The organism is Cypionkella sp., from assembly GCF_028290025.1.
Taxonomy (GTDB): Bacteria; Pseudomonadota; Alphaproteobacteria; order Rhodobacterales; family Rhodobacteraceae; genus Cypionkella.
In genome coordinates this window covers 1-56,286 of record NZ_JAQGKQ010000088.1, presented here as the reverse complement: position 1 = coordinate 56,286, position 56,286 = coordinate 1, and the positions used below count along the sequence as shown (strand labels likewise).

Below are 56,286 nucleotides of genomic sequence, written 5' to 3'. Positions count from 1 at the left end.
CAACGCCTCAATATCCTCAAGGCACAACGTGCCGCCACGGGCTTCTTCGACCAACGGCAGGTTGCCATCTTCCGAAGGACCGAACAGTTTCGCCGCCAACTGATCTTCGCTCCACGCCGCACAAGACACTGTGACGAATTTCTTCGATCCACGCGGGCCAACGGCGTGCAAAGCATGTGCCACCAAAGTTTTACCCGTCCCCGTCTCACCGTCAATCAACACATGGCTATCGGCTTGACCAAGATCCAGAATATCCTCGCGCAGCCGCTCCATCGCAGGGCTAGCGCCGACCAATTTCTTCATCAGGATCGAACCATCCGACAATTCGCGCCTGAGCGCCCGATTGTCCAAGGTCAAGCGCCGCGCCATGGTCGCGCGCTTGGCAAGTTCGGTCATCCGGTCAGGATTAAACGGCTTTTCGAGGAAATCATATGCTCCGACTCGCATCGCCTCAACCGCCATCGGCACATCGCCATGACCCGTGATTAAAATCACAGGCAGGCCCGAATCCATCCCCATCAACCGTTTCAGAAACGCCATGCCGTCCATGCCAGGCATCTTGATATCCGAGACCACAACCCCTGGCCATTCCGGCCCCAGCGCCTTCAACGCTTCTTCCGCGCTCGCATATGTCTCGGTGTCAAACCCCGACAGGGCCAGCCACTGGCTGATTGACGCGCGCATATCCGCCTCGTCGTCCACAATCGCCACTTTCATTGCCCGTGCCATGCCGTCCTCATTCCGCTGCTTTTGCTTCTTTGCCCAACAAGGGCAGTTGCACTTCAAACACCGCGCCACCGCTCTCAGAGTTATGCGCCGTCAAGCGCCCGCCCAGATCGGTCACAATGCCCGAAGATATCGCCAGACCTAGGCCCACGCCCTCGCCCGGCTTTTTCGTCGTATAGAATGGCTCGAAGATCGAGCCGATGTCGCCAATGCCCGTGCCGTTGTCTCGCACGGCCAAAGTGGCGCTCTCACCCATCGTCAACAAGATGTCGATCTGCGGATCAAGCATCTCTTTCGTCGCATCAAGCGCATTGCGCAATAAATTGATGATAACCTGCTCCAACCGAAGCCGATCCGCCATGACCATAACGGGTTGACGCGGAACAGTGCGGGTTATTTTCACCACCCGTTGTTTCAGCTGCGGTTCCATCATCGCCAAAGCCGAGGATACGCAGGCGCGCAGATCGACAGGCTCGAAAGCCTCGCCGCCCTTACGCGCATAAGATTTGAGCTGTCGGGTAATAGCGCCCATTCGGTCAATCAGATCGTCAATGCGCTGGAAAGAAGACAAAGCCTCATCCGGGCGTTTACGCTGCAATAACAGCCGCGCCCCCGCGAGGTAAGTTTTCATTGCTGCCAAAGGCTGGTTCAACTCATGGCTGACCGCCGCTGACATTTCGCCCAACGCCGCCAACTTTGAGGATTGCGCCAAGGTCAACTCCGCCACTTCCAGCGTTTTTTGCACCTTTTCGCGTTCCGCAATCTCGCGGCTCAGGCGCGCATTCAACAGCCGCAATTCCGCAGATTCGCGTTGGAACGAGACAGATTGCGACCAAGCCCGCCTCGAAAGCACATAAAACGTCAACGCCGTCAGAATAGCGAAGCCCATGATTTCCAAGGCAATCACGCCGTTAACCCGCTCACGCACCGAGTCGTAAGCGGTGAAAGTCACCATCTTCCAGCCCTGAAACGGTACCCGCGCCTCGGTCCGCAACACCGCCTCGCCTGAGACATAGGCATCGGGCGGGTTCTGCGCCCAGTCAGCCGCACCTTTCAACGCGCGATCCAAGGCTGAGGAAGCATCCGTGGGTGTCAGAGCCTCACCCACGGGCTTGCTGCGCCACGAAGGCTCGGTCGCCAAAATGACTGTGCCTTCGGAGTTGGTCACAAGCACCGCATCCTGCAAGCCCGCCCAAGCCCGTTCGTGCTTCATCATGTCAACGGCCACGACGATAACACCCAATACTTGCCCGTCCGACTCGATCACCCGCGCATAGGTGAAATCGAACGCCCCACCCTCTTGCGGCGTGATCGAAAAGACCGTGTCGCGAGTGCGTTTGGCCTCGATAAAATAGCTGTCGCTTCGATGTGAAGTGCCGATCAGGTTGCGATTGGTTGAGCCAACCGTCCAACCGTCCTTGTCCAGCAGCAATATCGAAGCTACGCCAATTTCCTTTTGTACCTCGATCAGGCGCAAAGTGGTGTTGGCGAATGTGTTTTTCTTCAACGAGTCACGAATTGCCGGATCGTCGGCCAGCAACAGCGGCACCACTGCCGTCCGCTGCACTTCCGAGAGCATATTGCCCGAATAAAGTGCAAGCCGCAGTTCAGCCCGATTGCGGGTGGTTTCGGTAAACCGCTCTGACAGCCAGCGATTTGTCACCAGAACAACGCCCAATGCCAATAAAATCAATAGCGTAGCCGCCAGTCTGATCCGCCAGGATTTACCCGGCGCGGCGTCATTCAAACGTTTGAGGCGACTGCGGCTCTGCATAAAGCGACTTTAGGCCCGCCCAACATGGGCCTCAAGCCAATCAGCCTTAGGCCAGCGCCATCCCGCCCATCAGGCTGGCAAACAGCGCTGCGCCATCAGTGCCGCCAGTGTTGGGATCAACCACGCGCTCGGGGTGCGGCATCATGCCAAGCACACGGCGGTTGGCTGAAAGCACGCCCGCGATGTCTGCCGCAGCGCCATTCGGATTGTTGGTGTAGGTAAAAGCGATGCGATCTTCAGCGTGCAAAGCTGCCAGACCTTCGGCGTCGATGGTATAGTTGCCATCGTGATGCGCCACAGGCACAGCAATCTGCTGACCCTTGGCATAATCATTGGTAAACGCGCTGTCGGTGGTTGCCACTTGCAGGCCGATCGTCTTGCAGATGAACTTAAGCCCGGCGTTGCGCATCAAGGCGCCCGGTAGCAACTGCATTTCTGTCAGCACCTGAAAGCCATTGCAGATGCCCAATACGTACCCACCTCGCCCCGCATGGCTGCGAATGGCCGCCGCAATCGGAGACTGCGCCGCAATCGCGCCGCAACGCAGGTAATCGCCAAACGAAAACCCCCCCGGAACTCCGACCACGTCGGTGCCCGCAGGAAGCGCCGTATCCTTGTGCCAAACCCGCGACACCTCAAACCCGGCGCGCTCAAATGCGACGGCAAGATCACGGTCACAGTTTGATCCGGGAAAGGTGACGACGGCGGCTTTCATGGCAGCGCTCCGAAAGGTTGGGATGGGTTGCGGATAGCGCAATCCGCCCGCCGCTTCCAGTCCAAAACATCGGCGCGACGGGGCGGAGTTTGCGCGAAAACTCGGCTAAGCGCTCAAATCCGCAGTCATCGCCAGACGTGGCGGCATCGTGACGCGATCCGATTACCCATTCTAAACACTCGCCGAGCCAAGCGGCGTCAGATCAACTCGACGCGGTAGCTTTCGATCACGGTGTTTGCCAGCAGCTTGTCGCACATCGTCTTCACCGCTGCCTCGGCTGCGGTTTTATCGGTCTCGGCCAGATCAAGCTCGATCACTTTGCCCTGCCGCACGCCGTTCACCCCGGCAAACCCGAGCGTGCCAAGCGCGTGGCGCACTGCCTCGCCCTGCACATCCAGAACGCCAGATTTCAGCATGACCGTTACGCGCGCTTTCATAGCAATCTCCAGAGTTGCAAGGTTGCGCCCCATTAGCCTGCTACGGCTGGTTCGACAAGGGTGGATGCGGCGCGGCTTGTGGCCGAGCACTGGGGGTTTGACCCCCAGACCCCTAGGATATTTGAGCACAAAGGATCAACTAAGCGGACGAATGAGAGGAGGCGCGTCTGCTCAGTTGATCAGCGTCGGCTTTACCGTATGGGTGACGTTCGAGGGCAATACTCCCAGACGCCGCGCGAGTTCGGTGTAGACGTCGGGCAACGGTCCCGGCTCGGGGATAGGTTGGCCGTCACCGCGATCTACCAAGCCGCGCAGATCCCACAAACGGCAGCTGTCGGGGCTGATCTCATCTGCCACGATCAGGCGCATGTAGTCGCCTTCCCAAATCCGACCGACCTCAATGCGAAAATCTACCAGACGGATGCCAACGCCGAGCATCACGCCGGACATGAAATCATTCACCCGCAAAGCCAGAGCGATCACGTCATCGAGGTCTTGCTGCGTGGCCCAGCCAAAGGCGACGATATGTTCCTCAGCGACCATCGGCAGCGATAGCCGATCATCCTTCAGGTAATACTCGACAATCGGGCGTGGCAAAGCGGTGCCTTCTGGGATGCCCAAACGCTCTGAAATCTCGCCAGCGGCGAAGTTGCGCACCACGACTTCAAGCGGGATGATTTCGGCCATCCGCACCAGCTGCTCGCGCATGTTAACGCGGCGGATGAAATGCGTCGGCACGCCGATGGCATTCAGCCCCGACATGAAAAACTCCGACAGACGGTTGTTCAAAACGCCTTTGCCTTCGACCGCAGCCGGAGTTGCTTCGGTGGCGGTCGGCGCAGAATCGTCTTTGAAATACTGGATCAGAGTGCCCGGTTCCGGTCCTTCATAAAGGATCTTCGCCTTGCCCTCGTAAACCTTCTTCCTGCGCGCCATGGATGCTCCGATGCCATAGGGACACGGGGGCGGCAAACGCCACCCCTGCCCTTTTTTCGAGCCTATATGCCAAGCGGTGCTTGGGGGCAAGGCTTGTGGGGGGCAACTCGGGCGGCAATCCACGCCACCGACTGACCGAAAGCTGTGCGGCTGCTGATCGGTCGCACGCAGCACTTGGCTTTTTGTCTTGAACGAAGCCCGTAGCGTAGGCATATGGAGTGGAAGTTTCCATGACCCAGAGGGCCAGCCATGACCACTTTTGACGACCGCGAAAACGCTTTTGAATCGAAATATGCCCATGATGCCGATATGCAGTTTCGCGCCGAGGCACGGCGCAACAAGCTGACCGGGCTTTGGGCGGCGGGGCTGTTGGGCAAAACCGGCGACGACGCTGCGGAATATGCGATGGCCGTGGTCAGCGCCGATTTTGAAGAAGCCGGCATCGAAGACGTGGTGCGCAAGGTTGCGAGCGACCTCGGCAGCTTGGCTACCCCGGAAGTGGTGCGGGCGAAAATGGCCGAACTGCTGCCAGTGGCTAAAGCCCAACTGATGACCGAGTTTTAAGCTTAACCGCTCATATTTACCAGAGAGCCGCTGCCGATACCGGTGGGCGGCTCTTTGTTTTTTACTCGGTCGCTCCGAGTTTCTGCAAGACGCCGGGTTCTGCAAAGCGCCGAGTTTCTGCAAAACGCACATTCGCCCCAGTTTTGCTGGCTGAATATGCGGCGCGTGCATTATGTTATGCGGAATATAGATTTGCCTCGCCCTGCCCCGCGTGGCAAACACGGCTGCAACACGTTCCGGCAACGGAACAATTTATAAACAGTATCAGACGAGGTCCGCTTATGTCCCAAGACGCGCTTACCAAATTGCTCGCCAGCAACGATTGGCTGATGGCCGACGGTGCAACTGGCACCAACCTGTTCAACATGGGGCTGGAATCCGGTGAGCCGCCAGAGTTTTGGAACGTCGATAAGCCAGACAATATCCGCACCTTGTATCGCAATGCGGTCAATGCGGGCTCGGATATTTTCCTGACCAACACCTTTGGCGGCAATGCCAGCCGATTGAAATTGCACCAAGCCCAAGGCTGGGTGCGCGAGTTGAACCGGGTCGGCGCTGCTTTGGGACGTGAGATTGCAGATGCTTCGGGGCGTGTCGTGGTGGTTGCGGGCTCGGTTGGCCCTACGGGTGAGATTTTTGAGCCGATGGGCACGTTGACCCACCGTGCAGCGGTTGAAATGTTCCACGAGCAGGCTGAGGGCTTGAAAGAGGGCGGCGCGGATGTGCTGTGGGTCGAAACCATGTCAGCGCCGGAAGAATATGCGGCGGCGGCAGAGGCTGCGGCTTTGGCGGGGATGCCGTGGTGCGGCACGATGAGTTTCGACACTGCCGGGCGGACGATGATGGGCACAACCTCGGCTGCGATGGCTGAGATGGTGGAAAAGCTGGCCAATCCGCCGATCGCGTTTGGGGCGAATTGTGGTGTGGGGGCGTCGGATTTGATGCGGACCGTGCTCGGGTTTGCGGCGATTGGCTCGGCGCGGCCTTTGATCGCCAAGGGCAATGCCGGGATACCGAAGTATCACGACGGCCATATCCATTACGATGGCACGCCGGAGTTGATGGGCGAATATGCGGTGCTCGCGCGTGACGCGGGCGTGCGGATCATCGGTGGGTGCTGTGGCACGATGCCGGAGCATCTGGCAGCGATGCGCAAGGCGTTGGAGAATACACCGAAAGGGCCGATGCCTTCGCCTGAGGATATCACCGCGAAACTGGGGGCGTTTTCGTCTAATTCGGATGGCACCGGGGATACCTCGAACGATCCGAAGCGTGAGCGTCGCAATCGGCGGGGTTGAGGTTTGTTGCTATCGGTTTGGGTTGGATAAGCTCTGGCTGGGATGAGATTTCTGGCGGGAAAAGGTTGATGGGGCGCTTGTTGCAAGCGCCCCTTTGTATTGAAGTGAGACTTCAGAGCGGCGCATTTCCACCAAAAGTCTAGGGAATTAAAACAGCTTGAGTTGATCGCCTGCCCTCGCCGGGACGGTGAACAGATCGCAGCGCAGGGGCGGCAGTTTCACCGACATGCCCAGCCGATCAACTGCGACCTTGAAGCGGCGTGCCATCAGATCGGCCCAAAGCCCCTCTCCCCGCATACGTTTGCCAAACGCCGGATCATAGTCGAGGCCGCCATGCAGCTCGCGCACCCGGCCCATCACCTTAGCGGCGCGGTCGGGAACATGCTCGGCCAGCCAATCTTGGAATAGGCCGGAGACTTCACGCGGCAGGCGCAGGGCGATATAGCTGGCGGCGCTGGCACCTGCGTCGCGGGTGGCTTGCATGATCGGTTCCAACTCGTGATCGGTGAGGCCGGGGACCATCGGGGCGATCATTGCGCGCACGGGAATGCCCGCTTGCGCCAGGCGGGTGATCACCGCCAAACGCCGCTTCGGGGCGGGGGCGCGGGGTTCCATACGGCGGGACAGATCGGCGTCGAGCGTGGTTACAGAAATACCAACGCGGCACAGGCCCTGCGCTGCCATCTCGGCCAGCAGATCAATATCACGCTCAATCAAGCTGCCTTTGGTGGTGATCGCTACGGGATGTTTGAAGGCGCGCAACACTTCCAGCACCTCTCGCATCACGCCATACTCGGCCTCAATCGGCTGATAGGGGTCGGTGTTAGTGCCAAGCGCCATCACCGCGACCTTGTAGGATTTCGCGCGGAGCTCCTGCTCCAACACCGCACCAATGCCGGGGCGCGCGACCAGTTTGGTCTCAAAATCCAAACCCGGAGACATATTCAAGAACGCATGGCTGGGGCGAGCGAAGCAGTAGATGCAGCCATGCTCACAACCGCGATAGGGGTTGATCGAACGGTCAAATGGCAGGTCGGGCGAGCGGTTGTAGCTGATCGCCGAGCGCGGGGTTTCCAGCCGGACTTCAGTGCGCAAAACGCGCTCCTCCGGCGGCTCCCACCCGTCCTCGAACGCCTCTCGTGTGGCACCTTCAAACCGCCCCACAGCATTGCCCAACGCGCCGCGTCCACGCGGCTTGACGCCCGGCATGATTGTGGTGTCAGGTTTATTCATGCTGGCAAACTAGAACAAATGCGGAACGATCAAAAGCGAAAACTGGTCCGCGTGCTATTGAAGTCGGCTTTCTGTTGGCGCATGTCGCTATTCGCATAGTGTCGCGCGGGCTTTGGCCCCATCACATTGACAACCGCCCAAGGAGTTCCCAGATGGCCGACGACGAAATCATCCTTGCTGATCTTTCCGATGACGAACTGGTTATGCAAATGCATGACGACCTTTACGACGGTCTGAAGGAAGAGATCGAAGAAGGCGTCAATTTGCTCATCAGCCGCGGCTGGACTCCGTATGACACGCTCACCAAGGCTTTGGTCGCTGGCATGACCATCGTCGGCGCTGACTTCCGTGACGGCATCTTGTTCGTTCCAGAAGTGCTGCTGGCCGCCAATGCGATGAAGGGTGGCATGTTCATCCTGAAGCCGCTGTTGATCGCGACCGGTGCTCCGCGTATGGGCAAAATGGTCATCGGCACTGTTAAAGGCGACATCCACGACATTGGCAAAAACCTTGTCGGCATGATGATGGAAGGCGCTGGCTTTGAAGTGCGAGACCTTGGCATCAACAACTCGGTTGAGAAATATCTCGCGGCTTTGGAAGAAGAAAAGCCTGATATCCTTGGCATGTCGGCGCTACTGACCACCACGATGCCCTATATGAAAGTCGTGATCGACACGATGAAAGAAAAGGGTATGCGCGAGGATTATATCGTTCTGGTCGGCGGTGCGCCGTTGAACGAAGAATTCAGCAAGGCGATTGGTGCGGATGCTTATTGCCGGGATGCTGCGGTTGCGGTTGAAACCGCAAAGGCTCTGGTCTTGCGCAAACACAATCAAATGAACGCTTAAGGCTGGCAGTTGAACGCTTATTGCGGCGAATGACTGCCTAATCCGGTTTTTAGGGAACTTCATAAGCCTCGGGGTCTTGCCCCGGGGCTGTTTAATTGCCACCTTAATAAGATCAGCGGTTTGCACTTTGATACCAGCGCAATGATACGGGCGCAGTAGGTTGCTAACCGCGTCATAAGGAGGATGCCATGCCGCTCCCGACCTTTTTAGCCCTGATCTTCGGGGTAATCCTTGCGGCTGGTGCGTCCATCGCTGTGTTGCAAGTTGCGGGCCTGTCTTTTGTCTGGCTCGGCCTGTTTGCCCTGTGTCTCGCCCTGTTCGTCCGCACATTGAAATGGCACTGATCAGTGACGTCACTCTGACCGAACAAGGCTTGGAGCCTGCCCATCAGGGGCGGGTTCTGTTGATTGCCTGTGGTGCGCTGGCGCATGAGGTGCTGGCGGTGAAGCGGTTGAACGGCTGGCAGCATTTGGATTTGCAATGCCTGCCCGCCAATCTGCACCTATATCCCGACCGCATCACCGACGCCGTTGAGAAAGCCGTGTTGGCGCATCGCGGCGAGTACGAGCGTTTCTTTGTGCTATATGCGGATTGCGGCACTGGCGGGCAGCTTCTGGCTAAGTGCCAAGAGCTCGGCGTTGAGATGATCGAAGGCCCGCATTGCTATTCGTTTTTTGAAGGCAATGCTGAGTTTGCTTCACACCCTGACGAGTTCACCGCGTTCTATTTGACAGATTTTCTGGTGCGTCAGTTCGATGCTTTTGTCTGGCGTCCAATGGGGTTGGACCGTCACCCACAACTGCGCGATATGTATTTCGGCAATTACACCAAGCTTGTGTATCAGGCGCAAACCAACGATCCGGCTTTGGACGTAAAGGCGGAAGAATGCGCACGGCGTCTGGGCCTTGCCTATGAGAGACGCTTTACTGGCTACGGTGATCTGGCGACAGTGATGGCGCAGGCGGCGGGTTAAGCTATGCCAGCAGCGCGCGGGCCGCGTCCCGGGCGGCTTCAGTCACACGATCTCCCGCCAGCATTCGCGCGATTTCCTCAATCCGCGACTCGGTTTCCAGCGGCACCACGGTCGACAGGGTCTGGCCTTTGCTCACGCGCTTTTCGACGCGCCAGTGATGCCCACCCAAAGCGGCCACCTGCGGGCTGTGGGTGACGACCAAGACCTGCGCAGTCGTCGCCAAGGCTTTCAAACGACGCCCCACCGCATCGGCAGTAGCCCCGCCCACCCCGCGATCAATTTCATCGAAAATCATCGTCAGGCCGGGCGTGTTGGCTGTCAGGCAAACCTTCAGAGCCAGCAGAAAGCGCGAGAGTTCACCACCCGAGGCGATCTTGTTCAGCGCGCCGGAAGGTGCGCCGGGGTTGGTCGCGACGGTAAATTGCACCGCATCGACGCCATCCGGCCCGGGGTCTCCTGCGCTGACTTCAGTGGTGAAAACCGCGCGTTCCATCTTCAGCGGTGCAAGTTCGGCGGCCATCGCTTTGTCGAGACGGCTGGCTGCGGATTTGCGGGCCTTTGTCAGCACCATCGCCTCGCGCTGATAGGCAAGTTGCGCCTCGGCTAGGGCTTTTTCCAGCTTGGCCAACCCTGCAGTGCCGCCGTCAATAGCGGCTAACCGGGCGCGCAGATCGTCGGCAAAGCTCCCCAGATCATCGGCCAGCACGCTATGCTTGCGGGCTAGGGCGCGGATGGCAAACAGGCGCTCCTCCAAGCTTTCCAGATCACCGGGGCGGAAATCGAGGCCGCGCAGGCAGGCTTCGATGCCATCTTGCGCCTCACCGAGTTCGACCAAAGCCCGACCTAAAGCCGCCAGCGACGTATCAAGCCGACCCTCGGCTTTGTCCGACGCCGTCTCCAGCCAGCGCAAAGCGTCGCTGATCGCACTTTCGGCACCCTCGTTCAGCGCCGAATGGGCGCGCTGCACGTCGGCGCGGATACGCTCGGCCCCTTGCATGGCGCGGCGGCGGGTGTCCAGGCTCGCTTCCTCGCCGGGTTCGGGGTTCAGCTTATCCAGTTCGGCGACGGCATGGCGCAGGAAATCTTCTTCAACCTGCGCACGCATCAGCGCGTCTTGCGCCGTTGTCAGCACCGATTGCGCCTGCGCCTGCGCACGCCATGCCGCGCGAATGACGCTCAGATCAATTCCGGCGAAGCTGTCGAGCAGATTGCGATGGCCGCGCGGGTTTAGCAGGCCACGATCATCGTTTTGGCCGTGCAACTCGACCAGAGTATCGGACAGATCGCGCAGAACCTCGGTCGAGACACGGCGATCGTTGACGAAGGCGGTTTTGCGGCCATCAGCGGTGTTGATGCGGCGCAAGATCAGTTCGTCCGGGTCGGCAAAGCCAGCCTCCAGCAGCACGGCGCGCGCGGCGTGGCCAGGGGGCAGGTCAAACTCGGCCACCACTTCGCCTTGGGCGGCACCAGAACGGACCAGTTCGGCACGACCACGCCAGCCCAAAACGAAGCCCAAAGCGTCGAGCAAAATTGATTTACCCGCCCCGGTTTCACCCGTCAGCACATTCAGTCCCGGAGCAAACTCCAAGGTGAGCCGATCAATGATCAGCACATCGCGGATATCAAGGGTGCGCAGCATCGCCGCATCCTTTGAAATCTGACCCTTCGCAGAGCAATCGGGCGTCTGCGCCGCAGCGCAGGGCCGTCACAACCATTCGCCCTTGATCGTCTGGCGATAGATTTGTGAAAGCCAGCTTGTGCCTTTAGCTTCCGGAGCCAGACCCTGTTTTTTCAGCAAGTTAAAGGCGTCTTGGTAGAACGGTGAGGACTGATAGTTATAGCCCAAGATCGCCCCGGCCGTTTGCGCCTCATCGGTAAGACCCAACGCGAGATAGGATTCTACCAACCGCTCCAACGCTTCAGCGGTATGGGTGGTTGTCTGGAAATCCTGCACAACCGAGCGGAAGCGGTTGATCGCTGCCGTAAAGTTGCCGCGCTTCAGATAGTAACGTCCGATCTCCATGTCCTTGGCGGCCAAGTGATCGAAGGCAAGATCGAACTTCAGCGTCGCCGATTTGGCGTATTCGCTGTCAGGATATTCTTCAATCACCACGCGCAGAGCTTGCAGCGCCTGGTAGGTCAGGCCCTGATCGCGCCCAACCTCGTCGATCTGATCGTAATACGACAGCGCCAGCAGGAACGAGGCATAGGCCGCATCCTCATCACCCGGGTAAAAATCGAGATACCGTTGCGCCGCAATGCGGGCTTCTTCATATTTTTTGTTTTTGTGCTGGGTAAACGCCTGCATGATCAGCGCGCGCTTGGCCCATTCCGAATAGGGGTAAAGCCGCTCTACCTCTTGGAAATCGGTCAGGGCATCTTCGTTTTTGCCCCTGCGATTTTCCAGCGCGAGCTCACCGCGTTTGTAAAGCTGTTCGGCGGTCAAACCGTCTAACGCCTCGGTATCGCTTTGCTTTTTCTGTGAACACGCGGCCAAGCTGGCCACAAGCACCACAATACCCAGCATCCGCAGAGCTTTGCCCAACTGTCCGCCTGCCATCTTCCGCCTACCCCATTTGCCGCGCCGAGGGCCCTAAGTATAGGGCCGCGTTCACCGCGCTTTCGCCCCTCGTAGCACAGAAAAATCGCAGGCGCAAAACGGCTTTCGCGCTTTCGAGAATGGTTTTAGCCCCGCAAGGGCAGATCGCCGCGATGCACGCCAACGCCGGGCAGCTTTCCGCCCGCAAGACCTTCACAATCTTGCTCTATCCAAGCACCCGGCGTAGCGAAAAGCGCGCGCAACAAACGGTTGGTCATCGCATGTCCCGCACGCTCGGCGGTGTAGCGGCCAAGGATCGGCGCGCCTGCCAAAGCAAGATCACCCAAAGCGTCGAGCATTTTGTGACGCACAGGCTCATCCGAATGGCGCAGGCCGCCCGGAGACAGCACTTTCGCGCCGTCAAACACCACGGCATTTTCCAGCGTACCGCCCAAAGCCAAGCCCCGCGCCTGCATATCAATAACGTCGGAGTTACGGCAGAATGTGCGGCTGTCGGATAATTCACGCACGAAAGCGCCATTCGACATATTCAAATGCTTGGATTGCTTGCCGATCGCGGCATCCTCGAAATCAATCTTGAAGTCGATTTCCAGCATATCGGATGGTTCTAGCCGCGCAAAGGCAGCACCGTCGCGCACCTCGACCGCGCGCAAGATACGGATAGCCACCACTGGCGCGAACTGGGCAACGATGCCTGCGTTCAGGAAACCTTCGACAAACAACGCCGCCGAGCCATCAAGGATTGGCACTTCGGGTCCGTCAATTTCGATCACCGCGTTACTGATTGCCGAACCTGCAAGCGCCGCCATCACATGCTCGATCGTCGAGACGGTAGCACCAGCGGCGTTTGCCACCAGCGTACACAGCTTCGACGACACAACCGCATCCCAGCGTGCAGGGATCCTGCCGTCGCCCTCAACGTCCGAGCGCAGGAACCAGATACCGTGGTCCGCCGCCGCCGGATGTACCTTCATCGTGACGGCAGCACCCGAGTGCAAGCCGTAGCCGGTAAAGATAGCCGTGGTTTTCAGCGTATTTTGCAACGGAATTCTCCGGGACGTTAATTTTTTGGCCCCCTCTAGGGCCGCAACATTACCTAAGTCCGCTGGGGCGTTATCTCAACTCACAGATTGTAACGGAGTGTGACAGAAAATTAACAATGTAAACCATTGATATAAAACGAAAAAGGCCCGGATATTTCCGGGCCTGTTACGTTCACGTCGATCGCATTGCTTGCCGACTCAGTTGGCTTGGCGACGCAAAAAGGCTGGAATTTCAATCCGCTCTTGGTCAGCTGACAATTCCTGCTCGTCATCGTAAGCGGTGACGGGCGGCTGCTGCCGGACAGCTTGGGCGCGCTCCGGTGCTTGCTCAGCACCGCCACCCGCCATGCGGTTGATCAGGCTGCCGATGCCGAAACGTGGGCGCTCGGCTGGTTTTGGTGCCGGAGCAGGGGCTGCCATACGCTGCTGCGGCTGCTGCACTGGCTGACGTGGAGCACCGCCTTGCGATGGGGCTTTCGACACAGCGGCTTGAAGACGTGCCAACGCTTCGGGCGATGGAGTGCCAGCGGCGCGCGGACGTGGCGCTACAAAGCTGCCCGCATCAGCGTCAAGCGACAGCGGAGCCGGGGCTTGCGCGCGTGGCTGCTGCACTGGCTGATGTGCCGGGCGGTAAACCGGAGCAGGCAATCCGTCTTCGATCATGTCATCGGCACGATCATGAAAGCTAGGCTGTTGCGACTCAAACAGATCTTGTGCAGGCGCCTGATACTGCTGCACTGGCGCTGGAGCCGGTTGCTGAACCGGAGCTTGCACCATCACGCGCGGCTCAGGTGCCGGAGCTGCAGGTTTCAAAGGTTCAGCCATCGAGCGGCGAGTCGCAGGCATTTCAGCGCGATTTTGGCCAACGTCGATACCGGTTGCCACCACAGAAACCCGCAGAGTGCCCTCCATCGAAGTATCCAAGGTGGAACCGACGATGATATTCGCGTCGGGATCAACTTTTTCGCGGATGATATTGGCAGCTTCATCGAGTTCAAACAGCGTCAAATCATAGCCGCCAGTGATGTTGATCAGCACGCCTTTAGCGCCGTGCAAAGAAATCTCATCCAGCAATGGGTTGGCAATGGCTTTCTCGGCAGCTTCCACGGCGCGGTTATCGCCGGTAGCTTCGCCGGTACCCATCATCGCCTTGCCCATCTCATCCATCACCGCGCGGACATCGGCGAAGTCGAGGTTGATCAGGCCAGGACGCACCATTAGGTCGGTAACGCCCTTAACGCCCTGATACAGCACATCATCCGCCATCGCGAAAGCGTCGGTGAAAGTGGTGCGTTCATTCGCCAAGCGGAACAGGTTCTGGTTTGGAATGATGATCAGCGTATCGACAACTTTTTGCAGCGCCGCAATGCCGTCTTCGGCCTGCTTCATCCGCTTGTTGCCCTCAAACTGAAAGGGCTTAGTCACAACGCCGACGGTCAGAACACCCAGTTCACGCGCGGCTTGCGCGATGATCGGGGCCGCCCCAGTGCCCGTGCCGCCGCCCATGCCCGCCGTGATGAAGCACATATGCGCGCCTGCAAGGTGATCGACGATTTCCTCGATGGTTTCTTCGGCAGCCGCAGCGCCAACCGTCGGACGCGCACCAGCACCCAGACCTTCGGTGACCTTCAGACCCATCTGAATCTTTACCGGAGCGTTTGATTGTTGAAGCGCCTGAGCGTCGGTGTTGGCGACAACAAACTCGACCCCTTCAAGGTTTTTCTCAATCATGTTGTTGACGGCATTGCCGCCCGCGCCACCGACGCCAAACACTGTGATACGCGGCTTCAACTCATCGCGTGCCGAGGCCATGATCAGATTCAATGCCATTTTTATCCGCCTGTTCTTATACGCGGGCTGCCGCCGCCGGTTTGTCGTGTCGGTCTGTTCGCTGCCTGTCCCAAAGCAGAGTTCGCCGAATTAGTCCCGATTCTATCCACAGATCGCCAGAAGGTCACGTAAAAAACACACTGGCCCCACAAAATATGGGGCCAGTTAGGTCTATATTAGCGGTATTTCGCCTGAAGCACCCGATTTAGCGGATCACCAGTTGTCCTTGAACCACCTGAAGGCCCGTTTCAGCGATCTTGCAGGGTAACGTTCGGTCGGAATGTCGAAATCCCACCACTCATCTTGTGGGTGGGCGGCGAACAGGCAAAGCCCGACGGCGCTGGAAAATGCGGCACCCGTGGCAGCTTGCGGCAAGCCCTGCACCCGCAAAGGCCGACCCATGCGGACACGCTGGCCAAGAATGCGACTGGCCAACCCATCCAGACCGGGGATTTGGCTCGCGCCGCCGGTCAGCACGATCTGCTGGCTTGGCAGGCTGTCAAAACCCGCCACATCCAGACGCGAGCGGACTTCTTCGAGGATTTCCTCAACCCGTGGTCGCATGATGCCGATCAACTCGGTGCGGCTGATTTGGCGACGGTCTTTCTCCCAGTCGCCCGAGTCGCCGCCCATTTCGATCATCTCACGGTCGTCCATGCCCGTCGCATGAACGCCGCCGTGTTTGGTCTTGATGCGCTCGGCAACCACCAGCGGCACTTGCAAGCCCTTTGAGATATCCGAGGTCACATGATCGCCACCCATCCGCACGGAATCCGCGTAGATCATGTGTTTCTTCATAAAGATTGAGATGCCCGTCGCACCGCCGCCCATATCAATGCAGGCCGCACCAAGTTCCTGCTCATCTTCGACCAGCGAGGAAATACCCGAGACATAGGCCGACGAGGCGATGCCAGCGAGTTCAAGATCGCAGCGTTTGATGCAGTAAAGCAGGTTTTGCACCACCGACGCATCGACCGACAGCATGTGCAGATCGCAGGCCAAACGGTTGCCGATCTGGCCGCGCGGATCGCCAAGACCGCTGCGATGGTCCAAAGCGAAGTTAACCGGCTGGGCGTGCAACACCTCACGTCCGTCACCGAAATCTGGCACATCACAAGCCGCCAACACGCGGGCAACGTCTTGCTCGGTCACGACCGAGTCCTGCAATTCCCATTCGCCAGCAAGGCCATAGCTGCGCGGCTCTGCGCCCGAGAAGCAGGCGATGACGTGATCGACCCGCACATTCGCCATTTTCTGCGCCGCTTGCACCGCTGTGCGAATAGCGCGCTCGGTTTCATTCATCACCGCGATTTCGCCAAACCGCACACCGCGCGAACGTGTCGTCGCAGCCCCGATTACGCGGAAGCTGGATTGCCCAGCCATCGGCCCTACCCCATCGGCGTCGCGGTCCGGTTCAAACCCATCAAACCGCAGCACGAGGCAGGCAATTTTTGAAGTCCCCACATCCAAAATCGCCACCACACCGCGCTGCATTGCTGCCCGCCGCATGTTGCGCATTGCCCGTTGGGATTGGTAAAGGTCTGTCATAATCCGCTCTCCGTCGTCGGTGCCAGCCCTTGCGCGCGGCGGACTTCGTTCATCGCGAACGGAGCCAGCCGGATCGCCGGGCGGTCTTGATTTCTTAGGTCTATAGAAAGAATGTCACGTTCCAGCAATTTGTCGGCAGCGTTCAGCGCCAGCATCCGTTGCACCGCAGCCACCGGATTAACCGAAGGCAACAGCACGCGCTGATCGCGATCTAAAATCAGATCCCAGCGGCGTTCACCAACCCGGATCAACCCGCGCACCCGGGGGCTGATCGGTTGCACCGCATCAAATATCGCCAAGGCTTCCGGCATCGCAGCCTCTACCCCGTCGCCGGCCACCAGCGGCAGATCGGCACGGTCAGCACGGGCGGAAAGCCCCGCAACCCGGTGTCCGGTGGCGTCAAGCAGTTGCAAACCCGCAGCACCACGCCACACCGCAACCGGCACGCGCTCGGTCAGCACCACTTGCAAGACGCCGCCCGAACGCACGCGCAACTCGGCTTTCGCCACCGCATCTAAAGCTTCGGCGCGGGCGCGAAGTGCGTCCATATCCAGATCAAACGACGACTGCGGCAGTTTTAACGCGAGCTTGGCACGCACCGCGTCGGTCAAATCACGCGAGGCACCCTCCACCGACAAAAGCGAGACCCGAAACTCTGGCCGTTGTTCAAACTTGGTGCGCAGATCGGCAAAGCTTTGCACAATCGCAGCGCGGCGGGCGTCGTTATAAAGCACCCCCGTCGCGATCAGCGCCACCACGGTCAGCGGCAGACCCAGCCGGAAAACCACCCGGAAAACCGGCGTCAGCCACAGCCGCTGCATCCGATATTGCCAGCGCGTTGGTGCCGGATCACGGCGCACGCCATTGGCGGGAAGCGGACGGTTGCGGCCTAGCGATTGCATGAAGCGTCCTCCACCATCCAAGCGCAGAACGCGGGAAACGAGATGCCGAGTTGTCCAGCTTGCTCGGGGGCCAAAGAGGTTGGCGTCATTCCCGGCTGAGTGTTGGTTTCCAGCAGGATCAGACCATCAAGCCCGCGCGCTTCATCCCAGCGGAAATCCGTGCGACTGACACCGCGACACCCCAAAGCCTGATGCGCGCGCAAGGCGTAATCCATGCAAGCGGCGGTGATTTCCTCGGGCAATTCAGCCGGGATCACATGCCGCGAGCCGCCAGTTTTGTACTTCGCATCAAAGTCATACCAGCCATCGGTGAGAATATCGGTGACGCACAATGCCCGGTCGCCCATCACGGCAGTGGTCAATTCGCGCCCCGGCGCATAGCTTTCCACCATCACGACTTCGGGCATGCTCTCGGCCAAACGCGGTGCGTTGCTGCCTTCGCGGACGATATAAACCCCGACTGACGAGCCTTCATTATTCGGCTTCACCACATAGGGAGGCGGCAGAATATGGCCTTTGCTGACATCATCGCGCGCCGCCAAAACCGATTGCACAATCGGCAGACCAGCAGCCACAAAAACCTCTTTCGCGCGGGCCTTGTCCATCGCCAAAGCCGAGGCCAGCACGCCGGAGTGGGTATAGGGGATTTTCAGCCATTCCAGCAGGCCCTGAACGCAGCCATCCTCACCCCAGCGACCATGCAGGGCGTTGAAGCAAACATCGGGCTTACTTTCGGCCAAACGTGCTGGCAGATCGCGGCCACAATCGACCTCGACCACCTGATATCCTGCTTCCCGCAACGCGGCCGCGCATTCACGACCCGAGACCAATGAGACTTCCCGTTCTGCGGAAGGCCCACCCATCAATACCGCCACTTTGGAAGCCGCTTTTGTTAAGCCGCCCGCCATCTACTGCCTCATCCAGACCTTTGTTGGTCCATGATATTGTTATTTAAGCGTTTCGTTGACCGACCCGCATAATTTCCCACTCTAGCGTGATACCGCTCTGTTGGAAAACTCTTTTTCGCACTTCCTCACCTAAATCTTCTAGGTCGGCGGCGCTCGCACCCCCTGTATTGATCAGGAAATTCGAATGCATCGGCGACATTTGGGCACCGCCAAGCGTAAAGCCGCGCATCCCCGCATCGTCGATGACTTTCCACGCCTTCAGCTCTTGGCTGTCGTCGGCGCGGCCAGTGCTCGAATGGCCAATCGGATTGCGGAAGGTAGAGCCCGCCGAGCGGTCTTTCGTCGGCTGGCTGGCATCGCGTTTGGCGATTTGGTCGGTCATCCGGGCTTCGAGTGTAGCAGGATCACCGGGATCGGCGCGGAAGGTGGCGGAGACGATAACGCAGCCCTCGGGCAACTGGCTTTGACGATAGGCGAGATGCAGATCAGCGGCGGGGAGTTCTACAATTTCGCCGCTACGGGCAACACAGCGCGCCGAGATCAAATGATCGGCGACATAAGACCCATAGCAGCCCGCGTTCATGCGGACAGCACCGCCAATGCTGCCCGGAATGGTGCGCAGGAAAGTCAGATCGAGCCCCGCCTCGGCAGCCTTGCGCGCCACATGCGCATCCAAAGACGCAGCGCCCGCCGTCACTGTGCCGTCGCAAGTGATCGTATTGAACCCCCGCCCCAATCGGATCACGACCCCACGTAGACCACCATCGCGCACGATCAAATTGCTGCCAACGCCCATCGGAAACACCGGGATGGCGGGGTCGAGCGCGGCGAGGAAATCACACAGATCCGCCTCATCCGCAGGCTGAAACAGCCAATCGGCGGGGCCGCCGACGCGGAGCCAAGTCAGATCTGCGAGGGGGCGATGTGCTGTCAGAGTGCCGCGCACGGCGGGAAGATTTTGTGTCATGGCGATCTTTTCAGATGTTTTGCGGCAAGCCTCAAGCCCCAACCCGCGCTCTCACCCACCGCCAAAGATAAAGCAGCGGCCAGCGCAGCACTGATCCGGCCGCGATTATAAACGCCAGACCCCACCACGGGCCGTTCTCATACATCAGCCAGATCAGCAGCGGCACGCCGACGACGATCAGGCGGTAGGCGTTGCGCCAGTGGTAATCTTTGCTGGGCAACATGCCGATCAGATTGGCCGCGACAAGCCAGATCAGCCCTGCGACCAGCGAGATCATTTGCGCAGGTCCGGCGGCAATTCGACTGGCAATCCAAGCCCACGACGGGCGAAATACATCAGCGGACGGCGGAACATCGACACGAAAGCAAACAATCCAATCGCGACCCACAGCCAGCCATGCGTCATGCCGATCCACAGCAAAAGCACCGGGGCGAGCACCAGCAGAGTCATTCCCGGCACCATCTGATGCCGCATCGGCAGCATCGCGGTAATGGTGGCGGCAATCACCCAAAGACAGCCCAGGATCAGCGGCAGGCTCATGCGGCTTTCTCCAACAGGCGCGCGGGCAAGCCGTTGGCCCAAGCCGAGATAGAGCCTGCGCCAAGGCAGACAAACAGATCACCGGGGCGGGCTTGCTCGCGGAAAAGCCGTGTCAGATCAGCCTCATCCATCACAGCGCGGGCATGGCGGTGGCCGTGCGCGATCAAACCAGCGACCAGATCATCGCGGGATGCGCCGGGGATAGGGTCTTCGCCAGCGGCGTAAACGTCAGCGATGCCGACCACATCGGCCTCGTTGAAACAGGTGCAGAAGTCCTCAAACAGATTGTGCAGACGCGAATAGCGGTGCGGCTGATGCACGGCGATAACCCGGCCTTTGGTGGCCTGACGCGCAGCTTTCAGCACAGCGGCGATTTCAACCGGGTGGTGGCCGTAATCGTCGATGATGGTAACGCCGCCAACTTCGGCAACCTTGGTGAAGCGGCGATTGACGCCTGCAAAACCCGCCAAAGCCTCACGGATTTCGTCTTTCTTCATGCCGAGATGCCGCGCCACGGCGATGGCTGACAGAGCGTTCGATACGTTGTGATCTCCCGGCATTGGCAGCACGCAGCCTTCAATCACCACGGCCTGACCGTTTTCGTCCGGGCCTTCGCCCTGCAACGCCACGTCAAAATGCGCCACGCCCGCCTCGTAAGTCAGGTTGATCGCCCGCACATCGGCTTGAGCGTTAAAGCCAAACGTCACCACACGACGGTCGGTGATGCGGCCCACCAGTGCCTGCACTTCGGGGTGATCGGTGCAGCACACCGCCAGCCCGTAGAATGGGATATTGCTGACGAAATCGTAGAAACCTTTGCGCAGCGCGTCGAAGGTGCCCCAATGCTCCATATGCTCAGGGTCGATGTTGGTGACGATAGCGATTGTCGCAGGCAAACGGTTGAACGAGCCATCGGATTCGTCCGCCTCAACCACCATCCACTCACCCTCACCCGCCCGCGCGTTAGAGCCATAAGCATGGATCACGCCGCCGTTAATCACGGTCGGATCAAAGCCGCCCTTATCCAGCAAAGTCGCGACCATCGTCGTGGTGGTGGTTTTGCCATGCGTGCCAGCGATGGCGATGTTAGAACGCAACCGCATCAGTTCCGCGAGCATTTCCGCCCGCCGCACCACCGGAAGGCCACGCAGACGGGCTTCCTCTAACTCAGGATTGCCCTTTTTGATCGCGGAAGAAATCACCACGACCGCCGCTTCGCCGATATTGCTCGCCGCTTGGCCCTCAAAGAACGTAGCGCCCAAACTTACCAGCCGATCGGTGATTTTCGATGCCTTCGCATCCGAGCCCTGCACCCTAAAGCCTTGCGTCATCAGCACTTCCGCGATGCCAGACATGCCAATGCCGCCGATACCCACAAAATGGATCGGCCCCAGTTCCAACGGAAGTTTTGTCGCGTTCATCGCAATCTCCTGCCTGCCCGGCGTTTAATTTACCCCGGCCTTAACCCGAGCGGGCTTAACCTGCCAGCCCCTCAACCAAAGCCACCAGCCGCTCGGTAGCGTCCGGCCTGCCCTGCTTTTGCGCTTTGCGCGCCATATCTGCCGCCGCTGGCGGATTGCCCAGAATTGCCACGATCTGCGTGCAAAGGAAGGCGGCGTCAAGCCGATCCTCGGCAATCAGCACCGCAGCCCCCGCATCAACAAGCCCGCGCGCGTTGGCGGTTTGATGATCACCCGTGGCAGCCGCAAACGGGATCAGGATCGAAGGCCGCCCGATCACCGAGATATCCGCAACCGACGACGCCCCGGCGCGCGAGATCACCAGTTGAGCCTCTGACAGCCTGCGCGGAATGTCGGTGAAGAACGGCTCCACCTCGGCTTGCACGCCCGCGTCGGCGTAAGCTTGCACCACCGCCGCCAAATCTTCGGCCCGCGCCTGATGTGCGACCCGCAGATGGCCCCGCAAAGCTTCCGGCAAAGCCGCGAGCGCCGCTGGCACCACTTGCGACAAGATCCGTGCGCCTTGGCTTCCACCGATCACCAACAGCTCCATCGGATAATCGCCCGGCGCGATATAGCCCGAACTTGCCCGCTCCAACACCGACGCCCGCACCGGGTTTCCGGTATGGATACCCTCAACGCCGCTGGGCAAAGCCGTCGGCCAAGTGCCGCAAGCCACCTTATCAACCCGGCGCGCGAACACCGTATTTACCCGCCCCAACACGCCGTTTTGTTCGTGGATCATCCGAGGACGGCGCAAAACCCAAGCCGCCACCAGCGCAGGAATGGAGGGATAACCGCCAAAGCCCACCACAACATCGGGCTTGTCGCGCAAGGACGACATCACCGCCGACAATACTCCGCCCGCAATTCGAAACGGCACCGCCAGCTTCGCCCCCAGCCCGCCACGCGCGAAGGTCGCCGACGAAAGCTGCACAACTTCAACAGCTTGCGGAAAGCCCCCGGCGTAACGCGCCCCACGCGCATCGGTGGATAATTTAACCCGCCAGCCCTTTGCAATCATCGCCTCGGCCAAGGCTTGAGCGGGAAACATATGCCCGCCCGTGCCGCCCGCTGCGATCAAAAGCAGCGGCATCAGCGCCCCCGCTTGAAGATATCAGACATTTGCCCCTGCGGACGCGTGCGCGTCATCGCAAGCAGCATCCCCACGGTAATCCCCGCCGCAATCACTGACGAGCCGCCATAAGACACGAACGGCAAAGTCATCCCCTTGGCGGGCAGCAAGCGCACCGCCACCCCCATATTGATCATCGCTTGCACGCCAAAGATACACGCCAAACCGGTGCCCGCCAAACGGGTGAACGGATCACGCTCTCGCGTCAGCCGCACCAGACTGCGCACCACCACCACCGCGTAAAGCGCGATGATAATCAGCACCAGAACCAGACCGTATTCCTCGGCAGCCACCGCGATAATGAAGTCGGTATGCGCGTCGGGCAATGTCCATTTGACCTGACCCTCACCCACGCCGACGCCAAAGAAACCGCCCTCTTGAATGGCGCTGGTCGCATAGCCCATCTGGCTGCGCGGATCGACGTCAGAGGTCAAAAAGCCATCAATCCGCCGCGCAAAGTGCTCCGAGCCGTGGTAAGCCGCAAAGCCGCCGGCACCAGTCAGCGCCATCATGGTCACGATCAAGATCATCGGCGCGCCCGAGACGAAATAGATCACGCCCCAGCCAAACAGCACCAACATGGCTTGGCCAAAATCCGGCTGGAACGCCAGAAACAGCACCACCGTGACGGTCAGCGCGAAGGATAGAAACTTACCCGGTGGGCCGTTGATGTCTTGGCCAGAGGCCGTCAGCCAGGCGATCACGATCATAAAACCGGGCTTCAGAAACTCCGACGGCTGCACCGAGGCAAAACCAAAGCTGAACCAGCGCACCGCCCCCTTGCCAAAGTCAGTGCCAAACATCGGCAGCATCATCAGCGCAAAAAACGAAATCGCAAAGCCGAGCACGCCCAGACGCCGCACCATCGCGGGTGACAACATCGACACGCCGAAAATCGCAGCCAAGGCCATGCCGCCGAAAAACGCCTGGCGCGTGACATAATAGTAAGGGTCCAACCCGTTCCGCTCGGCCAGCGGCACCGAGGCCGCAAGCCCCAGCAGCAAGCCAATTGCGAACAGCACCAACACCGCCGTCAGCGTCCACTTATCAATCGTCCGCCACCAGCGGGGAATCACCGGTTCCGATACCCTGCTGGGCATCGAGCCATAGACCATCTCAGTCATGGAAAATCCGCCTGTGTTTGCCGTCTGCTCTGCCGATAACGGGTTTCCCCGATATTGCCGGGTTATCCCGATCTGAATGTCAGCCTAGCCAAAACGAATCACAAAGGCCAGCAGAAATGCCCGATTGCGAATCCCTTCTTGGGCGATTCTGGCCGCGGAGGTGCTGCAGCACGGCTCAGATTGACGCCTGTTCGACGCTAGGGCTGAAAACCTTTGTCGCTGTGACCTGTGTCAACGCTCTGCACCGGCCAAACCGGATGCGGCACCGGGTCTTTGGCGGTCAGCAAATAGCGCCGGAACACTTCGGCGTAGTTGCGATAGACGTATGACTCGTTGCGACGTAGATAATGCGCCCGCCGGCTGGCATAAAGTGCAGGCAGCTCATACCACGGCACGGCAGGGTGCATGTGATGCACAACGTGAAAATTGTTATTCAAAAACAGATAGCTGAGAGGTCCACGATCTTCGATCACCACCGTGCGAGCGCGAAAAGCGTGATGGGCGCGATGCTCTAGATAGGTGCGAATTTTCAACAATCCGGTGCCAAGATACACTGCGAGCAAATAGACCCAGATCGGCATCCCCACCCATTGCAGCCACAGCAGCAGCGGCACCAGCCCCAGAAAATGCAGGCCCCACGCCACAATCACCCGACCATTGCCGGCCCGCAACTGCACCAATTCATCGCGCAGGAAAATCCAGGTACCTAGCGCCGGCCCAAGCAAAACCCGCCCCGCCAGCGTGTTATTCCAACGCAACAATCGCTGCATTATCCAGGGCGTTTTCACCCAAGCCGCAGGTTCCATGAAGTTTGATTCAGGATCATCGTAAGGATCGGTCAGAGACGGATCAAAGTGATGCTGCAAATGCAAATCTTTGAAGCGCAAATACGGCACGAACGGCGAGAGGGCGGGAAACACCAGCGCCTCATTCAACCATTGTGCCCGGAAAGGATGGCCGTGCAGCACCTCATGCTGCAATGACGAAAATTGCGCGATGGCGATCCCTGTCAGCAATATTGATAAAATAGCCGTGCTGCCCCAAAGCCAACTGCCAAAACCCCACGCAGCATAGGTTGCCAGCAAGATCAGAAGCGTCGGCCATTCGAAACCACGGGCGTGCCGCATAATTTTCCTCTTAAAAACCGATGATTATAGCGTAGCACTTGCCAAACCATCGCGGAACTCCGAGGATATGCACCATAACGTCACCATTGGGGACATTAAAAAACAAATGCAGGGTTTTATCGACAAGCGTGACCGTGCACCGCTGTTCCGTGAGAGATTGGCTCAAGCGATGACGTTGCGGGCCACCAGCCAAGCCGCGCTTGCTCGCGCAACCGGGGTTGATCGCTCCACCGTCTCCGCATTGCTTTCGCCCGGCACAAGACTGCCGAACGCGCAACTTGCCGCCGATTGCGCCACGGCTTTAGGCGTCTCATGCGATTGGTTGCTGGGCCTCGCAGAGCGCCCCGAGCCGGTGGCCGAGTTGCTTGCAGCCTCGGTCACGCTGATCGAAGCGCCGCGCGCGTTGTTTGACCAACAGCTGATCGGCTGGCACCACGCGGCGGCGGGCTACAAGATCCGCCATGTTCCCGCGAGCTTGCCCGATATGCTGAAGACGCCCGAAGTGGTGGCTTGGGAGTATGCCGATTATCTCGGGCGGTCTTCAGACCAAGCGATATCGGCATTCCAAGATCAGCTGGACTGGATGAAAACCACGCAGTCAGATTATGAGATTGCCATGCCTCTGCATGAAATATCTAACTTTGCCAGTGGGTTGGGCTATTGGTCCGGCCTTACATTGTCTGCGCGTCAAGATCAGATGGATCATATGATCACGGTGTGTGACACGCTTTACCCGTCGTTGCGGCTGTACTTGTTCGACGCGCATCAGGTGTATTCCAGCCCGGTCACGGTGTTCGGCCCGCATCTGGCGGCAGTTTATCTCGGCCAACAATACATCGTTTTCCGCGACCCCGCGCGTGTGCAGGCGATTTTGCAGCACTTCGACGGTTTGGTGCGCGCCGCCCCATTTGGTGCGCGTGGAGTGCGCGATCATCTGGCCCGTTTGCAGCGCGCGATGGTCTAGACAGGGGCGCTAATAAACCACCAACCGCCGCGTATCGTAGCCGTTCCATTCGAGAATATCCCGTGCCGCCTTCAGCCGATCCGGCGGAAACGGCCCCCGGTTCAGGATAAACCCCAGTCGCCCATTCGGACTGCCAATCACCAGCGTGCGATAATCGGCATCTGCCCACAACACCCACCACGGCCCGGGCTGCCCCGGCACGTTAAAACGCCCGACATTCTCGGCGGGCATTGGCCCGGCCCCGGCCATCTCCACGCCGGATTCGCATAAGCGGTAGAGGATCTGCAATCCCGCCCCCGACTTCGAAATCTCGGCAGACCCCGGCTTGCACGCCTCGCCGCCAAACGCCGCCACTTGGCTCCATTGCCCGACCAGACGGTTGTGATCCATTACGGCGTTGGAATACATCGGCGCATCCGGCGCGCGATACCGCCCAACGGCCACTTGGGTCGGAGCAGCGGCGCAGGCGCTCAGCAGCAGCACTAAAATCAGTCGATACATAAGGTCACCATCGCGCCATTATCCTGCAAAATTTCATTACACCCAAACAGCGGCGCTATCGGCGCGCAAGTGTTTGACCTCGCGAGACAACTTCCCTCGCAATCGCTTTGCCTGCGGCAGGATTTCCCGGCATCACGCATCATGCTAACGCAAGACATGCCTCTGGCCTTGCCGGCGACCGTCCATTGCCCACCCTTCTTGGCGCAGGCCAATTCCTCGGGCGAAAGCACCGCCAAGGGCGCTTCCGTCATCGGCGCCTCAACGGCTATCGCGGGTTCTGCTTTGCTCGGACCAGCCGTAACCACATCAGCCTTCACCGCATCAGCTTTCGCCGGGTCTCCCACAACAACAGCGGGCTTCAGACCACCGCCGGCAAGCTTACCCGCTGGCGCGTCCAGCGATGTCACCGCAATCGCATCACCAGTGATCGGATTTGCACTATCGGCAGGGCTTGCGAGCTTGCCAGCGCCCAACGTGCAGCCCGCCAAAAGCAGCGCCAAAATCCATGACCGCACGGAACTAATACGGCATCGGATGCGCGCGATGAGCGGCATCGATTTCGGCCAAAACCTCGGGCTCCAGCGCCACATCGACAGCTCCGAGCGCGATCTCAAGTTGGGTTAGATCGGTGGCACCAATGATCGGTATGCAAGGGAACGGCCGCGCCCTGCAGAACGCAATCGCCATCTGCGCCGGGTTAAGCCCGTGCCGTGCAGCAATGCCCAGATAAGCCGCAACCGCTGGGAAAACTTGCGGCGTCACGCGCCCCGACAGCGTCGGATTGAACACCCGTCGCGATCCATCGGGGATCACATCTCCCGCATACTTGCCCGTGAGCAATCCAGTCGCCAGCGGAGAAAACGCCAGCAGCGGCATATCTTCCAGCGCCGAAAGCTCTGCCCAATCGCTGTCAAACTGGCGGCACAGCAGGGAATATTCGTTCTGTACCGTTGCCATCCTCGGCAGTCCATGCTTCTCCGCCAGCGCCAACCAACGCCCCGCCCCCCAAACCGATTCAATGGAAAGTGCAATATTACAAATCTTGCCTTCGGCGATCAGTTTATCCGATACTTCAAGGATATCAATCATATGCGCTTCGATGCTCGCCTTGCTACCGCCGCGCGGATCGAAGTGCCATATATCGCGGAAGTGATAGGAGGCGCGATTGGGCCAGTGCAGTTGATAGAGGTCAATGTAGTCGGTTTGCAGCCGCCGAAGTGAATCCTCGACCGCTGTGCGCATTACAGCGCCTGTCAGCGGCGCACCGCCACGCACGGCGTCCTGACCCTCACCCGTGACCTTGGTTGCCAGCACTAAACCGTCACGCCCGCCCCGCGCCGCAAGCCATGTGCCGATGATTTCTTCGGTGCGCCCGACAGTTTCGGCACGCACCGGATTGACCGGATACATCTCGGCGGTATCCCAGAAGTTCACGCCGCGCCCAAGCGCCATGTCCATCTGCGCATGGCCGTCGGCTTCGGAATTCTGGCTGCCCCAGGTCATCGAGCCCAAGCAAATCTCTGAGACCGAAAGCCCGGTCTGGCCCAACTTCACCTGCTGCATTATGCGCTCCTGTTTTGCCATCAACCTAAGCGGAGGCCACGCACAAGGAAAGCCCCTGCGATAGCCCCCTACGACGCTGTGAACGCGATCAGACTGAAGTCCTATCGCGCGCAATTTGCTGCAAAGGCACCTGCTTCGGTGCTAATCTGGCAGAAACTGGGAGGTTCTCATGCGTATCCCGCTATTGGTCTTGGTGTTAAACGCCAGCGTTGCACTTGCCAGCCTTGCACTGGCAAATTGTGCACTGGCCAGTCCGGCGAATTATACCCTGCAACCCGCCAGTTCGGTGGTCGGGTTTGAGACTGATTTTGGCAGCGATAAGATCACCGGGCAAATGCCGATCAGCCGCGCCGATCTGACGTTGGATTTTCAGAATGTCAGTGCCAGCCGAGTTGCGGTAACGCTGGATGTAGCCCATGCCGATGCGTCTTTTCCGTTTGCAGCCCAAGCGATGAAGGGGCCGAAGGTACTGGATTCAAGAGACTTTCCGCAGATCAGCTTTGAAAGCACGTCCGTGAAATCAAAGGGTGAAGGGGCGGAAGTCAGCGGCCGCGTCACCATTCGCGGCGTCACCAAGCCGATGGTGATGCAGGCGATGATCTGGCGGCAGAAGGGACACGAAGCGGGCGATCTTAGCCATCTGACGATCCGGCTGACCGGGGCGCTGAACCGGTCGGATTTTGGCGCGGTCGGCTGGTCGGATATGGTCGGCGATCAGGTGCGCTTGGATATTTTGGCCCGCATCGCGCGCAGTGAATAGATGTGGCGCAACACCGCAACCCGGTTCGGCCTGACCTCTCGCCTGCTGCATTGGAGCATGGCGGCGCTGATCCTGACACTGCTGGTTTTGGGCACGGTGTTGACCTCAATCCAGCCGGGTTTATCGACGCTTTGGCTGTATGGGCAGCACAAAACGCTTGGCATTATCACCCTTAGCCTCGCGCTGGTGCGGTTGATTTGGCATCGTATCAGCCCAGCCCCTGCCTCGCTCGGGTCGCCAGTTGCTTGGCAAAATCGCGTCGCCCGCGCCACGCATCTGGCGCTTTACGCGCTGATGCTGGCGATCCCGCTTTCGGGTTGGATCGCCAGTTCCGCGACCGGGCTCGATGTGGTGATCTTCGGGCAAATCATTCTGCCGCCCATCGCCCCGGTATCCGAGGCGTGGGAGAATACTGGCTTTGCGATCCACGGCATATTGACGAAAGTGCTGATGGCGCTGCTGGCTTTGCATATCGCGGGGGCGGTTTTGCGCGGCTTGAAAGGCGATGGCACACTGCGGCGCATCACAAAGGGCTTATAATCCCCCTCTGGGCTTAACCCTGTCTAGCCCTTACCCCCGGCTTGCGTTAAACGAGGCGCAACTGACGGGAAAGGGCATTGCATGGCACGGATTCTGATCACCTCCGCCATTCCTTATATCAACGGCATCAAGCACTTGGGCAATCTGGTGGGCAGCCAACTGCCCGCCGACCTGTTCGCGCGCTACAACCGCGCGCGCGGCCATGAGGTGATGTTCATCTGCGCCACGGATGAGCACGGCACGCCAGCCGAGCTTGCAGCCGCCAAAGCAGGCAAGCCTGTCGCCGAATATTGCGCCGAAATGCACGACGTTCAGGCCGAGATCGCACGCGGCTTCCGGCTGTCATTTGATCATTTCGGGCGGTCTTCATCGCAGCGCAACCATCATCTGACCCAGCATTTCGCCGGAAAACTCGCCGAGGCCGGCTTGATCCGCGAGGTTGAGGAGTCACAGATCTATTCCATCGATGACGGCCGCTTCCTGCCCGACCGTTATATCGAAGGCACCTGCCCGAATTGCGGCTACGGATCGGCCCGTGGCGATCAGTGCGACAACTGCACCAAGCAACTCGACCCCACCGATCTGATCAACCCGCATTCAACGATTTCCGGCTCCACCAACCTTGAGGTCCGCAGCACGAAGCACCTTTACCTGATGCAGCGGTCCTTGCGCGATAAGCTAGAGGCTTGGATCGACAGCAAAAAAGACTGGCCGATCCTGACCACTTCGATTGCGAAGAAATGGCTGAACGACGGCGACGGCTTGCAAGATCGTGGCATCACCCGTGATTTGCACTGGGGTATCCCGGTGAAAAAGGGCGATCAAATCTGGCCGGGGATGGAGGGCAAAGTGTTCTACGTCTGGTTCGACGCCCCGATCGAATACATCGCCTGCACCGCTGAATGGGCCGATGCCCAAGGCTTGCCGGATGCCGCGTGGCAACGCTGGTGGCGCACCGATATGGGCGCGGCAGACGTCACCTATTATCAGTTCATGGGCAAAGACAACGTGCCGTTCCATACGCTTAGCTTCCCCGCGACGATCCTCGGTTCGGGTGAGCCGTGGAAGCTGGTCGATTACCTAAAATCGTTCAATTACCTGAACTACGACGGTGGCCAGTTCAGCACCTCACGCGGGCGCGGCGTGTTCATGGATCAGGCTCTGTCGATCCTGCCATCGGATTACTGGCGCTGGTGGCTGCTATCCCACGCCCCGGAGTCAGCGGATTCCGAATTCACATGGGAAAACTTCCAAGTCTCGGTGAACAAAGACCTCGCCGATGTTCTGGGCAACCTCGTCTCCCGCGTCACCAAGTTCTGCGTCGCGAAATTCAGCGCGCACGTCCCCTCCGCAGGAGAATTCGGCGAACAAGAGGCGCGCCTGATCGAAGAACTCGGGCAACGCATCAAAGACTATTCCGCCTGCATGGAGTCGATGGAGGTGCGCAAGGCATCCGCCGAACTCCGCGCGATCTGGGTGATCGGCAACGAATATCTGCAAGCCGCAGCCCCTTGGACCGTAGTTAAAACCGACCCCGAACGCGCGCAGGCAATGATCCGCCTTTCGCTCAACCTGATCCGCGTCTACGCCATCCTTTCGGCACCGTTCATCCCTGATGCCGCCGCCGCGATGATGGCCGCGATGGGCTCAGACGATTGGACATGGCCGGATGATATTGCGGCAGCCATGTCCAAACTGCCCGCTGGCCACGCCTTTACCGTGCCGGATAACCTGTTCCGCAAGATCACCGACGAAGAACGCGCCGACTGGCAGCAACGCTTCGCAGGCATCCGAACCTGATGCAGCCCGCGGCCCGCTCTGCTATACTCGCCCCAGAGGGGGCCGCGATGTCTGATGCACAGAAATATGTTGCCAAAGGCTCGGCGCATGTAACGCTGGCCCGCCCGCCCGAGCCGCTGGACGTCGCCTTCGTGCTGCTACCAAAGTTCACCATGCTGGCGTTTTCCTCGGCAATCGAACCTTTGCGGATGGCGAACCAACTGGCGCAGCAGGTTTTGTTTCGCTGGCAGGTGCTATCGGATGATGGCGCACCCGTGGCTTGCTCCAACGGCGTGCCGATCATGGTCGATGGCGCGTGGAGCATGGCGAAACCGGAAGGCATCGTGCTGGTCTGTTCGGGGGTGGAACCGGAAGGCAAAGCCAGTCAAGCCTTGGGCGATTGGCTGCGGTCCTTGTGGCGGCGCGGCCGCGTGGTCGGCGGTCTGTGCACCGGCGCCTATGCTTTGGCGCAAGCGGGCATCCTGAAGGGCCATCGCTTTACGATGCATTGGGACAATATCGACGCCTTTGCCGAAAACCATCCCGACCTGCTGCCCGCCCGCCAAGTGTTCTGCATTGATGACCGGGTTATGACCTGCGCTGGCGGTGTTGCCGCCGCCGATCTGATGCTGAAACTGATCAACGACCGCTTCGGCCCCGCCTTGGGGCAAGAGGTGATGAACATGTGCCTCTTGACCCAGCGCAGGCAGGAAGAAGATCTGCAAACCACCTCGCTCGCCGCCCGCCTTGGCACGAGGCATGATAAATTGCTGCAAGCGGCGGCCTATCTCGAAGCGCATATCGAGGAGGATTTCGACCTTGATGCCTGCGCCGCGCACCTGTCGCTGTCACGCCGCCAGATTGAGCGGCTGTTCAACCGTTACTTGAACATCACCCCGGTCCGCTATATGAACGATCTGCGGCTGGCGCGCGGGAGGTCCTTGCTGGCCGAAACCGACATGAAGGTGACTGAAGTGGCGGTGGCCTGCGGCTATGCCTCCACCTCGCATTTCTCCAAAAGTTTCCGCAAGAAATACGGCACCTCGCCCTATCGGTTCTCACATTTCGGCGGCTAAAACGACTGTTGGTCTGATCTCGTGGAGCGGCATACGCCGCAAGCCTCTTTAGCGCTTAAGCGCGGTGGGTGCCCTACACAAAAGTCACTCCGCGTTTTTGTTGCAGCACCCTGCCCCAACCGCTATGCAAGCGCAGCAATTGCCGGAGGCCCACATGCCAACCTTCCTCACCACCACCGACGCCGATTTTGAGGCCCGCTTCGCCGCTCTGCTCGGCATGAAGCGCGAAGAGGCCGAGGACGTTGATCAGGCAGTTGCGGGCATCATCGCCGATGTGCGGGCGCGCGGCGATGCTGCCGTGCTGGAGCTAACGGCCAAATTCGACCGCCTGACGCTGACCGCCGCAACCCTCGCCTTCACTCCGGCCGAGATCGAAGCCGAATGTGCGAAGGTCTCGCCCGAGGATCGCGAAGCACTCGAACTGGCCGCAGATCGCATCCGTGCCTACCACTCCCGCCAAATGCCACAGGATGAGATGTGGACCGACAGCGCAGGCGCCACTTTGGGTTGGCGCTGGACGCCAGTTTCGGCGGCTGGCCTCTATGTTCCCGGCGGCACCGCGTCTTATCCGTCCTCGGTGCTGATGAACGCCATCCCCGCCAAAGTCGCAGGCGTGCAGCGGCTGGTGATCACCTGCCCCACTCCCGGCGGCATTGTGAACCCGCTGGTGTTGCTGGCGGCGCGCATTGCAGGCGTTGACACCATCTACCGCATCGGCGGCGCGCAGGCGGTTGCAGCATTGGCCTATGGCACCCAAACCATTGCTGCGGTCGATAAGATCACCGGGCCGGGCAACGCCTATGTGGCGGCCGCCAAGCGCCGGGTGTTTGGCCGGGTTGGCATCGACATGATCGCCGGACCCTCGGAGATTCTGGTGATCGCAGATCGCGACAATGACCCCGACTGGATCGCGCTCGACCTGCTCAGCCAAGCCGAGCATGACATTTCTGCGCAATCCATCCTGATCACCGACGATGCAGGCTTTGGCCAAGCGGTTGCCGCTGCGGTGGAAAAGCGCCTTGAAACCTTGGAACGTCGCGAGATCGCGGGCGCGTCGTGGCTGGATAATGGCGCGATAATAATCACCCGCGATCTGCACGAGGCCGCCCAACTGTCGAACCGCGTAGCCCCTGAACATTTGGAACTGTGCACGGCCGATCCCGACGCCATGTCACTCGAAATCACCCATGCCGGCGCGATTTTCTTGGGGGCATGGACACCGGAAGCGATCGGCGATTACGTTGGCGGGCCGAACCATGTGTTGCCCACCGCCCGCTCGGCACGGTTTTCTTCGGGATTGAGTGTGATGGATTTTGTGAAGCGGACCACTTTGGCGAAAATGACCCCCGAGGCGCTGGCTCAAATCGGCCCTGCTGCCGAACGACTGGCAATCTCAGAAAGCCTACAAGCGCACGGGCTTTCGGTGCGCGCGAGGTTGGATCGGTTGAACCGGGGGGCGGCATGACCAACCGCATCTGCGCCATTGATATCGACGAAAAGGGCCTCGCCCGCGTCACGCCGACCATTGAGCAAGAGCGCAATGTGGCGATCTTCGATCTTTTGGAAGATAATACGTTTGCCCTGCCCGCCCGCGACGACCGCACCTTGCTGCCCGGCCCCTACCGTCTGGGCCTAGCCATCCGCGAGGGCCGGCTGGTATTTGACATCGCCACCGAAGCCACCGAAAAGGTTGGCGAATTCCATCTCTCACTCGGCCCGTTCCGGCAAGTGGTGAAAGACTACTTCCAAATCTGCGAAAGCTACTTTGAGGCCGTCAAACGCCTGCCCCCCTCCCAGATCGAAGCCATCGACATGGCGCGGCGCGGCATCCACAACGAAGGCGCGCGGGTGTTGCAGGAACGGCTCGAGGGCAAAGCCGAGGTCGATATCGACACCGCCCGCCGCCTGTTCACCCTGATTTGCGTGTTGCACTGGGGCTGATGATGGCATTTCCGCAATCGGTGCTGTTTTGCTGTGACCACAACGCTGTCCGCTCGCCAATGGCCGAAGCGATGATGAAGAAATTCTACGGCCAACGCGCCTATGTGCAGTCGGCGGGCGTGAAGAATGATATGGAGGTGGATGGCTTTTCCATCGCCGTTTGCGCAGAACTGGGCATCGAGTTGTCGCGCCACCGCACCCGCTCATTTGAGCAAATGCAGAATCTCGGCGACGATCTCGGCCAGTTCGATCTGATCATCGCGCTATCATCTGCCAGCCAGCACTCCGCGCTCAATCTAACCAAATCCTATCATCTCGAGGTCGAATACTGGCCGATCATCGACCCCACCGCTTTGGGCGAAGGCCGCGACGCCAAACTTTCCGCCTACCGCCAAGCCCGCGACCAGATCAAAACACGCATCCTAGACCGCTTCGGCCCGCCGTCCGAACCGCAGATCCCCTAAAACTTTTCTAAAGCTTTCGCATTGACTTAAGTATCCCACCGGGGAGGTGACTTTGGCTCAGAGCCAATGTCAGTTGGGGGTGTGAAACCCCCAATCTACGCCACAACCCGCGCCGCCTGTATCTCCGCCAAATTCGCCTCAATCCACCCCGTAAGCGCCCCCACTCGTTCCGCCGCCCCCCGCCCCAATGCCGTCAGCGAGTATTCCACATGCGGCGGCACCACCGGATGCGCCACCCGCAGCACCAAGCCGTCACCCTCCAACGCCTGCAAAGTCTGTGAAAGCATCCGTTCCGACACGCCGCCCACCCGCCTGCGCAGCGCCGAAAACCGCAAGGTGCCATCCTGCAACGCCAGCATCACCAGCACGCCCCATTGGCTGGTCAAATGCTTCAGCACCGCCCGCGACGGGCATTCCGCTGCCAGCACATTCGGCGCAAAACAGACTTCTACTTTCATTCCAGTCAACCCCTGCGCCATTCCACACTAACATAAATGTAGGTACTTCCTTTTCGTAAGTAAAGGTGTATCTGTGCCGCATCGACCAACAGGAGAACACCATGACCATCGCAATTACCGGCGCCACTGGCGCGCTTGGCCAACTCGCCCTTGCCGCCCTGAAAGCCCGCGCACCGCAGGCCAACGTTATCGCTCTCGTCCGGGATCCGGCGAAAGTCACCGACACCCCGGCCCGCGCTTTCGACTATACCAAGCCCGACACTCTTGCGCCCGGGCTGCAGGGCGTCGATACCCTCGTGTTGATTTCCTCGAACGATTTCAACGACCGCGCAGGTCAGCACCGCGCGGTGATCACCGCTGCCAAAGCCGCTGGCGTCAAGCGGATCATCTACACGTCGATCCTGAAGGGTGACGCCTCGCCGATGCTCATGGCGAAAGATCACATCGCCACCGAGGCCGCGCTGAACGCCTCCGGCATCCCTGCCACTATTCTGCGCAACGGCTGGTATACCGAAAACTACACCGGATCGCTGAAAGCGTCCGTCGAACACGGTGCGCTGATCGGTGCTTCCGCCGACGGTCGCATCGCCTCCGCCGCCCGTGCCGATTATGCCGAAGCCATCGCCGTCACCGCTTTGGACGACGCCCACGCAGGCCAAACCTACGAACTCGCGGGCGACACACCGCACACGATGGCCGATTTCGCCGCCGAAGTCTCAAAACAAACTGGCAAAACCATCCCGTTCAATAACCTGCCGAAAGATACCTACGCTGGTATCCTGCAAAGTTTCGGCCTGCCCGAAGCCTTCGCCAACATTCTCGCCGACAGCGATGACACTGCCGCACGCGGTTCGCTGCTGGATGAAAGCCACACGCTTTCCAAGCTCATCGGCCGCCCCACCACGCCGATCGCCACCACCATCAAAGCCGCGCTGTAAGCACGCTGAAACCTTTGCGACAGCGGGCAACTGCTGTCGCAAACCAACCCAATCCTGCCGATCCCGGTCTGGACCGCCACGCGCCAGCGTGCCACCATGCGCCAAATTTTGCATGAGGCCGCCATGACCCAAACCGCCCGCGACACCGTCACCGCCTATTATGCTGCCTTTAACGCAGAAAATCCTGCCGCGATGCTCGCCTGTGTGACCGATGGCATTGAACATCGCGTTAACGAGGCTGGCATCCGTTTGGGCGCTGAAAAGTTCGCCGAGTTCTGCGCGCATATGGGCGTGTCCTACCGCGAGCAACTGCAAGATATCGAGATTTTCGTCAACGAGGCAGGCACCCGCGCCGCAGCGGAGTTTGTTGTCCACGGCGAATATCTGAAAACCGACCCCGGCTTGCCCGAGGCCAAAGGCCAGAAATATGTCCTCCCCGCCGGATCGTTCTTTGATCTGCAAGACGGCAAAATCAGCCGGATCACTACGTTTTACAACCTCAACGACTGGATCGCTCAGGTCTCGAAATGAACCCCGCCGAAATCGACGTCCGCGCCCTGACTGGCCCCGCGTTCGAGGCCGCCCTAGATGGTGTCGCCGCCCTGCGCATCGCAGTTTTCCGTGACTGGCCATACCTTTACGACGGAAACCTCGACTACGAACGGGCTTACCTGAAAACCTACCGCGACAATCCCGGCGCGCTTCTGGTCGGTGCGTTTCACCAAGGCCGCTTGGTCGGTGCTTCCACTTCCACCCTGATGGAAGATCATGCCGAGGCGTTTTCCGCCCCATTCCGCGCCCTGAACATCCCGCTGGAAAACATCCTTTACGGTGCCGAATCGGTGCTGCTGCCGGAATATCGTGGCATCGGTCTGGGCCACCGCTTCATTGATCTGCGCGAAGATCACGCCCGGGCGATGCAGCGCAGCCACGTCGCCTTCTGCTCGGTCAAACGCCCGGAAAACCATGCTTTGAAGCCGGAAAACGCCCGTAGCAATGATGCGTTTTGGGCAGGCCGAGGTTACGAGCCCCTTCCCGGCGTCATCGCCGAATTCGCATGGAAAGACCTCGGCGACAGTGAGGAGTCTACCAAACCGCTACAATTCTGGATGCGCAAACTGTAAGCTGAGGCTCACCCCGTCCCACTTAGCCTCCGCATCGCACCCCACAACGGTTGGTTGATAACCCGCCAAACCGAAGGCCCGCCATGAAAATCGCAGCAGCAGCCTACCCGCTTTCCCCCCTTGTCGATTTCGCAGAATACACCGCCAAGCTCACCATATGGGTCGAAGATGCCGTGGCCGGGGGCGCCAACCTATTGGTTTTCCCGGAATATGGCAGCATGGAGCTGACCTCGCCCGCCCGCCGCGCGATTTCGGAAAACCTAGAGGCCGCCTTGCACGAGGTGGCCCGTCGTGGCCCTGCCGTTGATGCCCTGCATTGTGAACTCGCAGCCAAGCACAACCTCTATATCCTCGGCGCGTCGGCACCCTATTTCGGCAATACCCGCCCCACCAACCGCGCGACTTTCTACGGCCCAAGCGGCATCATCGGCCATCAAGATAAACAAATGATGACCAGGTTTGAGCGTGAAACTTGGGACGTCGTCGCAGGCAACCCGCTGCAAATCTTCGACACGCCCATAGGCAAAATCGGCGTGCTGATCTGCTATGACAGCGAATTTCCCCTGCTCGCCCGTGCGCTGATCGAGGCTGGCGCGCAGATCATACTGGTGCCGTCCTGCACCGACACCCTCGCCGGATACACCCGTGTCAAAGTCGGCGCGATGGCCCGCGCGCTGGAAGGCCAATGCGTCGTCGTGCACGCCCCCACCGTCGGCCTGTGCGATTTTTGTCCCGCCGTGGACGAGAATGTAGGTGCCGCCGCGATCTACGGCCCCGCCGACAAAGGCTTCCCCGAAACCGGGATTTTGGCTGAAACGGCACTGAATGAATCCGGCTGGGCCATTGCCGAAATCGAGCTTTCCGCGATTGAAACCGTGCGCGCACAAGGCTCGGTGTTCAATCACAATCATTGGCCGGAACAAGCCGACCGCGCCGCACAAGCCATCCAAATAGTTAAGATTGTCTAAACGACGTCACCGAGCCATTGAATTACAATGATAAAATAGCCGCCCACACGTGGACACCCCGACCCAGCCGCATCCTCTGCGCTAAAATATCCCCGCCGGAGGCATCTTTTTTCTCAACAGATACCCCCCGATTTGCCCTTGAAAATCCAGCCCAACAAGCGCATATCCCCGGCCAATGCCTGCGGCTTCCGCGGGTAAAATCCTATTGGAGAGACCATGGCCAAGGAAGATATCCTCGAATTCCCCGGTGTCGTGAAGGAACTCCTGCCCAACGCGACTTTCAAGGTTGAACTCGACAACGGCCATGAATTGATCGCGGTGATGGCAGGCAAGATGCGCAAAAACCGCATCCGAGTTCTGGCAGGCGATAAGGTGCAGGTCGAAATGACCCCTTACGATCTGTCGAAAGGCCGCATCAACTACCGCTTCAAGTAAGTTGCGGTTCATCCTCGGATCAGGCAGCCCGCGCCGGAAGGAACTTCTGGCGCAGCTTGGCATCATCCCCGATGCCATCCTCCCCCCCGACATCAACGAAGACCCAAAGCGCGGCGAACTCCCCCGCCCCTATTGCGCCCGCCTCGCACGCGAGAAAGCCGCAGCTATTGCCGCCGATCCTGACGACATCATCCTAACCGCCGATACCACCGTAGCCCTCGGCCGCCGTATCCTCGGCAAGCCCGCTGATGCTGGCGAGGCCGCAAAGTTCCTTACTGACCTCGGCGGGCGGCGTCACCAAGTCATCACCGCCATCGCCGTCAAACGCGGCGACAAGATATGGACCCGCGAAAGCGTCTCCGCCGTGAAGATGAAGCGCCTGTCGGACATCGAGTTGAATAGCTACCTCGCCTCAATGGAATGGCAGGGCAAAGCCGGAGCCTACGCCATCCAAGGCGCTGCTGGCGCGTTCATTCCGTGGATTTCCGGTAGCTTCACCGGCATCGTTGGCCTTCCCTTGGCTGAAACCGCAGCCCTGCTTGCCGCCGCAGGCTACCCCGTCTGGAAAAGCCAATGACCCGCACCGTCCTGCTCGACACCCTGAAAGACCGCCCCGCCGCCGCTTTGGTGGTGGACGGCCAGTTGGACGATCTGGCCATAGACCCGATCACCGACGCCCCCCTGCCGGGTGCAATCTACCGCGCCATCGCGGATCGCCCGATGAAGGGCCAAGGCGGGCTGTTCGTGAAACTCCCCGAAGGTTCGGGCTTTCTGCGCCAAACCGCAGGCATCGCCCCCGGCCAACGACTGCTGGTGCAGATCACTGGCCCAGCAGAGGCTGGCAAAGCCTATCCCGTCACCACGCGCCTGTTGTTTAAATCGCGCTATGCCATCGTGACGCCGGGCGCGCCGGGTCTGAACGTATCGCGCCGCATAAAAGATGAGCCGCTGCGTGACGATCTGACCGCCTTGGCCAATGCCGCGATGAAAGGGGCTGATGAAGCCCTCGGCCTGATCCTGCGCTCGGCCTGCATGCATGCCAATGATGACGAAATCGCCGAAGACATCGCCGCAATGCGCGCACTCGCGCAAGCCGTTCTAGCCGATACTATAGGCAATGCCGAATTGCTGGTTGAGGGCGCAGGCGCGCATGAAACCGCTTGGCGCGATTGGGCCGACCCCGAACCCGATGAGGTGATCGAGGGCGGTTTTGCCGACCACGACGTGCTGGAAATGATCGACGCCCTGCTGACCCCGCGCGTGACCTTGAATGAGGGCCACATGATGATCGAACCCACCCGCGCCCTGATTGCGGTGGATGTGAATACCGGCAACGATACCTCGCCGGCTTCCGCCTTGAAGGCCAACATCGCCGCCGCCCGAGAACTGCCACGCCAGTTGCGGCTGCGCGGACTTGGCGGCCAGGTGGTGATCGACTTTGCACCAATGCCGAAGAAAGACCGCGCTATACTGGATCAGGTGATCCGCGCCGCCTTTAAGTCGGAATCCGAAGTAAATCTGGCTGGCTGGACCACGCTCGGCCTCTACGAGATCACGCGCAAACGCGACCGTCTGCCACTGGCGGAGATACTCACATGAAATGCCCGATTTGTGCCCGCAAATCCGACGAGAAATACAAGCCGTTCTGCTCGCGACGCTGTGCAGATGTTGATTTGGCAAAATGGCTTACCGGCAGCTACGCTATCCCGACCGCAGCGATTGACGATGAAAACCCCGAGGATTTGACCGATCCAAAATACCGCCCACAATGAACCAAAAAGGATGCATTTTTCTGCCAAAACCCTCTGGACAGCCTCGCGCCCGTAACGTATCACCCCGCAACCAAGCAAGGCGACGCCTTCCAGTGCGCCCGGATAGCTCAGTTGGTAGAGCAGCGGATTGAAAATCCGCGTGTCGGCGGTTCAATTCCGTCTCCGGGCACCACTTTATCTCATTGAAATATTTAGCAGAAAATTTTCAAGCAGTTTGTCGGCTTGCCGAGATTGCTTCATCTGGGCTACACATGGGCTACAAACTGTCGCGACACCTTTTGTGCTCTGTCGCTCACTAGTGACCTCCTGCGCGTGGGACGCCTTCAAGATCACACACCTAGCTGGGACTAAATATGATTACTACTTCCACCGGCGTCTCATCATTTCTCACTGTTGAACAGGTTGCTGCTCGTTACAACTGCTCAGTAGACAGCATATGGCGATGGAAGCGCAATGGAGAGTTCCCCGCTGCGGTTCGCATTGGGCGTGGGGCCACCCGATGGCGCTTGGAGGACCTAATTAAGTATGAAAGTAAGTTTCAGGCCTGCATGATGGTTGATGGAACGTTCCTGCTCGAGATCCCTGCATTTATGGATCAGGATGATACTGAGGAATCCCTTTAGGCTACGACGCCACACAGACTTGCACCGCGTGATCTTTTCGCCGGGACAATCATTTGGCAGAACGGAACTGAGCCACCCTAGCAAGCGCGATCTCGCAATGACGGGTTGCTGGGTCGCGAGACCGCGACGCCCTTGCTTTACCCGCGCGCAATGGGCGTGGTTGCTCCAAAAATAAAAGCCCGCCGGGTATGCAACCGGGCGGGCTCTAAGAATTTGCTGCCAGAGCAACGCCATTCGGCGGCAACGGCGGCCTATGCCGCCATTCGGCGTCTGCGATTAGTGAACGCTTCGCCATAGCAACCGAGCGGACTCAGCAAATGACCTTGCCAAACTTTGTGCTTAAAGCACGTCAAGCCTTGTTGATCGATGCATTTGGCATGAATTGGTATTGCTATCCTACACCCGCAACTTTGGTTTAGTTCATCATGCTGCCACCTCAGCATCCTGTCGCTCCCAGTCTGCCTCAATATCTTTCCCAAGTGCCAAAAACAGCTCAAACATGAAAAAGGTATGAATTTCTGCATCTGTTGAGTCCTTCAGACTCTTGCCGTTCGGCAAGTATACCAACTCACCAATAGGAATTTCATGAAGTTTTCCTGCAGCCTCTGCAGCTTTCATATCAGCTACAAATGCCTCTTCATCTAAGGGCAAATGATATTTACGCAGATTGGGCCGATCCAACCCCGCAGCAATGCGGGCGAGCGCCATCTCGCTTTCAAGATTAACAACGCTGGAAGTTGCCGTTTTGCCGTTCGTCATGGTATTCTCCTTGTATGGCCCGCGGGCCTGAATGTTGATTTGATAGTCTGCGTTCACTTTTCCCTGCCGGGTGTTTCAGCCACCCGGCAGGTTCATCTAAGGGCTATTCGCCCTTCAACTTCCACTGTGGGAAGTTCCACCGTGCAGGCTTTGACAGCCGTTCCAGTAGCTTGTTCAGCCGCACAACCTCCCCCATCGCTGCCTTGCGGTTCGCTGGGTCTGTGAGGTCTGCTAGCTCAATCTCGGTCAGGCGCGCGGTGATCTGCTCGCGCTTGAAGTCGTTCACAATGCCAGACAGGCTGACAGTCGCGTCGATCAGTTGTTCAATCATGTTCTCTGCGCGGCCTAGAGAACCCGTGTAGCCTAGGTTGACGTTAAACTCTTCATTGTCGATCTCGATCTGACCCGACACTGATTTTGGACCGGCATTATCCGTGAACTCTGGCGCATCCATACCCATAGCATCGAAAGCTATGTGAAAGGTCGTGTTGTCGCCGTGGTCGTTGAAGAACTCGTGAAAGGTTGCCGGGAACAGCGTGTCGATCTGTTTCTGCGCCACGCGATTTGCAACTTGTTTCAACGTCTTCTGGCGTTCGCGATAGCGACTCTGCTTTTCTGCCGGTGACAAAACCATGATTAACTCCGTTCTTGGTAACGTTATTTATATAGTTACCGTTACTGTTTGTCAAGTGGCTTTTGCAGACTTTGCTGAGTCACTGTCATCGACTGGTCCCGACGAGTTGCTTTTGGACACAAATCATGGCGTCCCCTTCTCGATAACTCCCGTAATATCCCATTAAAAACAATCATTTAAGGCGACATTGTCACCTGATCCGCTGCTATAAATAGGTCATGATAAACACCAACAGGACTAGAACATGACCAAACCTCACCAAGACACAGCACTCGCGAAGTTTGTTCAGACGCGCATCCTCCAGCTGAAACCCAAGACGCAAGCCGAGATTGCCCACGAGGCAGGTTTTCATAACGCGAACGTGCTTTCTATGATTAGATCCGGGAGTGCCAAGATGCCGCTCGACCGTGTGCCAACACTGGCACACGCATTGGACTGTGATCCGGCGCTCTTGCTTCGCCTCGCCCTCGACCAAGCCGTCGGCAGCACTGCCGCTAACGCGATTGTTGAAATCTTCGGCACGCCGGTCAGTGCGAACGAACGCGCTTGGATCGAAGAAATCCGCAGCGCCTCGAAAGACACAGATCCCCGCATTACCACCAGGTCACGCACGGCACTGAGGGGGATCTTCGGCAAATGACGCACAGGATGTTTGAAGGATTTGCCGTGCCGCAGGACGGTCCGCTTACTGAAGCTGAAAAAGGCTGGATCGAGCTGCTCCGGGTAATTTGTTTCGATGGGGTGCCACCACCGAGCCTGGAGCCGGTTCAGGCACTCCGGGACGCGTTGGATCACCAGAGAAGGCTCCGCGAAAGGCCAGGTCGGTGAAAAGACGAGTGACACCATAGCCACTTGTTTGATCGCGCCAGCGCAACGAACCATTCCGTTTACGATCCAGTTGGTTGACGCCGTAAACAAATAGCGTCTGCCAGTGTCAACGAGCGCCCGGAATTCAGCAAAAATTGAGGAAATGCTTGTCGATGAAGGGCGATTTGTCAGAGCAAGACAAACCAAAAGATCGTTTTCGTTGACAGGAGGTTACCCGAAATTGACGAAAACAGCATAGATAGAAAAAATAGCCGAGCCTGCAGCCCCGACAGAGCGCGTGACAGCGCCGCGACTGATGCTGCAAGTCGTGCTGGCGCATCGTCCACGCGTGCCTTCCTATGGCAGAAAGGACACCGTGTAGCTCACGATCGCGGGCTCCAAGCCGAACATGATCGCTTAATTGGGCATACTGGAACATATAGGGAACAATCCATATGCTTGCGACCACCGATCTGAGCATTGTCCCGGAAGAACAACGCTCCAAAGATTAACCTGCCATGCGAAGCATCAGAGGCCGCCACCCACCCAGAAGTCGACAGAGTAGCCCAAAGCCCAGACAAAGAGCACATGACCAGCAGTCTTCCATGAACGCCAAAGCTACGCTTACGTCCCAAATGCCCCTAGGAATGGCTGCACATGCACCGAGCCGGTGCCTCCCTCTGTCATAGTGACAGCCTTACGTGCGACGGTTGCGCAACCTAGAGCTCACGCGCCTTGTAAGCCACCGAAGTCGTAGAAAAATCATCGATGTGCCTGGGGGGTGTATTCTGTTGCGGCGACTGACTGGGCACCAAAGCTCCTCTCACGATACCGGCCAGCAGACGAACCCCAAAATGCAACTTTTCGTTCATCACTTGGATTTATGGCGCAATGAGCTTGGTGACCATGATTGGACGAAACTCCCAAACACCTTATCCAGCGACCTCGGTCTCAAAGTCGCCCCCCGAGGACGGAGAGCGGGCATTAGCCGCAGCTGTCACGCACGACTGCTATGGGCTGGGAGAAGAAGTTGCGATATGAATTTGAGAGCCCACAAAACTGCCATCTACATCACGAACCCATAGCTGCTTTTGTCCTCCCCCAAGCTCCATAGGAAAAGGACGAGTGGTGGCTAAAAAGACGTAACTCCTTCTGAACGGCCTTAGCATGAGTGAACTGAAGCCTAAAGCAGCGCCCCGAAAACACGCGGGCGGAAAAGCGACCGAAGCGGGGATGAATTTCCAAGCCGAGGTTGGCACTTGGCTCGCCACGCATCTGCTTGCTCGGCTGCCGGTGGGTGGGCGGTTTGGCATAGCCAGCGTTGCGCTCCCCGTAAACATCCAGTTCGAGACCGGCGAGGGCTTGGACGATGCGCTGCTCGTCCAGAACGACGGCAGCCGTATCGATTTTCAGGCTAAGACAAAAGCGAGTTTGTCGACCAATTCGACTGACCCTCTCGGCAAGACGATCGCGCAGTTGGTGCGGACTGTCGCTGATGCAAAGGTCTCAGGGATCGTGATCGATACAACCAAGCGCCGAGCGGTGTTGGCGGTCACCGCGGCGGCGCCGCAAACGCTCAACAATCTCGAGCGAGGCTGCCGCGCGTTCGATATGGGCGGCGCCTGGCTGTCTACAAAGGCGCAACGCAGTCAGGCCGAGCGAGAGGCACTCGAACTATTCGAGAGCCATGCCCGCACCGCTTGGGCGGCGCATACGACCATCCTCATCGACGAACACGACCTCGTCACGATGGCGCGACTGTTTCGCATCGTCCGTTTCTCGATGGACGAGGGCGACGACAATTGGCGGGAGGCCGCGCGGGTGCTCGGTCGCAGGCTATACGGGGGGGACGCCGCTGGCGAGGCACCGCTGCTCAGCCTCAAGGCGATCATCCGCGGCTTGATCGGCAGCGGCGCGGCTGCCGATCGTGAGGGGCTGCTGCGCACGCTAAGAAAATTGGGGCACAATGATGTCGGTTCAGCAGGCTATGAGCCTGATCTTGTCAGGCTTGCCGCGATAACCGACGCCGAGCTCTCTCGTCTGGCGGAGCATACGCGCTTGCCCATCGGCGGCGGTGTGCCCGTCGCGCGCGACAGCGATGCACCGCTTATCGCCGCAGTTGCTACTGGGTCTCTAATCGTGGTTGGTGAGCCTGGCGCGGGTAAGACCGGCTCAATGGTCGCATTGACCGAAGCCCGCCGCGCATGCGGCGACACAGTTGTCTTTCTCTCCGTTGATCGTTTTCCAGGCGTCAGTATCGCCTCCGATCTGCAATCCGAGCTTGGTCTTGCCCACCCGCTTGCCGAAGTGCTGACTGCGGCTCCTGGCACCGGCGGAAAACTTCTCGTAATCGACGCGCTCGACGCCGCGCGAGGCGGACCCGCCGAAGGCGTCTTCGCGCAATTGATTGAGAAGTTGAGCACAGAGCCGGATACGGGCTGGACAATCATGGTATCGATCCGAACTTTTGACCTAAAGAACGGGCGGCGTTTTCGCAATGCCATGCCGGGAAATCCGCCCAACGCGAACTTCGCTGAGCCATCTCTTTCCGGCGTGCGGCATTTTCTGATTCCACGCCTTACCCAATCCGATCTTGATCGAGCCGCTTCGAGCGTTGGCGAACTTGGCGTCTTGCTCGCGGCTGCGCCCGACAAGTTGCGCGATCTGCTACGAAACATCTTCAACCTATCACTTGCCGCTCAGCTACTCGCTGATGGCGCGAGTCCTGCGAGCATTCGCTTTGTTGCCACTCAGTCCGACCTGATCGATGCCTATGAGGATCGCCGCCTGACCGGCACCGCGATACAGCAGGCAGCGGGCGCAGCAGTCGGGGCGATGGTGCAGCGACGACGCATGGCGGTGCGAAAAATCGTTGTGGGGCATGATCGCCTTGACGATGTGATCCAATCGGGGGTGCTCGCCGAAACCGGCGATCTCGTCAGTTTCTCACATCATGTCCTGTTCGACCATGTCGCCGGGTGCTTCTACCTTGAGTGGGACGATCCTGAGCAACTGATTGGTCAGCTTGGCGGCGACAGTTCGATCGCACTGATGCTAGCGCCGGGCCTACGCTTTTCACTGGAGCGGCTGTGGCGGCGCGACGCGGCAGATAAAGTCGAAGTCTGGCGTCTTGTCGCCAACATATACACTGATGTGACAGTCGACCCCGTGCTTGCCAATGTTGCCCTGCGAACCGCAATCGACTGCGTCGAGACCGCGGCTAATGTAGTGGGGCTGACTGCGATCATCGCCGCCCGCGCCAACGATGAAGCGCTCGCGACCATGCTCTCGCGGCTTGCGCGCTTCGTGGGCATCGCCGTCGGTTCATCGGGCACAATCTCAGCGTCCGAGGCGCTCGCTTGGGCGGGCGTCGCCGATGCGTGCATCGTTACTGGAAATTGCGAGCTTTCCGATCCAACGCGCTTGCTGCTCCACACTCTGTTCGACAAGGCGGATATGTCGGACCCGGACATGCTTAGCTTGTTCGGGCGTGCGTCTCGCGCGTTGCTAACGCTCGCGTGGGCGGAAGACCCAGTAATGCAGAATACGGCGGTGAATGGTATCCTCTTCGTCGGCAAGAGCTTTGGTTCTGATCCGTCCGCCTCGGGCACCTTGCTTGATCGCGTGCTCCGCGAACCACATTTCTCGGCACATGCCGACCGCGAGGCGACCTGGCTGGCAAAGCAAATCATGCCTATTGCGCGGGCGAACGCCGAGTTCGCAGTGGAGATATATCGAGTGCTCTATTCGCGCCAGATCACTGACGACGCGACCTCCTATTTTGGCGGGCAGCCAAGCCGCATCTTGTCGCTATCCTCGCGCCGCAGTCAGGATTATCTCAACTGCCGTTACAATCTCGGTCGCCGAACCGGCCAGTTGCTCGAGTTGTCGGCAAACCTCGGCACGCGCGTCGTCAACGAGGCGACGCTAGGGAATATCGTGCGCGACGGTCCGCTCGGCTACGGGCGCAAGCGCGTGATTTTGCCGGGCCGCGCACCCTTTGATCTTCTCGGCCACGAACATGGCTTCAACAGCTGGAGTGAGCCAGATGCTGATCGCCCATCGCAGAAAGACGATGTCCTAACGCATTACGTGACCTTCTTGCGTGCCGCAAATCCTGCAATCTATGCCGAGAGCATCGATACTGCCGCCACTAATTATGTGCATCCTGCTCTTTGGGCGCGTCTGCTCGGCGTGGGCGCCGAGCGTGTTGCCGAGGTCGGCGATCTTCTTTGGCCCTTTGCCTCCGACGTGACGATGTTCGCGCATCACGGTATCGTTCGCGACGCCGTCCGTTTTCTCGCGGCCGCCTATCCCACGCGGTCAAAACAGGAGCGAGCCGCGTTTGAGACGGAGGCGCTACGACCTGACTTGTTCACCTCAGAACAGGAGCTGCGCTGGTGGCAGAGTAGCTTGGCGCGCTTGCTGTCGCTGGTTGACGAAGCGCACTTGGCGATAGATGCGATGCATTTGCTGCGCGCTGAGCTGGCTTCCCAGAGCGCGCTGGCCGGTAACCCACCGCTTCGATCGGTGAAGACGCTCCGGGGATCGCCTGGCGGGATCACCCGCTCATTGATGGCGGGGCGCGGCGTCGATGTCGAGGAAGGCATCGACGCGAGGATGCTCGCCCAATCCGATACGCTTTATGAGCTGGTGCAGACGACGTCCTCAACGAGCGATGCCGACGCGCTCGCGGCGCTGTGGTCCGAAACCATGGTCACAGTGGCGCTCTACGATGCCCATGTCGGCGAACTGCACGAGGAGGTCGAGCAGCCTGTTTGGGGCTATATCAGCAACGCCGTCGAGCGCATTTCCGGCAACGACTCGTTCGTGCCCGACGCTGGCGAGCTGCCAGACATGGTGTCATTCTTTGCTCTACTAGAAAGGCTCTGGACCAGCCGCTACCCGGAAGCGAAAGACGCCAGCGAAGATGCTGGGCTCAGTTGGAGCAACTGGGACGTTCGCGTCTGTGCCGCCGACGCCTATGTTTCGCTCGCGGACCGCTTCGGCGAAGCGCATGGCGAGATCGTCGACAAGTTTGATGAGATCCTCGCCGACCCCGTCGCGCAGGTCCGCCTGCAAGCCGCGCGGAGTCTACAAGTCCTCTCGCGCATTGCGCCAGAACGCATGTGGGTGTTGGCCGAACGCCTCGCACATGAGGAGCGTCATGCCGAGGTGCTGGCTTCTTTCCTACATGCGTTGTCGCGCTTCACTCGGGACTACGCCGAGCGCTGCGAGGCGATAATCGAAATCGTGCGGGCGCGCCACGAGGCGGTCGAGCGCGACGGCAACTCCGGCCGCGATCAGATCGCCTCATCTCTCGGAGGCCTCATTGCCCAGCTTTGGGTTTGGCAGGGCCGGCACAAGGCGCTGGACTGGCTCGTTGACTGGGCCGGCCAGCCCGCAGAGCATCGCGAATTCCTGACCTCGTTCCTCTCACAGCTGCGCGGCGCGTTCTTCGCGCGCTACGCTTCGGGGAAAGACCATGATCCGCCGGTTGCCGATCGAGCGCAGCAAGCTGCGATGCTAATTCTCGAGGGCTGCTCGGCGGTCGCGGCACGCAGTCATCGCGCGTTGACGGTCGAAAGCGTCGAGGGTGCCGAGCGCGATGCTGTGGTCACCGCCTATAAGGCGGCCGAGATTGTCATCGGCCATCTCATGAACCAGCTCTATTTTGGTTCGGGCGCATACGCCGACAACAAGGAAGCCCAGGTCGGGCTAGTCAGTCCCGACTTCAGGCGCAGATTTCTCGTCGACTACCGGCCGATGCTTGAGCTGCTCGCAATTTCGCATGAGCCATCGACCCATCATCATCTGGTCGAGCTCTACGAGTATCTGATTATGGGCGACCCGGCCGGCGTGTTTGACGCGCTGCATGCGGTTCTGCTCGGCGCAGGCGCGCGCGAGGGCTACCATCACGAGAGCATGGCAAGCTCGGTCATCGTGCCCATGATCACCCTCTATCTCGCCGACCACCGCTCGATCTTCGAGGATAGTTGCCGCCGCGATCGGCTGATAGCGATCCTTCGCCTATTTTCCGACGTCGGCTGGCCTGAAGCTTTGAAACTGCTCTACGATCTTCCTGAATTGTTGCGCTGAATCAGGTTGGCGACGGTTTGGAGCTGCGTGAAAGGTCGCGTGTAGCGGGAGGTTTGGGGCGATAAACAGCCATTCCAGTTAAGAGTCAGCGAACGGCAGATCTGGGCTGTGAGTATCGATTGGCTGATCCAAATGCCAATGCACCGCACTGCATTGTATTCAGGTCAAGAACCACCAAATGTCGCCTCGGGGCTTATACCTCGTAGACTCCACCTGAGCACACTCCGGGACCATCCCATCAACTACGCCCTCCGGGGGTGCTCAAATGGCAAGGCAGGTGCCAGGCGGCCTCGCCTCGATTCCTACGCCCAAGGAAACCGTGCTCAGGTGCATCGAATATCCCGATAGTGGTGCGCCGTCGGTTTTGTTCTATGCTTTGTTAATTACTGTCCTTCTCCGAGGTCTCCAATGTGCGGCAAGTTCACCCAGATGGCGTCGTGGCGCGAGGTGCACGAGTTCTCCAACCTTTTCGCGGCGCGGGTCGACGATGAAGTGCGCACCTTCACACCAATGCGGGCGGTGCCCGTGGTGCATCTGGACCGCAACGGTGAGCGCATTATCACCCCGATGATCTGGGGTTTCACCGACCGACGCGGCGATGGTCGTCGAACGCCAAAACACATGCATGCACGCGGGGAGACAGTGCATCAGTTGCGGACCTTCACGGACGCGTTTCACGCCCAACGCGGCATCACTTTTGCCAAGACCTTCAACGAAGGCCGGGAGGTGCCGCTGGCATATGAGGATGGCGAGCGCGCGGGCAAATTATGGACGCAGCAATGGACCATCCGGCATAAGGAAGGCCGCCCTGCCATCATCGGCGTGATCTATGATCAGTTCGACGTTGGCCGCGGCCCAGAGTGCGAGTTTGTCCAGGTGACCGTCCCTGCCAACCAGCTCATCTCGGCAATCACCGACCGTATGCCGCTACTGCTTGAAGGTCATGACGACATTGCTCTCTGGCTCGGCGAATGGCGCGCGCCGATTGAAGAAGTGATGGCGCTGATCCGCACGCGCGAGTTCAGCAGCGACTGGGAAATGGACGTCGAAGATCCGTCGAAGAAACCACCGCGGCTGAAGAGACGATAACGGCACAGGACAGCGTCGCGCGCCGTTGCGGGGCATGGGCTGGTTTGACGCAAGACGACGATTTTGTTTGCACGAAGCATCTCAGCTTGCGCCGTCGTGCCCATTCACAACTGTCCCTCGCGTCCCCTAAGTGCTAGCACGTCGACGACATGGCGAACACGGGCCAGCAGATGGCGCGTTTCGGGCCAGAGGGCGGAGATGCTGACCGTTGCTGTGGCGTGGTCTGGCAACACCCCCACCAGTCGGCCGTCGGACAGCGCCGGGGCTACCAGGGACCACGGCATTTGCGCGATACCGAGCCCTGCGATTGCCGCATCCACCACCGCTGTGCCATCGCCTACTTCATGTGTCGGCGTGACGCGGAGACGCGTGGGGCGGCCATCTGGCCCGGTGAGCCGATAGCCGGTCGGTGCGTCGGTTCGCACGCCTGTGATGCAGTCATGGCGGCCCAGATCCTCGGGCGTCTGTGGCATCCCCCGCCGTGCGATGTAGGAGGGGGCTGCCACCAGTGGCACCCGTTGTTCTGCCAGCTTGCGGCTGATCAGGCCAGTCGTGTCGGACGTCTCGCCAAAGCGTATCACCAGATCGACCTGTTCTTCGATCGGGTCGATGATCCTGTCGGTGAACGACAGCGACAACCGCAGGTCGGGATGTTCCTGCGCGATCCCGGCCAAGATGGGCAGCAGCACCTGCCGACCCCAAGCCGCAGGTGCATCAACACGTAGGCGGCCCGCGATGGTGCGGTTTTGGCTTGTCAGCGAGGTTTCTGCTGCCTGAATGTCCTCCAGTGCGTGGCGGGCCACCGAAAGGTAGGCCTCGCCGTCCGGTGTCAGGATCAGCCGCCTTGTGCTGCGATGGATCAGGGTCACTCCAAGCCGTGCCTCCAGCCGGGTGACACTTTTACCCACCGCCGACTTGGTCAAGCCCAGAACCTGCGCAGCTTCAGTAAAACTCAGATGCCGGGCAGTTTCGACGAACGCCTGAATACCCTGAAGGTCCGGCTGTGCCATTATATCCTCCGGCGACACTCTGAGAGGAGAAACCAGTGTCTAATATTGTATCGGTGACACGGTTATCTTCCTCACACAAGCTGCGGCCAAGAGGCCCGGCGTTTAGATAAATGAGGATAAGATATGCCCGTAGTGCGCGTAAGCTGGTTTGACGGAAAGACTGCTGAAGAAAAAGCCGTGGTGGCCAAAGAGATCACCGAGAGCATCGTCAAGAATACCGGCACCGATGCCAGCTATATCTATGTGATTTTTGAAGACCTGAAAGCGTCGGATTGGGCTGGCGCAGGCAAGCTGTTCGGCTGACAAATGTGCGCCCGAAGCCTCGGTCGCGTTTCCCTTTCGAAATGAGACCTCCGATGAAACACCTGTTTGCCGCCGTTCTGCTGTCCCTGCCGCTCGTCACCTCTGCAATGGCGGACACGGCCGTCGCTGTCATCGGCGACTACACGTTCCCGAAGACGATTGACGGCATGCCTGCGAAGCTTTCCGACTTCAAAGGGTTGCAAATCAATAGCTTCACCAGCAATGACGGCATCCGGCTAAATTACTGGGAGGCTGGCTCGGGTGATCCGATTGTCTTCGTCCCAGCATGGGGTGCGAGCGGGGCTGAACTTTTCAACGAACTCTGGCTGCTGTCGAAGACTAATCACGTTTACGTGCTGGACCCGCGCAATCAGGGCACGTCCGAGAAGACGCTCAAGGGCCAGCGCATTGCGCGCTACGCGATGGACCTCAACGAACTCCTTGACCACATCGGTGTCGAGAAAACCGTGCTTGCCGGGTGGTCAATGGGCGTGTCGGTCATTTGGAGCTATATCGACCTGTTCGGCACCGACCGTATCTCGAAAGCGGTCTTCGTTGACGAGCCAGTGTCGATCTACACCCATGCGAACTGGTCAGAGCAGGAACGCCTGAATGCGGGCGGCATGACCACCTCGCCGGAGCGGATGATCGAGGCATACGCCGGTGCACCGACCAACCAGCAGGTCGTGGACATGAAGGTGGTGCAGCGGTCGCAGATGGTGGACTCGCCCTATGCGCAAAATGCGTTGGGGTTGGCGCACCAGATAGCGGCAGACCCCGCCTTCAGCATGTTGGTTCTGTTCGATCACGCAACGAACGACTGGAGCGATGTTATCCAGCACAAGCTGGACATCCCCGTCGCGGTGTTTTCCGGCGAGCAGAGCAATAACCTGCCCAGCCAGCAGTGGATCGTGGACACCGCACCCGATGGCCGCCTGTTCAACTACGGCAGCGGTGACGATGGCGACCATTTCCTGATGCTGAAGAACCCGGTGCGCTTTGTTGCCGATCTGCGTGCGTTCGTGGCGGAGTAAAACTTCACGCTCGCCACCCATCGCCGATCGCAACTTTCACCTCGTGCAAGGTGATCATCATGAAGCCATGCCTCAGCGTAGCATTAGGACGAACAACACATAATTATACAAACTTGAAAGGATACGCCATGAACGGCGAACTGTATTCCATCTACCACATGACCATCAAACCTCAGGACTTCGCGGAATTTGAGGCCCTCGTTGCAGTAATCGTCGAGGCTGCCAGCCATGAGCCGGACACGCTGACTTACGAATACGTTGTGAACGCGGACCACACCGCCATTCATATTCTTGAGCGGTATCGGATGGCAGGTGTGCTGCCCCATGTTGAAGAAACGTTTGCGCCCTACGCAGAGAAGTTCCTCTCGCTTGCCCGGATCGACAAGGTGTTCGTCTATGGCGATCCGACCCCGGAAATCCGTGCGAAGCTTGACGGTTTTGGTGCGATCTACTTTGCGCAGTTCAACGGCTTCACGAAGTAGGCTAGCCGCACTATTGGAATAGTCTCTGGCGAAATGATCTGCCCGATGGCAATCTGCAGGCTTACGAACATCTGACGAGGCCCGAGATAGCAAAACACGCCACTTGGGCCGCAGGATAAACGCCCCAAACGGCAAAGGCTAAGAACCATGAACGGCGAATTTACAAACGCAGTCCAGATGCACGGCTACGGCGCGCCGGACGTGCTGATCTATGCACCAATCAAACTCGCCCCCTTGCAACCCGACGAGGTGCGGATCAGGACCATTGCTGCGGCGGTAAACCACACTGATCTGGAGATCCGCGCAGGTCATTGGCCGATCCGCAAGCAAGACCCATTCCCCTACGTTCCAGGTGTCGAGGTTGTGGGTGAAATTGCAGAGGTCGGAAGCTCGGTAATCGGCCTGCATACCGGCGACCGGGTGATTACGATGATGCAGGGCATGGGCGGCGTTCGCGGCGAGCGGCATGGCGGTTATGCCGAGATTGTCACGGTTGCCGCCGATGCCGTGGCACACACTGGTTCGGAGGTCGATCCGTGTGTGATGGCCGCTCTCGGACTGGGCGGCGTCACAGCTTTTGAGGGGTTGCGTAAGATTGGCAACCTCGCAGGGAAGCACATTCTTGTCACCGGTGCAGCTGGTGGTGTCGGCTCGGCAGCTGTGGCAATCGCCAAGGCGCAAGGTGCCACCGTGACCGGCATAGTCGCGCATGCCGGGCAGACAGACTATGTGCGCAGCCTCGGGGCCGACGAGGTCGTTCTGTTCACCCGTGACGCGCCGCTGGAGTTGAAATTGGCAAGTGCTGATGGCGCTTTGGATACAGTTGGCGCAGCCTTGTTTGAGAATGCGCTCAAGGCGCTGAAACCCGGCGGCGTGCTGTCGCTGGTGGGTGCCGTCAGCGGCAGCGAGGTGCGTTTCGATCTTTGGGATCTGATCCGACCAATCACTCTGACGGGATATTCGTCTGAAAAGCTTGACGGCGCGGCCCTACGAAATGCCGTCGCGGCGCTCAGCGAATGGGTCCAAAACGGAAGTATCCCAGCACTAAAATACATGACAGTGCCACTTGCCGAAGCAGTCCGTGTTCACACAATGCTGGAAGGCCGGGGCGTGGCCGGACGCGTGCTGTTGGTTCCCTAGACGAAAGCGCCTGCACCGACGTCAAGAAAGGGGCTGAGAGTTGAGATCGCGTTGAAATACTCCCCGATCATTTTTAGGTGCTGATCGTGTGAGCGCCATCTTAACTGGCATCAACTCGCTTCATGAAGTAAAATAAAGCTGCGAATGGCGTCATGCCCGGCACCGGCCAAAACGGCGTGCGGTCCGGGCATTGCCACGCCCAAAAGGCAAAGCAGTCGCCGAGCTCGGCCTGTGCGGCAAAGGCGTAAAGCCCAGTGTAGGCAGCGCAGTCACTCCGACAGCTTTGCCAAGTCCCGGCCATGGTCAGTGGTGCAGTGTGCATAATTGCCCAAACATTCAATCACCCGGCAATCGGCGACACTTCCACCCGCGCATTGCGCTGCGATGAGCGCGAATAACACCGGCGAACGCTGTTCAATGCCTTGCGCGCTGGTATCCCGTTTACCATAGAAGCGCTGATGACCATTGCCGCCATCGGCGCGCTGTTTATTGGTGCAGCCGAAGGAGCCGCTCTCGTGGTGTTTCTGTTTGCCGTCGGTGAGGTGCTGGAAGGTGTGGCTGCCGACAAAGCCCGCGCCTCGATCCGGGCTTTGGCCGAGTTGGTGCCGAAAACCGCAATCCTTGAGAAAAACGGCAGCAGTCGCGAAGTTGATGCGGCCAGTCTGCAAATTGGACAGCGCGTGTTGATGCGCCCAGGTGACCGTATTCCGGCCGATGGCGAGATTGCCGAGCGGACTTCGGGTGTCGATGAAAGCCCGGTGACCGGCGAGTCGATGCCTAAGACAAAAGGCCCCGGCGATACGGTTTTTGCTGGCTCGATCAATGCCGAAGCGGCGTTGCGCATCACTGTGTCGAAGTCGGCAGAAGACAACACGATTTCGCGCATCATTGCATTGGTTGAAGAGGCTGAAACTGCCCGTGCCCCAACCGAGCGCTTCATTGACCGCTTTTCGCGCATCTACATGCCCGCGATTGTCGGGCTCGCCGTGCTGGTCGCCATTGTCCCGCCGCTTGCAATGGCGGCAGATTGGGACACTTGGATTTACCGTGCGCTCGCGTTGCTGTTGATCGGCTGCCCTTGCGCGTTGGTGATCTCGGTCCCGGCCTCTATAGCCTCGGCGCTGTCGTCTGGCGCGCGCCGTGGTATTTTGATGAAAGGCGGCGCTGTGATTGAGGCCGCCGCCCGCACCACCCGGGTGGCGTTCGACAAGACCGGCACGCTGACTGTGGGCAGACCCGCTGTCACCGATGTGATCGCTCTGGATGTCACCGAAGCCGAAATGCTGGCCGTTGCGGCCGGTGTCGAGGCTGGGTCGAGCCACCCATTGGCCGAAGCAATCTTGCGCCGCGCCGAAGAAGCAGGCGTTACAGCGCTGCCCGCGACCGATGCCAAAGCGCTGATCGGCAAAGGCGCGCAGGCGATGGTCGGTGGGGCTGCGGCTTGGGTTGCCTCGCCACGCTATGCGGCCGAGGTGGGTGCGCTGGCTGCCGCTGACCTCGAGCGGGCCGCTGCGATGGAGCAAGATGGCAAGACCGTGGTCGTGGTGTTCCGCGAGAAACGGGCATTGGGCTTGATCGCGATGCGCGACGAGCCACGTGCCGATGCTATTGAAGGCGTGCGGCAACTCAAGGCGATGGGTGTCACCTCTGTAATGCTGACTGGCGACAATGCGCGGACTGGTGCCGCGATTGCTGCGCTGATGGGGATGGAGCACCGGGCCGAGTTGATGCCCGAAGATAAAAGTCGCCGAGATCAAGGCGATGGCAGCCCAAGGTGGCGTCATCATGGTTGGTGACGGTATCAATGACGCGCCCGCCCTGGCTGCCGCCACAGTTGGCGTGGCGATGGGTTCGGGCACAGATGTAGCGCTGGAAACGGCAGCCGCCGCCTTGCTGCGCAATCGGGTGACCGATGCCGCCGCGATGATCCGGCTTGCCCGCGCTGCGATGGGCAACATCCGGCAAAACGTAACCCTCGCGCTTGGGCTGAAGGCGGTGTTTCTGGTGACAACTGTGCTCGGCATGACCGGCCTCTGGATCGCCATTCTGGCCGATACCGGGGCGACCGTGCTGGTGACGCTGAACGCGCTGCGCGTGCTGCGCTTTAACCCCGAGCGCGAAAGCTAACGTGATGCGCTCGGATGGGCCAGCCGTGGTGTGCTGGCCCTGTATTTGTTTGCGTTGTTTGCTGGAACCACACTTTCCGGTCGCGCAGCAAATCGATCTGTATTGCGCATCCTTTGGAACTGCTGCGCCCGAAGCTGCCCGAGAGCCTGCCGCATGATCGCCTGCAGGTGAGAAGGGCGCGTTACCGTCACAGGCCTGATCATCACCCGCCAGCGCCCTGGCACCGCGTCAGGCGTGATCTTCCTGAC

General features: G+C 59.4%; 57 protein-coding genes, 1 tRNA gene and 1 pseudogene (1 of these 59 only partly in view). 31 read left to right on the top strand and 28 right to left on the bottom strand.

Annotation, left to right across the window (positions count from 1 at the left end):
• The 5 genes from JWS10_RS14920 to JWS10_RS14900 all read right to left on the bottom strand — a co-directional run.
• Positions 1–729: the 5' portion of a sigma-54 dependent transcriptional regulator gene (locus JWS10_RS14920; protein ID WP_299482967.1), read on the bottom strand. The gene continues 600 nt to the left of window position 1, outside the view; the window shows 729 of its 1,329 coding nt (coding positions 1–729); the start codon lies at positions 727–729; its stop codon lies beyond the left edge, outside the window.
• Positions 730–736: 7 nt separating this feature from the next.
• Positions 737–2,500: an ATP-binding protein gene (locus JWS10_RS14915; RefSeq protein WP_299508668.1), complete on the bottom strand. Its 1,764-nt coding sequence runs from the start codon at positions 2,498–2,500 to the stop codon at positions 737–739.
• A 46-nt stretch (positions 2,501–2,546) separates the two neighbouring features.
• A complete protein-coding gene (gene purQ / locus JWS10_RS14910) occupies positions 2,547–3,215 on the bottom strand; it encodes a phosphoribosylformylglycinamidine synthase subunit PurQ (RefSeq protein ID WP_299482961.1) in 669 nt (222 codons plus the stop codon).
• A gap of 197 nt (positions 3,216–3,412) precedes the next feature.
• Positions 3,413–3,652 carry a phosphoribosylformylglycinamidine synthase subunit PurS gene (purS, locus tag JWS10_RS14905; RefSeq protein ID WP_299482954.1) on the bottom strand — a complete coding sequence of 80 codons (240 nt, stop codon included), beginning with the start codon at positions 3,650–3,652 and terminating at the stop codon, positions 3,413–3,415.
• Positions 3,653–3,823: 171 nt separating this feature from the next.
• On the bottom strand, positions 3,824–4,588 hold the full coding sequence (locus JWS10_RS14900; RefSeq protein ID WP_299508667.1) for a phosphoribosylaminoimidazolesuccinocarboxamide synthase: 765 nt from the start codon (positions 4,586–4,588) through the stop codon (positions 3,824–3,826).
• A gap of 249 nt (positions 4,589–4,837) precedes the next feature.
• On the opposite strand from JWS10_RS14900, the gene JWS10_RS14895 reads away from it, so the two are divergent.
• Both JWS10_RS14895 and bmt read left to right on the top strand, forming a co-directional pair.
• Complete coding sequence (locus tag JWS10_RS14895) at positions 4,838–5,152, top strand: DUF1476 domain-containing protein (protein ID WP_299482775.1); 315 nt, start codon at positions 4,838–4,840, stop codon at positions 5,150–5,152.
• A gap of 281 nt (positions 5,153–5,433) precedes the next feature.
• Entirely contained in the window at positions 5,434–6,450 is a 1,017-nt protein-coding gene (gene bmt, locus JWS10_RS14890) for a betaine--homocysteine S-methyltransferase (protein WP_299508666.1), read from the top strand.
• 147 nt (positions 6,451–6,597) lie between these two features.
• On the opposite strand, the gene JWS10_RS14885 is transcribed toward bmt, so the two are convergent.
• Entirely contained in the window at positions 6,598–7,683 is a 1,086-nt protein-coding gene (locus JWS10_RS14885; protein ID WP_299508665.1) for a PA0069 family radical SAM protein, read from the bottom strand.
• Between the two features lie 152 nt (positions 7,684–7,835).
• Here JWS10_RS14885 and JWS10_RS14880 point away from each other — a divergent pair, with 152 nt between their 5' ends.
• From JWS10_RS14880 to JWS10_RS14870, 3 genes are all read left to right on the top strand, one after another.
• Positions 7,836–8,531, top strand: a complete 696-nt coding sequence (locus JWS10_RS14880; protein ID WP_299482766.1) for a B12-binding domain-containing protein — start codon at positions 7,836–7,838, stop codon at positions 8,529–8,531.
• 188 nt (positions 8,532–8,719) lie between these two features.
• Positions 8,720–8,875, top strand: a complete 156-nt coding sequence (locus JWS10_RS14875) for a hypothetical protein (protein ID WP_299482764.1) — start codon at positions 8,720–8,722, stop codon at positions 8,873–8,875.
• Entirely contained in the window at positions 8,866–9,504 is a 639-nt protein-coding gene (locus JWS10_RS14870) for a DUF1638 domain-containing protein (protein ID WP_299508664.1), read from the top strand. The genes JWS10_RS14875 and JWS10_RS14870 overlap by 10 nt, the downstream gene beginning before the upstream one ends.
• Position 9,505: 1 nt before the next feature.
• On the opposite strand, the gene recN is transcribed toward JWS10_RS14870, so the two are convergent.
• The 14 genes from recN to JWS10_RS14800 all read right to left on the bottom strand — a co-directional run bounded on the left by recN (position 9,506) and on the right by JWS10_RS14800 (position 24,648).
• Positions 9,506–11,143, bottom strand: a complete 1,638-nt coding sequence (gene recN / locus JWS10_RS14865) for a DNA repair protein RecN (protein ID WP_299508663.1) — start codon at positions 11,141–11,143, stop codon at positions 9,506–9,508.
• Positions 11,144–11,209: 66 nt separating this feature from the next.
• Complete coding sequence (locus JWS10_RS14860; RefSeq protein WP_299508662.1) at positions 11,210–12,064, bottom strand: outer membrane protein assembly factor BamD; 855 nt, start codon at positions 12,062–12,064, stop codon at positions 11,210–11,212.
• Between the two features lie 125 nt (positions 12,065–12,189).
• Positions 12,190–13,107 (bottom strand): UDP-3-O-acyl-N-acetylglucosamine deacetylase, encoded by a 918-nt coding sequence (gene lpxC, locus JWS10_RS14855; RefSeq protein WP_299477671.1) that lies wholly within the window; start codon positions 13,105–13,107, stop codon positions 12,190–12,192.
• 198 nt (positions 13,108–13,305) lie between these two features.
• Positions 13,306–14,937 carry a cell division protein FtsZ gene (ftsZ, locus tag JWS10_RS14850; RefSeq protein WP_299477674.1) on the bottom strand — a complete coding sequence of 544 codons (1,632 nt, stop codon included), beginning with the start codon at positions 14,935–14,937 and terminating at the stop codon, positions 13,306–13,308.
• A gap of 213 nt (positions 14,938–15,150) precedes the next feature.
• Positions 15,151–16,485 (bottom strand): cell division protein FtsA, encoded by a 1,335-nt coding sequence (ftsA, locus tag JWS10_RS14845; protein WP_299477677.1) that lies wholly within the window; start codon positions 16,483–16,485, stop codon positions 15,151–15,153.
• Positions 16,482–17,387, bottom strand: a complete 906-nt coding sequence (locus tag JWS10_RS14840) for a cell division protein FtsQ/DivIB (RefSeq protein WP_299508661.1) — start codon at positions 17,385–17,387, stop codon at positions 16,482–16,484. Before JWS10_RS14840 ends, ftsA begins: the two co-directional genes overlap by 4 nt.
• Positions 17,375–18,295, bottom strand: coding sequence for a D-alanine--D-alanine ligase (locus tag JWS10_RS14835; protein WP_299508660.1), 921 nt, complete (start codon positions 18,293–18,295; stop codon positions 17,375–17,377). The genes JWS10_RS14840 and JWS10_RS14835 overlap by 13 nt, the downstream gene beginning before the upstream one ends.
• Before the next feature lie 43 nt (positions 18,296–18,338).
• On the bottom strand, positions 18,339–19,262 hold the full coding sequence (murB, locus tag JWS10_RS14830; RefSeq protein WP_299508659.1) for a UDP-N-acetylmuramate dehydrogenase: 924 nt from the start codon (positions 19,260–19,262) through the stop codon (positions 18,339–18,341).
• Positions 19,263–19,293: 31 nt separating this feature from the next.
• On the bottom strand, positions 19,294–19,539 hold the full coding sequence (locus JWS10_RS14825) for a DUF2484 family protein (RefSeq protein WP_299508658.1): 246 nt from the start codon (positions 19,537–19,539) through the stop codon (positions 19,294–19,296).
• The gene (locus JWS10_RS14820) at positions 19,536–19,802 is read right to left on the bottom strand and encodes a DUF2484 family protein (RefSeq protein WP_299477692.1); all 267 of its coding nucleotides are present in this window, start codon (positions 19,800–19,802) and stop codon (positions 19,536–19,538) included. Before JWS10_RS14820 ends, JWS10_RS14825 begins: the two co-directional genes overlap by 4 nt.
• A complete protein-coding gene (gene murC / locus JWS10_RS14815) occupies positions 19,799–21,223 on the bottom strand; it encodes a UDP-N-acetylmuramate--L-alanine ligase (RefSeq protein WP_299508657.1) in 1,425 nt (474 codons plus the stop codon). The genes JWS10_RS14820 and murC overlap by 4 nt, the downstream gene beginning before the upstream one ends.
• A 55-nt stretch (positions 21,224–21,278) precedes the next feature.
• Positions 21,279–22,358: an undecaprenyldiphospho-muramoylpentapeptide beta-N-acetylglucosaminyltransferase gene (gene murG / locus JWS10_RS14810; RefSeq protein ID WP_299508656.1), complete on the bottom strand. Its 1,080-nt coding sequence runs from the start codon at positions 22,356–22,358 to the stop codon at positions 21,279–21,281.
• Positions 22,358–23,521 (bottom strand): putative peptidoglycan glycosyltransferase FtsW, encoded by a 1,164-nt coding sequence (locus tag JWS10_RS14805; RefSeq protein ID WP_299508655.1) that lies wholly within the window; start codon positions 23,519–23,521, stop codon positions 22,358–22,360. Before JWS10_RS14805 ends, murG begins: the two co-directional genes overlap by 1 nt.
• A 197-nt stretch (positions 23,522–23,718) precedes the next feature.
• A complete protein-coding gene (locus JWS10_RS14800) occupies positions 23,719–24,648 on the bottom strand; it encodes a fatty acid desaturase (protein ID WP_299508653.1) in 930 nt (309 codons plus the stop codon).
• Between the two features lie 106 nt (positions 24,649–24,754).
• Here JWS10_RS14800 and JWS10_RS14795 point away from each other — a divergent pair, with 106 nt between their 5' ends.
• On the top strand, positions 24,755–25,612 hold the full coding sequence (locus tag JWS10_RS14795) for a helix-turn-helix transcriptional regulator (protein WP_299508651.1): 858 nt from the start codon (positions 24,755–24,757) through the stop codon (positions 25,610–25,612).
• A 9-nt stretch (positions 25,613–25,621) separates the two neighbouring features.
• Here JWS10_RS14795 and JWS10_RS14790 read toward each other — a convergent pair whose 3' ends face one another.
• Genes JWS10_RS14790 through JWS10_RS14780 form a run of 3 tightly spaced genes read right to left on the bottom strand, consistent with a single transcriptional unit; the run spans position 25,622 to position 27,676 of the window.
• Positions 25,622–26,113 (bottom strand): lipocalin family protein, encoded by a 492-nt coding sequence (locus JWS10_RS14790; RefSeq protein WP_299508649.1) that lies wholly within the window; start codon positions 26,111–26,113, stop codon positions 25,622–25,624.
• A complete protein-coding gene (locus JWS10_RS14785; RefSeq protein WP_299508647.1) occupies positions 26,101–26,613 on the bottom strand; it encodes a hypothetical protein in 513 nt (170 codons plus the stop codon). Before JWS10_RS14785 ends, JWS10_RS14790 begins: the two co-directional genes overlap by 13 nt.
• Positions 26,614–26,632: 19 nt before the next feature.
• Complete coding sequence (locus JWS10_RS14780) at positions 26,633–27,676, bottom strand: aldo/keto reductase (RefSeq protein ID WP_299508645.1); 1,044 nt, start codon at positions 27,674–27,676, stop codon at positions 26,633–26,635.
• A gap of 169 nt (positions 27,677–27,845) precedes the next feature.
• On the opposite strand from JWS10_RS14780, the gene JWS10_RS14775 reads away from it, so the two are divergent.
• The 7 genes from JWS10_RS14775 (at position 27,846) to JWS10_RS14745 (ending at position 34,236) form a co-directional block, all read left to right on the top strand.
• Positions 27,846–28,436, top strand: coding sequence for a YceI family protein (locus JWS10_RS14775; RefSeq protein WP_299508643.1), 591 nt, complete (start codon positions 27,846–27,848; stop codon positions 28,434–28,436).
• Positions 28,437–28,976 carry a cytochrome b gene (locus JWS10_RS14770; RefSeq protein ID WP_299508641.1) on the top strand — a complete coding sequence of 180 codons (540 nt, stop codon included), beginning with the start codon at positions 28,437–28,439 and terminating at the stop codon, positions 28,974–28,976.
• Between the two features lie 81 nt (positions 28,977–29,057).
• Complete coding sequence (gene metG / locus JWS10_RS14765) at positions 29,058–30,776, top strand: methionine--tRNA ligase (RefSeq protein ID WP_299508639.1); 1,719 nt, start codon at positions 29,058–29,060, stop codon at positions 30,774–30,776.
• A gap of 47 nt (positions 30,777–30,823) precedes the next feature.
• Positions 30,824–31,831, top strand: coding sequence for a GlxA family transcriptional regulator (locus JWS10_RS14760; protein ID WP_299508637.1), 1,008 nt, complete (start codon positions 30,824–30,826; stop codon positions 31,829–31,831).
• Between the two features lie 154 nt (positions 31,832–31,985).
• Positions 31,986–33,296, top strand: coding sequence for a histidinol dehydrogenase (gene hisD, locus JWS10_RS14755; protein WP_299508635.1), 1,311 nt, complete (start codon positions 31,986–31,988; stop codon positions 33,294–33,296).
• A complete protein-coding gene (locus JWS10_RS14750; protein WP_299477733.1) occupies positions 33,293–33,772 on the top strand; it encodes a UPF0262 family protein in 480 nt (159 codons plus the stop codon). Before hisD ends, JWS10_RS14750 begins: the two co-directional genes overlap by 4 nt.
• A gap of 2 nt (positions 33,773–33,774) precedes the next feature.
• A complete protein-coding gene (locus tag JWS10_RS14745; protein WP_299508633.1) occupies positions 33,775–34,236 on the top strand; it encodes a low molecular weight phosphatase family protein in 462 nt (153 codons plus the stop codon).
• Between the two features lie 95 nt (positions 34,237–34,331).
• Here JWS10_RS14745 and JWS10_RS14740 read toward each other — a convergent pair whose 3' ends face one another.
• Positions 34,332–34,694 carry a helix-turn-helix domain-containing protein gene (locus JWS10_RS14740; protein ID WP_299477739.1) on the bottom strand — a complete coding sequence of 121 codons (363 nt, stop codon included), beginning with the start codon at positions 34,692–34,694 and terminating at the stop codon, positions 34,332–34,334.
• A gap of 101 nt (positions 34,695–34,795) precedes the next feature.
• Between JWS10_RS14740 and JWS10_RS14735 the strand changes: the two genes are divergently transcribed.
• The 10 genes from JWS10_RS14735 (at position 34,796) to JWS10_RS14690 (ending at position 40,554) form a co-directional block, all read left to right on the top strand.
• Complete coding sequence (locus JWS10_RS14735; protein WP_299508631.1) at positions 34,796–35,632, top strand: SDR family oxidoreductase; 837 nt, start codon at positions 34,796–34,798, stop codon at positions 35,630–35,632.
• 123 nt (positions 35,633–35,755) lie between these two features.
• Complete coding sequence (locus JWS10_RS14730; protein ID WP_299508629.1) at positions 35,756–36,163, top strand: ketosteroid isomerase-related protein; 408 nt, start codon at positions 35,756–35,758, stop codon at positions 36,161–36,163.
• Positions 36,160–36,756: a GNAT family N-acetyltransferase gene (locus tag JWS10_RS14725; protein ID WP_299508627.1), complete on the top strand. Its 597-nt coding sequence runs from the start codon at positions 36,160–36,162 to the stop codon at positions 36,754–36,756. Before JWS10_RS14730 ends, JWS10_RS14725 begins: the two co-directional genes overlap by 4 nt.
• An 83-nt stretch (positions 36,757–36,839) precedes the next feature.
• Positions 36,840–37,724, top strand: a complete 885-nt coding sequence (locus JWS10_RS14720; RefSeq protein ID WP_299508625.1) for a carbon-nitrogen hydrolase family protein — start codon at positions 36,840–36,842, stop codon at positions 37,722–37,724.
• A gap of 216 nt (positions 37,725–37,940) precedes the next feature.
• A complete protein-coding gene (gene infA / locus JWS10_RS14715) occupies positions 37,941–38,159 on the top strand; it encodes a translation initiation factor IF-1 (RefSeq protein ID WP_054005112.1) in 219 nt (72 codons plus the stop codon).
• Between the two features lies 1 nt (position 38,160).
• Complete coding sequence (locus JWS10_RS14710; protein WP_299508623.1) at positions 38,161–38,736, top strand: nucleoside triphosphate pyrophosphatase; 576 nt, start codon at positions 38,161–38,163, stop codon at positions 38,734–38,736.
• The gene (locus JWS10_RS14705) at positions 38,733–39,758 is read left to right on the top strand and encodes a ribonuclease E/G (RefSeq protein WP_299508621.1); all 1,026 of its coding nucleotides are present in this window, start codon (positions 38,733–38,735) and stop codon (positions 39,756–39,758) included. Before JWS10_RS14710 ends, JWS10_RS14705 begins: the two co-directional genes overlap by 4 nt.
• Positions 39,755–39,931 carry a DNA gyrase inhibitor YacG gene (gene yacG / locus JWS10_RS14700; RefSeq protein WP_299477774.1) on the top strand — a complete coding sequence of 59 codons (177 nt, stop codon included), beginning with the start codon at positions 39,755–39,757 and terminating at the stop codon, positions 39,929–39,931. Before JWS10_RS14705 ends, yacG begins: the two co-directional genes overlap by 4 nt.
• Before the next feature lie 96 nt (positions 39,932–40,027).
• Positions 40,028–40,103 (top strand) — tRNA-Phe (locus JWS10_RS14695).
• Positions 40,104–40,284: 181 nt separating this feature from the next.
• The gene (locus tag JWS10_RS14690; protein ID WP_299508620.1) at positions 40,285–40,554 is read left to right on the top strand and encodes a helix-turn-helix domain-containing protein; all 270 of its coding nucleotides are present in this window, start codon (positions 40,285–40,287) and stop codon (positions 40,552–40,554) included.
• A gap of 423 nt (positions 40,555–40,977) precedes the next feature.
• On the opposite strand, the gene JWS10_RS14685 is transcribed toward JWS10_RS14690, so the two are convergent.
• Both JWS10_RS14685 and JWS10_RS14680 read right to left on the bottom strand, forming a co-directional pair.
• Positions 40,978–41,313, bottom strand: coding sequence for a hypothetical protein (locus tag JWS10_RS14685; RefSeq protein ID WP_299508618.1), 336 nt, complete (start codon positions 41,311–41,313; stop codon positions 40,978–40,980).
• Positions 41,314–41,416: 103 nt separating this feature from the next.
• Entirely contained in the window at positions 41,417–41,947 is a 531-nt protein-coding gene (locus tag JWS10_RS14680; RefSeq protein ID WP_299508616.1) for a hypothetical protein, read from the bottom strand.
• A 244-nt stretch (positions 41,948–42,191) separates the two neighbouring features.
• Here JWS10_RS14680 and JWS10_RS14675 point away from each other — a divergent pair, with 244 nt between their 5' ends.
• The 3 genes from JWS10_RS14675 to JWS10_RS14665 all read left to right on the top strand — a co-directional run bounded on the left by JWS10_RS14675 (position 42,192) and on the right by JWS10_RS14665 (position 49,942).
• A complete protein-coding gene (locus JWS10_RS14675) occupies positions 42,192–42,587 on the top strand; it encodes a helix-turn-helix transcriptional regulator (protein ID WP_299508614.1) in 396 nt (131 codons plus the stop codon).
• Between the two features lie 1,334 nt (positions 42,588–43,921).
• A complete protein-coding gene (locus JWS10_RS14670; RefSeq protein ID WP_299508612.1) occupies positions 43,922–48,853 on the top strand; it encodes a hypothetical protein in 4,932 nt (1,643 codons plus the stop codon).
• A 408-nt stretch (positions 48,854–49,261) separates the two neighbouring features.
• Entirely contained in the window at positions 49,262–49,942 is a 681-nt protein-coding gene (locus JWS10_RS14665; protein WP_299508611.1) for an SOS response-associated peptidase family protein, read from the top strand.
• Between the two features lie 104 nt (positions 49,943–50,046).
• On the opposite strand, the gene JWS10_RS14660 is transcribed toward JWS10_RS14665, so the two are convergent.
• Positions 50,047–50,952 carry a LysR family transcriptional regulator gene (locus tag JWS10_RS14660; protein ID WP_299508610.1) on the bottom strand — a complete coding sequence of 302 codons (906 nt, stop codon included), beginning with the start codon at positions 50,950–50,952 and terminating at the stop codon, positions 50,047–50,049.
• 123 nt (positions 50,953–51,075) lie between these two features.
• Here JWS10_RS14660 and JWS10_RS14655 point away from each other — a divergent pair, with 123 nt between their 5' ends.
• The 5 genes and pseudogenes from JWS10_RS14655 to JWS10_RS14635 form a co-directional block, all read left to right on the top strand.
• Positions 51,076–51,255 carry a 4-oxalocrotonate tautomerase family protein gene (locus JWS10_RS14655; RefSeq protein ID WP_299508609.1) on the top strand — a complete coding sequence of 60 codons (180 nt, stop codon included), beginning with the start codon at positions 51,076–51,078 and terminating at the stop codon, positions 51,253–51,255.
• 53 nt (positions 51,256–51,308) lie between these two features.
• Positions 51,309–52,289, top strand: a complete 981-nt coding sequence (locus JWS10_RS14650) for an alpha/beta hydrolase (RefSeq protein WP_299508608.1) — start codon at positions 51,309–51,311, stop codon at positions 52,287–52,289.
• Between the two features lie 128 nt (positions 52,290–52,417).
• On the top strand, positions 52,418–52,771 hold the full coding sequence (locus JWS10_RS14645) for a hypothetical protein (RefSeq protein ID WP_299508607.1): 354 nt from the start codon (positions 52,418–52,420) through the stop codon (positions 52,769–52,771).
• Between the two features lie 147 nt (positions 52,772–52,918).
• Entirely contained in the window at positions 52,919–53,911 is a 993-nt protein-coding gene (locus tag JWS10_RS14640; RefSeq protein WP_299508606.1) for a zinc-binding dehydrogenase, read from the top strand.
• Positions 53,912–54,324: 413 nt separating this feature from the next.
• Positions 54,325–56,038, top strand: a pseudogene (locus JWS10_RS14635) (heavy metal translocating P-type ATPase); the annotation flags it as partial.
• Here JWS10_RS14635 and JWS10_RS14630 read toward each other — a convergent pair.
• Positions 56,035–56,286: hypothetical protein (locus JWS10_RS14630; RefSeq protein ID WP_299508605.1), on the bottom strand; the 252-nt coding region annotated here is incomplete at its 5' end. The pseudogene JWS10_RS14635 and the gene JWS10_RS14630 sit on opposite strands and share 4 nt — an antisense overlap.

Excerpts from the sequence above, each read along its gene's own strand:
- recN (WP_299508663.1), bottom strand. The coding sequence starts at position 11,143 with ATGCTGCGCACCCTTGATATCCGCGATGTGCTGATCATTGATCGGCTC.
- JWS10_RS14690 (WP_299508620.1), top strand. The coding sequence starts at position 40,285 with ATGATTACTACTTCCACCGGCGTCTCATCATTTCTCACTGTTGAACAG.
- JWS10_RS14640 (WP_299508606.1), top strand. The coding sequence starts at position 52,919 with ATGAACGGCGAATTTACAAACGCAGTCCAGATGCACGGCTACGGCGCG.
- infA (WP_054005112.1), top strand. The coding sequence starts at position 37,941 with ATGGCCAAGGAAGATATCCTCGAATTCCCCGGTGTCGTGAAGGAACTC.
- ftsA (WP_299477677.1), bottom strand. The coding sequence starts at position 16,485 with ATGACAGACCTTTACCAATCCCAACGGGCAATGCGCAACATGCGGCGG.
- JWS10_RS14820 (WP_299477692.1), bottom strand. The coding sequence starts at position 19,802 with ATGAGCCTGCCGCTGATCCTGGGCTGTCTTTGGGTGATTGCCGCCACC.
- JWS10_RS14895 (WP_299482775.1), top strand. The coding sequence starts at position 4,838 with ATGACCACTTTTGACGACCGCGAAAACGCTTTTGAATCGAAATATGCC.
- JWS10_RS14650 (WP_299508608.1), top strand. The coding sequence starts at position 51,309 with ATGAAACACCTGTTTGCCGCCGTTCTGCTGTCCCTGCCGCTCGTCACC.
- yacG (WP_299477774.1), top strand. The coding sequence starts at position 39,755 with ATGAAATGCCCGATTTGTGCCCGCAAATCCGACGAGAAATACAAGCCG.
- ftsZ (WP_299477674.1), bottom strand. The coding sequence starts at position 14,937 with ATGGCATTGAATCTGATCATGGCCTCGGCACGCGATGAGTTGAAGCCG.
- JWS10_RS14750 (WP_299477733.1), top strand. The coding sequence starts at position 33,293 with ATGACCAACCGCATCTGCGCCATTGATATCGACGAAAAGGGCCTCGCC.
- JWS10_RS14685 (WP_299508618.1), bottom strand. The coding sequence starts at position 41,313 with ATGACGAACGGCAAAACGGCAACTTCCAGCGTTGTTAATCTTGAAAGC.
- JWS10_RS14805 (WP_299508655.1), bottom strand. The coding sequence starts at position 23,521 with ATGACTGAGATGGTCTATGGCTCGATGCCCAGCAGGGTATCGGAACCG.
- JWS10_RS14795 (WP_299508651.1), top strand. The coding sequence starts at position 24,755 with ATGCAGGGTTTTATCGACAAGCGTGACCGTGCACCGCTGTTCCGTGAG.
- murG (WP_299508656.1), bottom strand. The coding sequence starts at position 22,358 with ATGCCGCTGCTTTTGATCGCAGCGGGCGGCACGGGCGGGCATATGTTT.
- JWS10_RS14790 (WP_299508649.1), bottom strand. The coding sequence starts at position 26,113 with ATGTATCGACTGATTTTAGTGCTGCTGCTGAGCGCCTGCGCCGCTGCT.
- JWS10_RS14885 (WP_299508665.1), bottom strand. The coding sequence starts at position 7,683 with ATGAATAAACCTGACACCACAATCATGCCGGGCGTCAAGCCGCGTGGA.
- purS (WP_299482954.1), bottom strand. The coding sequence starts at position 3,652 with ATGAAAGCGCGCGTAACGGTCATGCTGAAATCTGGCGTTCTGGATGTG.
- JWS10_RS14645 (WP_299508607.1), top strand. The coding sequence starts at position 52,418 with ATGAACGGCGAACTGTATTCCATCTACCACATGACCATCAAACCTCAG.
- JWS10_RS14880 (WP_299482766.1), top strand. The coding sequence starts at position 7,836 with ATGGCCGACGACGAAATCATCCTTGCTGATCTTTCCGATGACGAACTG.
- purQ (WP_299482961.1), bottom strand. The coding sequence starts at position 3,215 with ATGAAAGCCGCCGTCGTCACCTTTCCCGGATCAAACTGTGACCGTGAT.
- JWS10_RS14665 (WP_299508611.1), top strand. The coding sequence starts at position 49,262 with ATGTGCGGCAAGTTCACCCAGATGGCGTCGTGGCGCGAGGTGCACGAG.
- JWS10_RS14680 (WP_299508616.1), bottom strand. The coding sequence starts at position 41,947 with ATGGTTTTGTCACCGGCAGAAAAGCAGAGTCGCTATCGCGAACGCCAG.
- JWS10_RS14655 (WP_299508609.1), top strand. The coding sequence starts at position 51,076 with ATGCCCGTAGTGCGCGTAAGCTGGTTTGACGGAAAGACTGCTGAAGAA.
- JWS10_RS14870 (WP_299508664.1), top strand. The coding sequence starts at position 8,866 with ATGGCACTGATCAGTGACGTCACTCTGACCGAACAAGGCTTGGAGCCT.
- murC (WP_299508657.1), bottom strand. The coding sequence starts at position 21,223 with ATGAACGCGACAAAACTTCCGTTGGAACTGGGGCCGATCCATTTTGTG.
- JWS10_RS14860 (WP_299508662.1), bottom strand. The coding sequence starts at position 12,064 with ATGGCAGGCGGACAGTTGGGCAAAGCTCTGCGGATGCTGGGTATTGTG.
- JWS10_RS14825 (WP_299508658.1), bottom strand. The coding sequence starts at position 19,539 with ATGATCTCGCTGGTCGCAGGGCTGATCTGGCTTGTCGCGGCCAATCTG.
- murB (WP_299508659.1), bottom strand. The coding sequence starts at position 19,262 with ATGACACAAAATCTTCCCGCCGTGCGCGGCACTCTGACAGCACATCGC.
- JWS10_RS14670 (WP_299508612.1), top strand. The coding sequence starts at position 43,922 with ATGAGTGAACTGAAGCCTAAAGCAGCGCCCCGAAAACACGCGGGCGGA.
- JWS10_RS14760 (WP_299508637.1), top strand. The coding sequence starts at position 30,824 with ATGTCTGATGCACAGAAATATGTTGCCAAAGGCTCGGCGCATGTAACG.
- bmt (WP_299508666.1), top strand. The coding sequence starts at position 5,434 with ATGTCCCAAGACGCGCTTACCAAATTGCTCGCCAGCAACGATTGGCTG.
- JWS10_RS14800 (WP_299508653.1), bottom strand. The coding sequence starts at position 24,648 with ATGCGGCACGCCCGTGGTTTCGAATGGCCGACGCTTCTGATCTTGCTG.
- JWS10_RS14705 (WP_299508621.1), top strand. The coding sequence starts at position 38,733 with ATGACCCGCACCGTCCTGCTCGACACCCTGAAAGACCGCCCCGCCGCC.
- JWS10_RS14720 (WP_299508625.1), top strand. The coding sequence starts at position 36,840 with ATGAAAATCGCAGCAGCAGCCTACCCGCTTTCCCCCCTTGTCGATTTC.
- JWS10_RS14780 (WP_299508645.1), bottom strand. The coding sequence starts at position 27,676 with ATGCAGCAGGTGAAGTTGGGCCAGACCGGGCTTTCGGTCTCAGAGATT.
- JWS10_RS14730 (WP_299508629.1), top strand. The coding sequence starts at position 35,756 with ATGACCCAAACCGCCCGCGACACCGTCACCGCCTATTATGCTGCCTTT.
- metG (WP_299508639.1), top strand. The coding sequence starts at position 29,058 with ATGGCACGGATTCTGATCACCTCCGCCATTCCTTATATCAACGGCATC.
- JWS10_RS14745 (WP_299508633.1), top strand. The coding sequence starts at position 33,775 with ATGGCATTTCCGCAATCGGTGCTGTTTTGCTGTGACCACAACGCTGTC.
- JWS10_RS14835 (WP_299508660.1), bottom strand. The coding sequence starts at position 18,295 with ATGGCGGGCGGCTTAACAAAAGCGGCTTCCAAAGTGGCGGTATTGATG.
- JWS10_RS14775 (WP_299508643.1), top strand. The coding sequence starts at position 27,846 with ATGCGTATCCCGCTATTGGTCTTGGTGTTAAACGCCAGCGTTGCACTT.
- JWS10_RS14740 (WP_299477739.1), bottom strand. The coding sequence starts at position 34,694 with ATGAAAGTAGAAGTCTGTTTTGCGCCGAATGTGCTGGCAGCGGAATGC.
- JWS10_RS14915 (WP_299508668.1), bottom strand. The coding sequence starts at position 2,500 with ATGCAGAGCCGCAGTCGCCTCAAACGTTTGAATGACGCCGCGCCGGGT.
- JWS10_RS14675 (WP_299508614.1), top strand. The coding sequence starts at position 42,192 with ATGACCAAACCTCACCAAGACACAGCACTCGCGAAGTTTGTTCAGACG.
- JWS10_RS14875 (WP_299482764.1), top strand. The coding sequence starts at position 8,720 with ATGCCGCTCCCGACCTTTTTAGCCCTGATCTTCGGGGTAATCCTTGCG.
- JWS10_RS14900 (WP_299508667.1), bottom strand. The coding sequence starts at position 4,588 with ATGGCGCGCAGGAAGAAGGTTTACGAGGGCAAGGCGAAGATCCTTTAT.
- hisD (WP_299508635.1), top strand. The coding sequence starts at position 31,986 with ATGCCAACCTTCCTCACCACCACCGACGCCGATTTTGAGGCCCGCTTC.
- JWS10_RS14840 (WP_299508661.1), bottom strand. The coding sequence starts at position 17,387 with ATGCAATCGCTAGGCCGCAACCGTCCGCTTCCCGCCAATGGCGTGCGC.
- JWS10_RS14725 (WP_299508627.1), top strand. The coding sequence starts at position 36,160 with ATGAACCCCGCCGAAATCGACGTCCGCGCCCTGACTGGCCCCGCGTTC.
- JWS10_RS14660 (WP_299508610.1), bottom strand. The coding sequence starts at position 50,952 with ATGGCACAGCCGGACCTTCAGGGTATTCAGGCGTTCGTCGAAACTGCC.
- JWS10_RS14735 (WP_299508631.1), top strand. The coding sequence starts at position 34,796 with ATGACCATCGCAATTACCGGCGCCACTGGCGCGCTTGGCCAACTCGCC.
- JWS10_RS14770 (WP_299508641.1), top strand. The coding sequence starts at position 28,437 with ATGTGGCGCAACACCGCAACCCGGTTCGGCCTGACCTCTCGCCTGCTG.